Annotated in this window: 45 protein-coding genes and 1 tRNA gene (1 of these 46 running past the window's edge); 17 read left to right on the top strand and 29 right to left on the bottom strand. The window is 67.6% G+C overall.

The genetic code is table 11. The annotated features are described in order from the left end of the window. The 3 genes in view from D7X96_RS04940 to D7X96_RS04930 are tightly spaced (at most 32 nt apart) and all read right to left on the bottom strand, a layout consistent with a single transcriptional unit that may run on beyond the window. On the bottom strand, nucleotides 1-539 hold the 5' portion of the coding sequence (locus tag D7X96_RS04940; RefSeq protein ID WP_120546611.1) for a FecR family protein. Its footprint begins 436 nt before the window's first position; the window shows 539 of its 975 coding nt (coding positions 1-539); it begins with the start codon at nucleotides 537-539; its stop codon lies beyond the left edge, outside the window. Nucleotides 540-571: 32 nt separating this feature from the next. Beyond that, nucleotides 572-2,410: a sensor histidine kinase gene (locus D7X96_RS04935; protein WP_121722037.1), complete on the bottom strand. Its 1,839-nt coding sequence runs from the start codon at nucleotides 2,408-2,410 to the stop codon at nucleotides 572-574. Continuing rightward, nucleotides 2,407-5,745, bottom strand: a complete 3,339-nt coding sequence (locus tag D7X96_RS04930; RefSeq protein WP_120546613.1) for a response regulator — start codon at nucleotides 5,743-5,745, stop codon at nucleotides 2,407-2,409. Before D7X96_RS04930 ends, D7X96_RS04935 begins: the two co-directional genes overlap by 4 nt. A gap of 196 nt (nucleotides 5,746-5,941) precedes the next feature. On the opposite strand from D7X96_RS04930, the gene lexA reads away from it, so the two are divergent. Continuing rightward, nucleotides 5,942-6,610: a transcriptional repressor LexA gene (lexA, locus tag D7X96_RS04925; RefSeq protein ID WP_120546614.1), complete on the top strand. Its 669-nt coding sequence runs from the start codon at nucleotides 5,942-5,944 to the stop codon at nucleotides 6,608-6,610. A 38-nt stretch (nucleotides 6,611-6,648) separates the two neighbouring features. On the opposite strand, the gene D7X96_RS04920 is transcribed toward lexA, so the two are convergent. The 7 genes from D7X96_RS04920 to D7X96_RS04890 all read right to left on the bottom strand — a co-directional run bounded on the left by D7X96_RS04920 (nucleotide 6,649) and on the right by D7X96_RS04890 (nucleotide 12,951). Beyond that, nucleotides 6,649-7,323 carry a hypothetical protein gene (locus D7X96_RS04920; protein WP_147442633.1) on the bottom strand — a complete coding sequence of 225 codons (675 nt, stop codon included), beginning with the start codon at nucleotides 7,321-7,323 and terminating at the stop codon, nucleotides 6,649-6,651. Between the two features lie 139 nt (nucleotides 7,324-7,462). Continuing rightward, nucleotides 7,463-8,032: an imm11 family protein gene (locus D7X96_RS04915; RefSeq protein ID WP_120546616.1), complete on the bottom strand. Its 570-nt coding sequence runs from the start codon at nucleotides 8,030-8,032 to the stop codon at nucleotides 7,463-7,465. 3 nt (nucleotides 8,033-8,035) lie between these two features. Next, on the bottom strand, nucleotides 8,036-8,602 hold the full coding sequence (locus D7X96_RS04910) for an imm11 family protein (RefSeq protein WP_120546617.1): 567 nt from the start codon (nucleotides 8,600-8,602) through the stop codon (nucleotides 8,036-8,038). 14 nt (nucleotides 8,603-8,616) lie between these two features. Next, a complete protein-coding gene (locus D7X96_RS04905; protein WP_121769106.1) occupies nucleotides 8,617-9,945 on the bottom strand; it encodes an AHH domain-containing protein in 1,329 nt (442 codons plus the stop codon). Nucleotides 9,946-9,947: 2 nt separating this feature from the next. After that, nucleotides 9,948-11,090, bottom strand: a complete 1,143-nt coding sequence (locus D7X96_RS04900) for a tetratricopeptide repeat protein (protein WP_120546619.1) — start codon at nucleotides 11,088-11,090, stop codon at nucleotides 9,948-9,950. 17 nt (nucleotides 11,091-11,107) lie between these two features. Then, entirely contained in the window at nucleotides 11,108-12,139 is a 1,032-nt protein-coding gene (locus D7X96_RS04895) for a hypothetical protein (protein WP_244219447.1), read from the bottom strand. Nucleotides 12,140-12,168: 29 nt separating this feature from the next. Continuing rightward, nucleotides 12,169-12,951 carry an SDR family NAD(P)-dependent oxidoreductase gene (locus tag D7X96_RS04890; protein WP_121769105.1) on the bottom strand — a complete coding sequence of 261 codons (783 nt, stop codon included), beginning with the start codon at nucleotides 12,949-12,951 and terminating at the stop codon, nucleotides 12,169-12,171. Nucleotides 12,952-13,023: 72 nt separating this feature from the next. Between D7X96_RS04890 and D7X96_RS04885 the strand changes: the two genes are divergently transcribed. Beyond that, complete coding sequence (locus D7X96_RS04885; protein ID WP_121769104.1) at nucleotides 13,024-14,553, top strand: acyl--CoA ligase; 1,530 nt, start codon at nucleotides 13,024-13,026, stop codon at nucleotides 14,551-14,553. After that, complete coding sequence (locus tag D7X96_RS04880) at nucleotides 14,550-15,560, top strand: 2-dehydropantoate 2-reductase (RefSeq protein ID WP_121769103.1); 1,011 nt, start codon at nucleotides 14,550-14,552, stop codon at nucleotides 15,558-15,560. The genes D7X96_RS04885 and D7X96_RS04880 overlap by 4 nt, the downstream gene beginning before the upstream one ends. Here the strand turns inward: D7X96_RS04880 and D7X96_RS04875 are convergent. The 3 genes from D7X96_RS04875 to eno are packed head-to-tail and all read right to left on the bottom strand — an operon-like array spanning nucleotide 15,557 to nucleotide 18,578. Continuing rightward, nucleotides 15,557-16,441, bottom strand: coding sequence for a M23 family metallopeptidase (locus D7X96_RS04875; RefSeq protein WP_244219446.1), 885 nt, complete (start codon nucleotides 16,439-16,441; stop codon nucleotides 15,557-15,559). The genes D7X96_RS04880 and D7X96_RS04875 overlap by 4 nt on opposite strands. A 44-nt stretch (nucleotides 16,442-16,485) precedes the next feature. After that, on the bottom strand, nucleotides 16,486-17,277 hold the full coding sequence (gene surE / locus D7X96_RS04870; RefSeq protein ID WP_120546625.1) for a 5'/3'-nucleotidase SurE: 792 nt from the start codon (nucleotides 17,275-17,277) through the stop codon (nucleotides 16,486-16,488). A gap of 2 nt (nucleotides 17,278-17,279) precedes the next feature. After that, a complete protein-coding gene (gene eno / locus D7X96_RS04865; protein ID WP_121722029.1) occupies nucleotides 17,280-18,578 on the bottom strand; it encodes a phosphopyruvate hydratase in 1,299 nt (432 codons plus the stop codon). Between the two features lie 80 nt (nucleotides 18,579-18,658). On the opposite strand from eno, the gene D7X96_RS04860 reads away from it, so the two are divergent. Beyond that, nucleotides 18,659-19,747 carry an ADP-ribosylglycohydrolase family protein gene (locus D7X96_RS04860; protein WP_121769144.1) on the top strand — a complete coding sequence of 363 codons (1,089 nt, stop codon included), beginning with the start codon at nucleotides 18,659-18,661 and terminating at the stop codon, nucleotides 19,745-19,747. 109 nt (nucleotides 19,748-19,856) lie between these two features. On the opposite strand, the gene D7X96_RS04855 is transcribed toward D7X96_RS04860, so the two are convergent. From D7X96_RS04855 to D7X96_RS04840, 4 genes are all read right to left on the bottom strand, one after another. Then, the gene (locus D7X96_RS04855; RefSeq protein WP_043321424.1) at nucleotides 19,857-20,036 is read right to left on the bottom strand and encodes a hypothetical protein; all 180 of its coding nucleotides are present in this window, start codon (nucleotides 20,034-20,036) and stop codon (nucleotides 19,857-19,859) included. 419 nt (nucleotides 20,037-20,455) lie between these two features. Then, complete coding sequence (locus tag D7X96_RS04850; RefSeq protein ID WP_120546628.1) at nucleotides 20,456-20,881, bottom strand: type II toxin-antitoxin system RatA family toxin; 426 nt, start codon at nucleotides 20,879-20,881, stop codon at nucleotides 20,456-20,458. Nucleotides 20,882-20,924: 43 nt separating this feature from the next. Beyond that, nucleotides 20,925-21,890 carry a class II fructose-bisphosphatase gene (gene glpX, locus D7X96_RS04845; protein ID WP_120546629.1) on the bottom strand — a complete coding sequence of 322 codons (966 nt, stop codon included), beginning with the start codon at nucleotides 21,888-21,890 and terminating at the stop codon, nucleotides 20,925-20,927. A 43-nt stretch (nucleotides 21,891-21,933) separates the two neighbouring features. Next, nucleotides 21,934-22,344: an acyl-CoA thioesterase gene (locus D7X96_RS04840; RefSeq protein WP_121722026.1), complete on the bottom strand. Its 411-nt coding sequence runs from the start codon at nucleotides 22,342-22,344 to the stop codon at nucleotides 21,934-21,936. A 93-nt stretch (nucleotides 22,345-22,437) separates the two neighbouring features. Between D7X96_RS04840 and D7X96_RS04835 the strand changes: the two genes are divergently transcribed. Continuing rightward, nucleotides 22,438-24,057: an alkaline phosphatase family protein gene (locus D7X96_RS04835; protein WP_121769101.1), complete on the top strand. Its 1,620-nt coding sequence runs from the start codon at nucleotides 22,438-22,440 to the stop codon at nucleotides 24,055-24,057. 46 nt (nucleotides 24,058-24,103) lie between these two features. Here D7X96_RS04835 and D7X96_RS04830 read toward each other — a convergent pair whose 3' ends face one another. The 6 genes from D7X96_RS04830 to D7X96_RS04805 form a co-directional block, all read right to left on the bottom strand. Then, entirely contained in the window at nucleotides 24,104-24,436 is a 333-nt protein-coding gene (locus D7X96_RS04830) for a hypothetical protein (protein WP_121769100.1), read from the bottom strand. 10 nt (nucleotides 24,437-24,446) lie between these two features. Continuing rightward, on the bottom strand, nucleotides 24,447-30,953 hold the full coding sequence (locus tag D7X96_RS04825) for an RHS repeat domain-containing protein (protein ID WP_158626553.1): 6,507 nt from the start codon (nucleotides 30,951-30,953) through the stop codon (nucleotides 24,447-24,449). A 1,601-nt stretch (nucleotides 30,954-32,554) separates the two neighbouring features. After that, on the bottom strand, nucleotides 32,555-33,433 hold the full coding sequence (nadC, locus tag D7X96_RS04820) for a carboxylating nicotinate-nucleotide diphosphorylase (protein WP_208647271.1): 879 nt from the start codon (nucleotides 33,431-33,433) through the stop codon (nucleotides 32,555-32,557). 9 nt (nucleotides 33,434-33,442) lie between these two features. Next, nucleotides 33,443-36,922, bottom strand: coding sequence for a valine--tRNA ligase (locus D7X96_RS04815; protein WP_121769098.1), 3,480 nt, complete (start codon nucleotides 36,920-36,922; stop codon nucleotides 33,443-33,445). A 53-nt stretch (nucleotides 36,923-36,975) separates the two neighbouring features. After that, nucleotides 36,976-38,241, bottom strand: a complete 1,266-nt coding sequence (locus D7X96_RS04810; RefSeq protein ID WP_120546633.1) for a response regulator — start codon at nucleotides 38,239-38,241, stop codon at nucleotides 36,976-36,978. Between the two features lie 117 nt (nucleotides 38,242-38,358). After that, the gene (locus D7X96_RS04805) at nucleotides 38,359-39,171 is read right to left on the bottom strand and encodes a chemotaxis protein CheW (RefSeq protein WP_121722022.1); all 813 of its coding nucleotides are present in this window, start codon (nucleotides 39,169-39,171) and stop codon (nucleotides 38,359-38,361) included. A gap of 53 nt (nucleotides 39,172-39,224) precedes the next feature. Here D7X96_RS04805 and D7X96_RS04800 point away from each other — a divergent pair, with 53 nt between their 5' ends. Next, nucleotides 39,225-40,613, top strand: coding sequence for a GGDEF domain-containing protein (locus D7X96_RS04800; protein ID WP_121722021.1), 1,389 nt, complete (start codon nucleotides 39,225-39,227; stop codon nucleotides 40,611-40,613). Between the two features lie 6 nt (nucleotides 40,614-40,619). Here D7X96_RS04800 and D7X96_RS04795 read toward each other — a convergent pair whose 3' ends face one another. After that, complete coding sequence (locus tag D7X96_RS04795; protein ID WP_121722020.1) at nucleotides 40,620-41,009, bottom strand: demethoxyubiquinone hydroxylase family protein; 390 nt, start codon at nucleotides 41,007-41,009, stop codon at nucleotides 40,620-40,622. A 169-nt stretch (nucleotides 41,010-41,178) separates the two neighbouring features. On the opposite strand from D7X96_RS04795, the gene sinK reads away from it, so the two are divergent. Then, on the top strand, nucleotides 41,179-42,696 hold the full coding sequence (sinK, locus tag D7X96_RS04790) for a hybrid histidine protein kinase/response regulator SinK (RefSeq protein ID WP_158626552.1): 1,518 nt from the start codon (nucleotides 41,179-41,181) through the stop codon (nucleotides 42,694-42,696). Between the two features lie 87 nt (nucleotides 42,697-42,783). Here sinK and groL read toward each other — a convergent pair whose 3' ends face one another. Together groL and D7X96_RS04780 are read right to left on the bottom strand one after the other, a co-directional pair. Further along, the gene (gene groL / locus D7X96_RS04785; RefSeq protein WP_120546638.1) at nucleotides 42,784-44,427 is read right to left on the bottom strand and encodes a chaperonin GroEL; all 1,644 of its coding nucleotides are present in this window, start codon (nucleotides 44,425-44,427) and stop codon (nucleotides 42,784-42,786) included. A 180-nt stretch (nucleotides 44,428-44,607) separates the two neighbouring features. After that, nucleotides 44,608-44,964, bottom strand: a complete 357-nt coding sequence (locus D7X96_RS04780) for a response regulator (RefSeq protein WP_120546639.1) — start codon at nucleotides 44,962-44,964, stop codon at nucleotides 44,608-44,610. Nucleotides 44,965-45,064: 100 nt separating this feature from the next. Between D7X96_RS04780 and D7X96_RS04775 the strand changes: the two genes are divergently transcribed. Next, a complete protein-coding gene (locus D7X96_RS04775; RefSeq protein ID WP_233609474.1) occupies nucleotides 45,065-46,126 on the top strand; it encodes a metallopeptidase family protein in 1,062 nt (353 codons plus the stop codon). A gap of 56 nt (nucleotides 46,127-46,182) precedes the next feature. Continuing rightward, the gene (locus D7X96_RS04770; protein WP_244219445.1) at nucleotides 46,183-46,449 is read left to right on the top strand and encodes a hypothetical protein; all 267 of its coding nucleotides are present in this window, start codon (nucleotides 46,183-46,185) and stop codon (nucleotides 46,447-46,449) included. A 3-nt stretch (nucleotides 46,450-46,452) separates the two neighbouring features. On the opposite strand, the gene D7X96_RS04765 is transcribed toward D7X96_RS04770, so the two are convergent. After that, a complete protein-coding gene (locus tag D7X96_RS04765; protein WP_158626551.1) occupies nucleotides 46,453-48,663 on the bottom strand; it encodes a DUF3857 domain-containing protein in 2,211 nt (736 codons plus the stop codon). A gap of 357 nt (nucleotides 48,664-49,020) precedes the next feature. On the opposite strand from D7X96_RS04765, the gene D7X96_RS04760 reads away from it, so the two are divergent. The 8 genes from D7X96_RS04760 (at nucleotide 49,021) to D7X96_RS04725 (ending at nucleotide 54,545) form a co-directional block, all read left to right on the top strand. After that, nucleotides 49,021-49,986 carry a methyltransferase domain-containing protein gene (locus D7X96_RS04760; protein ID WP_121769095.1) on the top strand — a complete coding sequence of 322 codons (966 nt, stop codon included), beginning with the start codon at nucleotides 49,021-49,023 and terminating at the stop codon, nucleotides 49,984-49,986. Nucleotides 49,987-50,028: 42 nt separating this feature from the next. Then, nucleotides 50,029-50,127: transfer RNA gene (locus tag D7X96_RS04755), tRNA-Sec, on the top strand. 110 nt (nucleotides 50,128-50,237) lie between these two features. Next, on the top strand, nucleotides 50,238-51,383 hold the full coding sequence (locus D7X96_RS04750; protein ID WP_121769094.1) for a tyrosine-type recombinase/integrase: 1,146 nt from the start codon (nucleotides 50,238-50,240) through the stop codon (nucleotides 51,381-51,383). Between the two features lie 133 nt (nucleotides 51,384-51,516). Further along, complete coding sequence (locus tag D7X96_RS04745; RefSeq protein WP_158626550.1) at nucleotides 51,517-52,302, top strand: GTPase family protein; 786 nt, start codon at nucleotides 51,517-51,519, stop codon at nucleotides 52,300-52,302. Between the two features lie 12 nt (nucleotides 52,303-52,314). Further along, entirely contained in the window at nucleotides 52,315-52,530 is a 216-nt protein-coding gene (locus D7X96_RS04740; protein ID WP_121769092.1) for a hypothetical protein, read from the top strand. A 198-nt stretch (nucleotides 52,531-52,728) separates the two neighbouring features. Continuing rightward, nucleotides 52,729-53,667 (top strand): DUF4145 domain-containing protein, encoded by a 939-nt coding sequence (locus tag D7X96_RS04735; protein WP_158626549.1) that lies wholly within the window; start codon nucleotides 52,729-52,731, stop codon nucleotides 53,665-53,667. Between the two features lie 222 nt (nucleotides 53,668-53,889). Beyond that, nucleotides 53,890-54,120 carry a hypothetical protein gene (locus D7X96_RS04730; RefSeq protein WP_147468228.1) on the top strand — a complete coding sequence of 77 codons (231 nt, stop codon included), beginning with the start codon at nucleotides 53,890-53,892 and terminating at the stop codon, nucleotides 54,118-54,120. Between the two features lie 92 nt (nucleotides 54,121-54,212). Further along, nucleotides 54,213-54,545 (top strand): hypothetical protein, encoded by a 333-nt coding sequence (locus D7X96_RS04725; RefSeq protein WP_121769089.1) that lies wholly within the window; start codon nucleotides 54,213-54,215, stop codon nucleotides 54,543-54,545. Nucleotides 54,546-54,754: 209 nt separating this feature from the next. On the opposite strand, the gene D7X96_RS39480 is transcribed toward D7X96_RS04725, so the two are convergent. Beyond that, nucleotides 54,755-55,453, bottom strand: a complete 699-nt coding sequence (locus tag D7X96_RS39480) for a hypothetical protein (RefSeq protein ID WP_147468227.1) — start codon at nucleotides 55,451-55,453, stop codon at nucleotides 54,755-54,757. Between the two features lie 99 nt (nucleotides 55,454-55,552). Next, nucleotides 55,553-57,541 carry a DUF3854 domain-containing protein gene (locus tag D7X96_RS04720; protein WP_121769088.1) on the bottom strand — a complete coding sequence of 663 codons (1,989 nt, stop codon included), beginning with the start codon at nucleotides 57,539-57,541 and terminating at the stop codon, nucleotides 55,553-55,555. Between the last annotated feature and the right edge of the window lie 130 nt (nucleotides 57,542-57,671).

The raw sequence follows: 57,671 nt of genomic DNA, 5'->3' as shown, positions 1-57,671 counted from the left end.
ACGGTGCCCTTGCCGTTGTTGCTCATGGTGAAGGTGCCCTGGGCGGTGCTGGCCTCCGCTTCGGCGCCCTTCGCCTTCAGGATGAAGGTGTGCCGGACGTTGGGGCGGCCCCGCACGGTGGCGGTGGCCATGCCGTTGTTCAGGAGGAACTCCGACAGCTGATCCGACAGCTCCGCGACGGAGACCTCCGTCTCGGCTTCCATCCGCAGCTCCACGGCCTCGCCGTTGAGCACCACGGCCCAGGAGCCGCGCCCGGTGCGCACCACGTCCGTGGGACGCAGCGGCATGTCCTTGGTGGCGGGCATCCAGGCTCCGGCCTCGCCGTGCTTCACGTCCACGGAGCCCTCGAAGGAGCTCAGCACCAGCTCCACGGCCTTCTTCACCTCCACCGGCGTGGCGACACGGGGAGGCTCGGGCGGCGGCAGCGGCGCGGGAGGCTCGCGCAGGAACACGAACCAGCCCACCGGCAGCGCGGCCAGGATGAGCACGAGCCCGATGAGGAACGGCGCCTGTCGCCTGCGGGAAGGGGGAGCAGCCATGCGATGGCCCTAGCTACCACACGCGGCGGGCTTCATGCCCGGGGCAGCACCACGGTGAAGCGGGCCCCCTGCCCTTCTTCCGAGCGGACCTCCAGCGTCCCCCCGGCCTCCGTGACGATGCGCCACGCGACGCTCAGGCCCAGGCCCACATTGGACCAGATGTCCTTGGTGGTGAAGAACGGCTCGAAGATGCGCGGGCGGATGCTCTCCGCGATGCCCTTGCCCGTGTCCTCCACCTCCACGATGCACATCCCGTCGCGCTCACCCGTGCGCAGCGTGAGCTTCTTCACCGGCGTCTTCAGCATCGCGGTGCGCGCGTTGGACAGGAGCGCCAGCACCACCTGGGACAGATGCCCCGGATCCGCCTTCACCCGAGGCACCGCCGTGCTCAGCTCCGTCAAGAGCTCGATGCCCTCCCCGAGCGTCTGGTTCTCCGTGAGGCTCAGCGCGTCGCGCACCACCGCGTTCAGGTCCACGGGCCGCAGGTCCGGGCGCTCGCGCTGCTGGGAGAAGCGCAGCAGGTTCTGGGTGATGTCCTTGCAGCGCTTGGCGCTCTGCTCGATCTTCCGCAGCGTCTCGAAGTCCACGTCGTCCGCGCCCCGGTCCAGGAGCAAGAGCTGCACGTTGCCCAGGATGCCGGCCAGCGGGTTGTTGATTTCGTGCGCCACGCCCGCGCCCAGCTGGCCCACCGCCGCCAGCTTCTGCGCCTCCACCAACTGGAGCTGCGCCGCCCGCAGGTCCGCCGTCGCCTCTTCCACGCGCACGCGCAGGTCGTCGTTCCAGCTCATCAGCCGCGCGCGGGACGCCTCCAGCTCCTCGCCCATGCGGTTGAACGTGGACGCCAGCTCGCTCAACTCGTCCTGGCCCTCCACCGGCAGGCGGCGCTCCAGCTCGCCGCGGCCATAGGCCTCCGCGCCCTGCACCACCTGCGCGAGCCGCCGGTCCAACCGCCGCGTGAAGAGCGCGCCCAGGGCCAAGAGCACCAGCAGCGCGCCCGCCACGGACGCGAGCACCGTGGTGCGCAGCTCGCGCACCGGCGTCAGCGCCAGGGCCTCGTCCTCCGTCACGACGACGCCCATCTCCAGCGTGTTCACCCAGGCCACGCTCACCCGGCGCGCGGGGTCCTTCAGCTGGAAGCTGCGTCCGTCCTCCACGCCCTGGGCGGACGCCAGCGCCGTCTTCAGCTCCGGCTCCAGCGCCGCCATGCGCCGCGCGGGCTGGGAGCTGGCCACCACCCGTCCCTGGCTGTCCACCACGTCCAGCCGCTGGCCGTCACTCGCGCGCCGCGCGAGCAGCGCCTCCAGCTGCGTGAAGACAAGCTCCGCGATGGCGTAGGGCGCGTCCATCGAAGCGCCCAGCTTCACCGCCACCGCCACGGCGGCCACCCCGGAGCCCGCGTGCACGTACGCGCTGCCGAGCGCCGCCTGGCCCTTGCCTCCGTCCCGGAACTGCCCCACCGGCACCGCGTGCGCCAGCTGCGCGACGCCCGCGGCGTCGAAGGCGGGGTGCTGCTCCAGCGGCTCCGCGCTCCGGAACACGGCGGGCCCCAGCGGCTGGCCGTCCGCGTCCGCCTGGATGACCGCGCTCACCGTGGTGGACTGGCCATACAGGAGCATCAGCATGCCGCGCACCTCTTCGGGCGTGGCGCGCTCCCAGGGCAGGAGCTCCGCGGAGCGGGCCAGTCCGTTGACGACCTCCATCAGGCTCGCCTCCACGGCCTCGGCGGTGGAGGTGGCCAGCGAGCGCTGCTGCTCGTCGATGCGCTGGGCCAGCGCGAGCTCCGAGCGCGACAGCAGCAGGAAGCCGACGATGGCCAGGGGCAGCACCGTCGCGGCGAGCATGAAGAGGATGAGCTGCTGGTAGAGCCTCATCCGGTGACGGAGCGGACCACGCGCTCCAGGTCGCTGCGCAGGTAGACGGAGCCGGGAATGGCCTTCGCCCGCTTCTTCATGTCCGCGGCGCGGCGGGCCAGCTCCGCGTGGTCATGCGCCACGCCGTCCGCCATCACCGCCACCACGGACACGCTCATGATGGGGAACTGGCGCTTCTCCCCGAAGCGGTCCTCCGCCTCGATGTGGCCGCGCTCCCGGTCCTGCCGGTCGTAGTAGAGCGGGATGATCCGGTCGAACTGCTCGATGGCCCGCTGGCACACCCGGTCCACCGACTCCACGGAGGTGATGAAGACGAAGTCGTCCCCGGCCACGTGGCCCAGGAAGTCCCCCGGCGCGCCCTCCTGCTGGAAGACCTCCCGCATCAGGTCGCCCGTCTGGCGCACCACGCCGTCCGCCTTCGCGAAGCCGTAGTAGTCGTTGTAGGCCTTGAGGTTGTCCAGATCCAGGTAGCAGAACGCGAAGGGCTGGCGCGCGCCCAGCCGGCGCTGCACCTCTCGCTCGATGGCGGTGGAGCCCGGCAGCTGCGTGGTGGGCGACGAGGACAGCTCCTGCTCCTTGCGCCGCAGCATGCTCTCCACGCGCGCGCCCAGCTCCAGCGCGTCGAAGGGCTTGGTGATGTAGTCGTCCCCGCCCAGCTTCAGCGCGCGGACCTTGGAGGACGTCTCCGTGCGCGCGGAGATGAAGATGACGGAGATGTGGCCGCTGGCGCGCTCGGCCTTGATCTCCTCCAGGAACGCGAACCCGTCGCCGTCCGGCAGCGTGACGTCCAGGAGCACCGCGTCCGGCCTGCGCTCGCGCAGGGAGCGCCGGCCCTCCTCCACGCCGTGCGCGACGTCCACCTCGAAGCCCAGCCCCTCCAGCACCTCGCGGCAGATGGAGGCGATCTTCACGTCGTCGTCCACCACCAGCACGCGCCCGTGCTGTGCCCCGCCGCGGCCGCGCGCCAGCGAGTCCACGGTGGCCAGCAGCTTGTCGCCCGCCAGGGGGCGCACGAGGAACGCGTCCGCGCCGGCCCGGAAGGCGCGCTGGCGCTCGTCGAACGCGGAGGTGAGCAGCAGCGGCGAGCGGCGCGTCTCCGGATCATTGCGGAGGATCTCCGCCAGCCGCAGGCCGTCCACGTCCGGCAGCCGCACGGACACCAGCACCACGTCCGGGTGCAGGTTGCGCGCGGCGGACAGCCCCTCCTCCGCGGTGGACGCCAGGCGCACCCGGTAGCCCCGGGCGCCCAGCAGGGCCTTCATGATGTGGCCCACCTCCGGCTCGCCCTCGATGATGAGCACCTTGCCGCGCGAGTCCGCGCGGATGGGCTGCGGCGACGGCAACAGCGTGTCCACGGCCGCCTGGCTGAGCACGTCCTGGGGCGGCTCCGTGGGGAGCACGGCGATGAAGCGCACGCCGGTGTGGGAGGGCTCGGACCAGATGCGGCCGCCGTGGGCCTCCACGATGTTGCGGCAGATGGGCAGGCCCAGGCCGGTGCCGCGCACGGTGCGGTTCGCCTGGGTGCGGGCCTGCTCGAAGCGGTCGAAGATGCGCTCCAGGCTCTCTTCCGGAATGGGGTCGCCGCTGTTCCAGCAGGACAGCACCACGTAGCCGGGCAGGCTGGACGTGGCGCGCAGCTCCACGCGCACCTCGCCGCCCTCCGGCGTGAACTTCACCGCGTTGTTGAGCAGGTTGTTGAGCACCTGGTTCACGCGGTTGGGGTCCACCATGGCGCGCAGCGGGTGCTGCGGCAGCTGCGGCAGCACGCGGATGCGCTTCTCCGCGAAGGCGGGGCCGTACTTCTCCACCACGCGCTGGACCAGTTCCTCCAGGTAGATGCGCTCGAAGCTCATCTTCAGCCGGCCCTGCGCGTACTTCGACAGGTCCAGCAGGTCATCCACGATGCTGTTGAGCTTCTCCGCGGAGTCCTTGGCCAGCGACAGGTAGCGGTGCTGCCGCTCGTTGATGTCCCCCGCCATCCGGTTGAGCACCAGGTCCAGCGCGCCGGTGATGGAGGTGAGCGGCGTGCGCAGCTCGTGGCTCACCATGGAGACGAAGGTGTCCTTGCGCTCCTCCAGCCGCTTCTGGTCGGTGATGTCGCGCAGCACCACGCACACGCCACGCAGGGTGCCGCGCGCGTCGTTGACGGGCGTCACGGTGGTCTGCACGGTGCGGTCGAAGAGCTTCACGTCCTCGCGCATCACCTGGTGGCCGCTGTACTCCAGGTTGCGCACCAGCTGGAACGGCTGGAAGCCCAGGCGCTCCTCCAACAGCCGGTTGGAAGGGCCCTGCTCCTCCTCCCCCGCGCGCAGGATGCGGCGGGCCGCGGGGTTCATCACCACGATGTCGTTCTTCTCGTCGGTGAGCACCACGCCGTCCGCCATGGACGCGACCATGCGCTCCATGCGGTGGCGGGCCTCCTCCTCCGCGGAGCGCAACGACTGGATGGCGTCCGCCGTCTGGTTGGCGAGCACGTCCAACAGCAGCCCGTCGTCCTCCGTGAACGCGTCCGCGCGGTGGGAGAACAGCGACAGCATGCCCACGGGCTTTCCGGCCGCGGTGAGGTTCACCGTGAGCTGGTTGGGGTAGACGACCGGGGACGCGGAGTCCTTGGTGGTGGTGCCGGTGACGCGGGTGATGACCCGGTCCTCCGGGAGCGTCAGCCCGCTGCTCTTGCGGTACGCGCCGAGCATGGACTCCTTGACGCCCAGCAGCGCCTCTTCGCCGACGTTGCCCACGCAGCGCAGGCGCAGAGTGGCGCCGCGCTGGCCGTCCGGCGCGATGAGGGCCGCGCCGCAGTCGTACGGCAGCACGCGGGCCACTGCGGTGAGCACGCGGTCGATGATGGCGTCGTAGCTGGCCGGGTCGTTCGCGCTGGCGCGGCTGACCTCGTAGAGGACGAAGAGGGCCTCCACCCGCTGGTGCAGCTGGCGGATGAGCTTCTCCTTGTCCTTCCTGAGCTGGGCGAACTCCACCGCGTTCTTCACGGTGATGAGCAGGTCGTTCACGTCCCAGGGCTTGGTGACGTAGCGGTACACCTGGCCCTGGTTGATGGCGGCGATGATGTCCTGCGGGTCCGTGTAGGCCGTCAGCAGGAGCGTCGTGACGTCGATGCCCTCCGCCCTCGCCGCGTTGACCAGGTCGATGCCGGTCATCTCCGGCATGCGCTGGTCGGTGACGAGGACGTCCACGGACTCGGTCCGCAGGATTTCCAGGGCTGCCTTGCCGTGGGGGGCGGTGAGGACGCGATAGCGTCGCTGGAACATCCGGCTGAGGATGTCCAGGACGTCGGCCTCGTCATCGACGAAGAGCAGCGTGTGGCGGAGGTCGGACACGGCGGCGCCAAGTGTACGCCGAGATCAACGCGCCGCCTCAAGCTGCGAGAAGGACAGGCCGAGGACAGCACGCACGGTATGGGTGGGGGTACTGAACAGATTGACTCTACACGTATGTTCAGGGAGCATGGGCCACTGAAATTCTGTTGCCCATCACCGCCAGAGCAGGCGGGCGACCGAGCGAAGGAGTGCGGCCATGGAAGAGCTCACGGAGCGCCAGCGCGAGATCCTGACCTTCATCGTGAAGGAGACGGAGGTCCGAGGCTTCCCCCCGACCATCCGGGAGATTGGGGAGCACATGGACATCCGCTCGACCAACGGGGTGAACGACCACCTGAAGGCCCTGGAGCGCAAGGGCTACCTCACCCGGGGCGAGCAGCAGAGCCGCTCGCTGGTGCCCACCAAGCGGGCGAGGTTGCTCCTGGGCCTCGGGATGAAGAGCCGGGACTCGGGCATGATCGAGATCCCCCTCCTGGGCAAGGTGGCGGCGGGTGCGCCGGCGCTGGCGCAGGAGCACATGGAGGACTCGGTCAAGATCGACAGCTTCCTTCTGGGCGGGGTGAACGGCCGGGAGGTGTTCGCGCTGAGGGTCAAGGGCCAGTCGATGATCGACGACGGCATCCACGACGGGGACTACCTCTTCGTGAAGAAGACGCCGTCGGCGCAGCCGGGGGAGATCGTGGTGGCGCTCATCGAGGACGAGGCCACGGTGAAGCGCTACTACCCGGAGACGGACCGCATCCGCTTCCAGCCGGCGAACGCGACCATGCAGCCCATCTACGTGAACCGCGCGGACTTCCGCTCCACGATGATCCTGGGGCAGGTGGTGGGCGTGTACCGGAAGCTGCAGGGCGGCCGGACGTAAGGAAGTGGCATCCGCCCGGGCACGGTGGGCCCGGGCGGTCAGCGGACGGGGCAGGCACCGCAGTCGAGCGAGGCGCCGCAGCCGTCCGGCACCACGCTCCCGCAGGAGCGGCCCAGGGACGCGCAGGTCGCGGGCGTGCAGCAGGTGTTGTCCTGGGTGCAGGTCTGGCCTTGAGGGCACCCGCCACAGTCGATGCGGCCGTGGAGGGTCTCCGTGAAGCCACAGGCGACGTGGATGCTGGCACAGAGTTCGGGCGCGTGGACCCCGTTCATGGACCTGCGGCCCCCGACCTTCTCCTGGAGCACTTCCAGCGAGAGGTATGAGGAGACAGGTGCGTCCGCGGAGGGCGTCCGGATGTTCACCCCACGGCCCTTGGGACCCAGCTCGCGAGCCTGAGCCGTCTTGAAGTCAGCCCCGGGCTGCGGTGCGACTTCCCAGGGAAGGGTCATCCACAGGCCGACCTCGGTGTCTGGAGGGGGCGCTTCCGTGAGGATCACGGTGGCGGACCTGAAGGCGAAGGGATTCACGAGCATGTCCACGTAGCTGTCCCCGAGCACGAGGGACGGTGGCGCCATGGCGCGAGGCATGAACTCCGTCCAGTCCAGGCCCTGGAGCTTGATCAACAGCCCGTCGTGAACGGTGACCTCTTCTTGCGTATCGCCGCGAAGGACCGTGAAGCCCCGGGTGATGTGCACCCGTTCCACCGAGGTCACGGTCCCCAGGTCCGAGTTCTGGGAGCGAGGCCAGGTCCGGGGAGTGGCTGGAGGAGATGCCCCCGTGCAAGCCAGAGTCAGGCCCAGCATCAGCAGACTGCAGAGTCGCACCATGTGTCGTTCCCCCTCGGCGCGACAATCAAACTTCGGTGAACCGTATTCCCGTGGCGCGGACGCGCTCCAGGGCGAGCTTGATGTCCTCGGAGACGATGAGGGCGATGGACCAGCCCCATGTCCTGAATACCTGCGCATCGCCCACCTGGGCTGGGTCGATGCGCATGCCGTCAACGTCGCGATACTGCCCGACCCGCTCCGGCCGGCCATCTTGAGGGGTCCACCGGATCACCTCGTCGGAAGCGTCGTCATCGATGCAGCGGATGAGTCGAGTCGCCACGAGGATGGAGTACGGCCCCGCATGTCCCTGGACGTCCACGGGGACAAGCTGGATGTCCTGTGCTGCCAATTTCGAAAAAGCAGCTGCGACCCGCGCACTGACAACGGGCGTACTGAAGCCAGCCAGGGAGAAGTCGAGGGGCGTTCCCGGATGCTCCAGGGGAACGAGCAGCGCTTGTCGCGGAGGAACGGGTCGCCCCTCTCTAAACATCCACGGGTCCTCGACCTCGTTCCCACCCGCATCCAGAGGGATGCCCAGCTCCCATCGGCCTGGGAGGGTGACGTCATCAAGAAGCCGGAAGCAACGCCGTGGCAAAGGTCACACAGGGGTGAAGTGCACGCCCGTGGCGCGAATGCGCTCCAGCGCGAGCTTGATGTCTTCGGAGACGATGAGGGCAATTTTCCAGCCCTCGGTCCGAAACACCTTCGTGGTGCCGACCTTCTTCACATCGATGTGAAGATCATCCACGGCGTAGTACGTCCCAACCTTCTCTGGCAATCCGTCCTCAGCGGTCCAGAACTGGACGGCCGAAGCCTGCTCATCAATGCAGAGGATGCACTTCGTGGCCACGAGGATGACGTACTGGTCGGGCATGCCCTTGATGCTGACGGGAATGAACTGGACATCCTCGGAGGCGAGTTCAGCGAAGACGGATGCCACCTTCACATGGACAACGGGCGCCAGTCCGACTCCAGCGGTCGAGAAGTCCAGCGCACGCCCCTGCTGATCAATGGGCACGGTCAACCTGCCGGAGACTGACACCGGACGACCTGCCCGGAACTGCCAGGGATCCTCGACCTCCTGGCCCTGCTCATCAACAGGGTCGCCGAGGTACCAGGTTCCGGCCTGGACGTCTTCAGACAGCTCGAAGTAGCGAAGTGTCATGGGGCTCCAGGTTTTCAACCGCCTCGGGTGACGAGCAGGTTGAGCTCTGTTCCAGGCGTTTTGACTTCCTTGGCCAGGATTTCAAGCGCTCGGACCAATGCCGCACGGCAGTCTTTGACCGTCCGGCAATTCGCAGTGGCGCTGTTGAGTCGCGCCATCACTCGCTGATGGTACCTCTGAGGATGAGGCCCGCGATGTCCCGGGACCTCGACAATGTTCTCCGGGTCCTTCAGCTCCATCCCCGCCTTCTTGAAGATGCGCTGGAAGCGCGGCGTCCACGGTCCCCCGCGCTGCGTGGACACATTGTTCCGTAAGGTCGCCAGGTGGTGTTTCTGACTGCCACCTCGCGACGACATGGCGACGGCATTGGGCGCCAGGGCGATGGTGAATCCATCCGCGGCCATGGCCACGGACCGCACGCCACCGATGCCCGCGTAGGCGAAGCCCGCCTGGGACTCCACCGCGAGCGCCGCCTGCGCGGAGCCTGGAAGCCCTGGTGCCTTCGCCGCGAGCCCCACCGTGCTACCCACCGCCGCCGTGGCCAGCATCACGAAGACCCGCGCGGCGTTCTTCCCCAGCACCTTCCCGTAGCCCTCCCCTGCCTCGCGCAGTTCGTCGAACGTCAGCGCCCGGTCCGCCTGCTTCACCAGCGTCAGCCACCCGTCCAGCAGCCCCCACACCGTGTCCACGCCCAGGTACGCGATGGCCGTCGCTGTCATCAGCGCCGCGATGCCCTTGGACACAGGCTCCGGCAATGACCACAGCAGCAGGTACACGGTCACGGAGGCCGTCACGGTGGCCAACACGGCCTGCGGGTTCACGACGCCCCGCAGCGCGTCCGCCGTCTCGTCCCACCCCGAGTCCATCGCCAATGCCAGGGCCAGCGCATACCGGCCATCGCTTCCCAGCAGCGGTCCCTCTTCCAGGAGCGCCAGGCAATCCCGGCCCTGCTTCTTGCGCTCACACCAGCGCCCATAGGCGCGCGCCAGCTCGGCCGACGCATCGTCCACCAGGTGCAGCTCGCGTGCTTCCTCTTCTCCCAGAGGACGGATCCGATGCGTGCGAGCTTCGTACCCGAACACGCCACTGCGCTCCGGCACACCGAACAACAAGCGGGCATCCCGCAGTGGATGCGAGAACGGGCGCACATCTCTCGCGAGCACCGTGACGGCCTTCTTGAATTCGGCCCTCCCCAGCTCCGCGTCCTCCAGCGGAGCCTCCTCCTCCACCCGGGGCGTCACGACAACCAGGGCCTCACGCCCTGTATCCAGGCGCACGACCCGGCCGGACGCGCAGCCCGTCAGGAGGCACAGCAGCAGCAGGCGCAGCCACCCACGACACATACCTACGGGCACTTCACCACGCCACCATCCGCTGCCGCCGAGGCCACGCGGGCACAGGCGGCCTGCACGGTCGCCGTGTCCTTCAAGTCACGCGCGAGCCTCGCGGTGGACAGCTGCAGGTCCACGTTCTTCGCGTGCCCCGGCTCCGCGCCCAGGCTCGTCAGAATGCGCAGGGCGTCCTGCTTGCGCCCCATCGCGGAGAGCAGGTCCGCGAGCTCCTGCATCTCGCTCACGTCCGCCCCCGACACCGTGTCCAGGGCCTTCTGCAGCTCCGCCTCCGCCGCCGCCCGGTCGTCCACCGCCAGGTGTGCCTTCGCGATCGCCACGTGCACGACGGCGCGGTCCTTCACCTTCAGCGATTCGCCATAGGCCTTCAGCGCTTCCTCGCGCTTGCCCAGCTTGAGCTGGATCTCCGCCACCAGCTCCCACAGCGTCGGGTCCTTCGGCGACTTCTTCGCGGCCTCTTCATACGCCGCCGCTGCTTCCGGCAACCGGCCCGCGCGCACCTCAGCGTCTCCCAGCGCCGTCAGCACCTCCGGCGTCCGCACACCCTGCCCCGTCACCTTGCGCAACAGACCGGCCACCTCGTCCTGCCGTCCCTGCTTCGTCAGCACGTCCACCGCCCGCACCAGCAGGTCGGACTTCGACGCGTCCGGCGCGGCCTCCGCCGCCTGCGTGAAGTCGCGCACCGCCTCGTCGTGGTCGCCGCGCTCCTCGGCCAGTTCGCCCAGCTGCTCCAGCGCGTTGAAGTCCTTCGGATGCAGCGCCAGCGCCTTCTGCAGCGACTGCCGTGCCTCGTCCTTCTTGCCCAGCTGCGCCTGGATGAAGCCCAGCCGGCTCCAGTTCGTGGAGCGCTTCGGGTCCAAGCGCAGCGCGGCCGCGAACTCCTTCTCGGCCTCCTCCAGCCGGCTCATCGACAGCAGCACCTCGCCCCTCGCGGCGGGCAGGCGCGGGTCTGCCGGCGTCAGGGCCTTCATCTCGTCGAAGGACTTGAGCGCGGCGTCGAAGTTGCCCTTGAGGTACTCGGAGTTGGCCTGGAGGTAGAGCCCTTCCGCCTGGTCCTTCGGATCCAGCTTCGGCGTTTCAGTACAGGCCCCGGAGGCCAGCAGGGCAAGGAGCGGAAGGGCGCGCAGACGCGAGGACATGAGAGGCTCCGGAAGACTCAGAAGTGGTACGCGATGCCGGCGTTGACATCGAAGTTGAGGCCGTCGCCCGCGCCGTCTTCCGCGAGCCCCAGCACCGCCTGCGCGATGTTCGTTCCCAGCTCCAGCTGGAAGCCCACGTGGCCCGCCAGCAGGTACTCCAACCCCACGAAGCCCACCACGGACGGCAGCGGGCCTGTGTTCTGGAAGATGCCGTAGTCGCCAAAGGACAGCTGCACGCCCAGGCCGAAGCCCCAGTACGGCCGCAGGTCCTTCTCCAGGCGGTGATAGTGCCGCGCGCCCACGATGCTGGGCAGCACGTTGAGCTCGCCCTCGACGTCGCCGCCCGCGTGCACCCAGGTGAAGCCCACCTGGAGGAAGCCCTGCCATTCCGGGTGGAACCAGTAGCCCATCTCCAGGTCCAGGCCGGGGTTCAACGAGGACAGCTTGTCGATGAAGCTGTTGTTGAAGCGCAACCCCAGCGTCAGCCCACCGCCCGGCGACGACATGACCGCGCCGCCCAGCAGCGGCCGGGCCGTGACGGTTTCACCCGGGGACTCCAGCGCCACACTCAGCTCGTCGGACACGGCGACCACCGTGCGCACCAGCTCGCCGTCATCCGAGGCCTCCGCGCGCGGCCGGCCGATGCTGCGGCCCTCGCGCGTGTCCATCAGGCTCGCGGAGAGGAGGTACTGGCTCCCGAACCGGTCCAGACGGCCCATGAGGATGTAGCGCGCCCCCGTGAGGGAGGTCAGCGCCTGGAGGCAGTCCGCTTCCTCACACGACGTGCTGCCCACGAGCTCCCGCTGGCGCTCGGCGTCGACCTTCGATTGCACCTCGCGCTGGGACAGCACGCGCAGCCGGGGCGACTCCGCGAGCCGGCTCGCGATGAGCGCCGTGATGCCCGTCGCGGCGTCCTTCGCCGCCGCGTTGGACTGCAGGGGCAGCACCGCCACCGTGGACGGCGCGGGGACGTCCGTCCCCTCCTGCGCGAGGACAGGCGATGCCAGGAGGACGAGGCAGGAGATGAAGAGCCGGGGGAGGCGTGACACGGCCCACACTCTACCCTTTCCCCGCCCGCTCAGCCCTGCTGGTTGAGCTTCGCCGCGATGGAGCGCACCACGACCCGGGGGCTGAACCGCACCGAGAAGGCAGCCAGCCAGTTGAGCACGCCAGGGATGGCCACCACCCGCCCCTTCATCATGGCCGCGTAGGCATGGCCCGCGACCTCGGGCGCCTCCGCCACGCCTGGCCGATTGAAGAGGCGCGACTCCGCGTTGCCCGCGCGATTGGCGAACTCCGTCCTCGTGGCGCCGGGGCAGTGGCAGGTCACCGTCACGCCCGTGCCCTCCAGTTCGACCGCGAGCGCCTCCGTGAAGGACAGCACGAACGCCTTCGTCGCGTAGTACGTGGCCATGTACGGCCCCGGCTGGAAGCCCGCGGTGGACGCGATGTTGAGGATGCGCCCCGCTTTGCGCTCGCGCATGGGGCGCGCGAACAGGTGCGTGAGCTTCAGGAGCGCGGTGCAGTTGACCTCCACCATCTCCGCCTCTTTCGCGATGTCCTGCTCCAGGAACGGCCCGGCGGAACCAAACCCCGCGTTGTTGACGAGGAAGTCCACCGCGAGCCCCAGCTCCCGCACGCGCGCGAAGAGCTGCTCTGGCGCGGAGGGCTGCCCCAGGTCCGCGGGCAGCACATGAGCCTTCACGCCATGCGCCTGCTCCAGCTTCCGGGCCAGCTCCTCCAGCTTCGCCACGCCGCGCGCCACGAGGATGACGTCGTGCCCGTCCTTCGCGAACTGCTCCGCGAACTGAGCCCCGAGCCCCACGGATGCACCGGTGATGAGCGCCACTTTCCGCGACATGGTGTGCCTCCCGGCGGGCCGATATAGCAGCATTCGGAAACAAGCCCGGGGAGGTGGGACGTGGAGCCTGGCATGGAGCGCAAGGACACCCTCGAAGCGCTGCTCGCAGCCGGACGGACGGAGGACGCAGCGCTCGGTGCGCCCGGCAGGCAGGGCATGAGCTACGGCGCGCTGCGGGAGCTCACCGCGCAGGTCCGCGAGCAGCTGAACGCATGGGGCCTGGGCCAGGGAGACCGCGTCGCGCTGGTGCTGCCCAACGGGCCGGAGATGGCGGCGGCCTTCCTCGCCGTGGCCAGCGCCGCGACGACCGCGCCGCTCAATCCGTCCTATCGCGCGGACGAGCTGACGTTCTACCTGGACGACCTCCAGGCCCGTGCGCTCGTCGTGCTCGAAGGAACACAGGAGCCGGCCCGCGAGGTCGCGCGTGCACGCGGCATCCCGCTCATCGAATTGCGTCCGACGCTGGACGGACCCGCCGGACACTTCACGCTCCAGGCCGCGCAGCCGATGTCCGGAGCGGGGCGCCGTCCTGGCCTCGCGAACCCTGACGACGTCGCGCTGGTGCTGCACACGTCGGGCACGACGGCGCGGCCCAAGCAGGTGCCGCTGACGCACGCGAACCTCCGCGCCTCCGCACGGCACATCGGCGCGCAGCTGGGCCTGGGCCCCACGGATGCGTGCCTCAACATCATGCCGCTGTTCCACATCCACGGGCTCGTGGCGGCGGTGCTGTCCAGCCTGGGCGCTGGGGGCCGGGTGGTGTGCACGCCCGGCTTCAACGCCCTGCGCTTCTTCTCCTGGTTCGAGGAGGTCCGGCCCACCTGGTACACGGCCGTCCCCACCATGCATCAGGCGCTGCTGGAGCGCGCCCGGCGCAACGCGGACAGCCTGAAGGACCACCGCCTGCGCTTCATCCGGTCCTCGTCCGCGTCGCTGCCGCCGCAGGTGATGGAGGAGCTGGAGCGCGTCTTCGGCGTGCCCGTCATCGAGAGCTACGGCATGACGGAGGCCGCGCACCAGATGGCCTCCAACCCGCTGCCGCCGCGTCCCCGGTACGCGGGCTCGGTGGGGCTGGCCGCCGGGCCGGAGGTCGCCATCATGGACGACGCGGGCACGCTGCTGCCTCCGGGGGCGCTGGGTGAAGTGGTCATCCGGGGCCCCAACGTCATGTCCGGCTACGTGAACAACCCCGACGCCAACGCGCGCGCCTTCACGCACGGGTGGTTCCGCACGGGTGACCAGGGCACGCTCGACGCGCAGGGCTACCTGCGGCTCACCGGGCGGTTGAAGGAGCTGATCAATCGCGGCGGGGAGAAGGTGAGCCCGCTGGAGGTGGACACCGTGTTGCTGGAGCATCCCGCCGTGCAGCAGGCCGTGACGTTCGCCCTGCCCCACCCCAAGCTCGGCGAGGACGTGGCCGCCGCCGTCGTCCCGCGCGAAGGCCACACCCCCACCGAGCGCGAGCTGCGCGACTTCGTGGCGTCACGCGTGGCGGACTTCAAGGTGCCCCGCCGCATCGTCTTCCTCACGGAGCTGCCCAAGGGGCCCACTGGCAAGGTGCAGCGCATCGGGCTCGCGGAGCGGCTGGGGCTCACGTCATGAGGATCGCCATCTTCGGCGCGGGAGCCATCGGCGGGTTTCTGGGCGTCAAGCTGCTCCAGGCCGGCGCGGACGTGACCTTCATCGCGCGAGGCGCCCACCTGGACGCGATGCGCACTCACGGCGTCACGCTCACCAGCGGCGGCGAGACGGTGACGGTGCGCCCGCATTGCACGGACTCGCCCGACGACGCGGGCCCGCAGGACTACGTCTTCCTCACGCTCAAGGCCCACGCCCTGCCCGCCGCGGCGCCGCAGATTGCCCGCCTGCTGGGCCCGGAGACGGCGCTCGTCACCGGCATCAACGGCGTGCCCTACTGGTACTTCCACGGACTCGAAGGCCCGTACGCGGGCCGCCACATCGAGAGCGTGGACCCCGGCGGCGTGCTCCTGCGCACGCTGCCTCCCGAGCGCGTCATCGCCACCGTGGTGTATCCGGCCGCGGAGGTCGTGTCCCCCGGCGTCATCGTGCACACGTACAACGACCGCGTGACGCTGGGCGAACCCGACGGCAGCAAGAGCCCGCGCATCCAGGCGCTGTCACAGCTCATGATGAAGGCCGGGCTCAAGTCGCCCGTGCGCCCCCGCATCCGCGATGAAATCTGGGTGAAGCTCTGGGGCAACCTCGCCTTCAACCCGCTGTCGGCGCTCACCGGCGCGACGCTCGACGTGCTCAGCCGTCAGCCGGACCTGCGCGCGGTGGCGCGCACGATGATGCTGGAGGCGCAGGCGGTGGCGGAGACGCTGGGGACGCGCTTCCTCATCGACGTGGATCAGCGCATCCAGGGCGCGGCCCAGGTCGGCGCGCACAAGACATCCATGCTCCAGGACCTGGAGCGCGGTCGCCCGATGGAGATCGACGCGCTGCTGGGCGCGGTCGTGGAGCTGGGACACCTCACCGGCAAGCCCATGCCCACCTGCGAGAACATCCTCGCCCTGGTGCGCGAGCGTGCCCGTCACGCCGGATGCTATCCGCCCCGCGCAACACTTCCTGCTCCCGAAGCGACCTAGTCGTTCGCGGACGGCATCACGCCCAGGTACTCCAGCGGATCCGCGGGCTTGCCGTCCACGCGCACCTCGAAGTGCACGTGGGGGCCGGACGTGCGGCCGGACTCACCCACCGTGGCGATGACCTGCCCTCGCCGGACCTTCTGCCCCGTCTTCACGCGCAGGTCGCGGTTGTGCGCGTAGAGCGTAATCAGCGGCGACGCGTGCTCGACGATGACGATGAGGCCGTAGCCCTTCTGCTCGCCCGCGTAGAGGACCGTGCCCTCCTGCGCCGTCTTGATGGGCGTGCCCGCCGGCGCCGCCAGGTCGATGCCGTCGTGCGGCTCCTTGCCCTTCTTGCCGAAGCGGCCATACAGCACGCCCCTCAACGGCCAGTCGAGCATCCCCTGCGTCGCGAGCCTCGGACGCGACGGCGCGCCCGGACGCCCCGACACCACGCGCGCCCGGGGCGGATCCTCCCGGCGCGACACCGCGGGCACCGAGCGGCGCGGCGTGGACACCGGCGCCTGCCCCGGCTTGGAGAGCACCAGCTCCGGCTCCTCGTCGGACAGCGGCCCCGGGTCGCCGTACTTCGGCGGCTCACTGCCCGGAATCAGCAGGTCCTGGCCCACCGCCAGCTCGCGCGGATCCTTGATGCCGTTGGCCTGCGCCAGCTCCTCCACCGTGATGCCGTACGTCTTGGCGATGCGGTACATCGTCTCGCCCGCCGCCACGCGGTGGCGCACCGCCACCAGCTCCGGCTCCTCGTGCGTGGGCCTCAGCGCGAAGGACAGCGGCTTGCCGTTGCTCGTGGACTCGGGCCTGACACCGGCCGTGCCCAGCTGCGAGGAGGAAGCGGCCTGGGTGCTGGCGCAGCCGCCCAACAGCGCGGCCGCGAGCAACACCCAGAGCGCCCTGCCCGCTCGGCTGGAGCCGCCCGGCCCCAACCTCAGTCACCGCCGCCCGGACCGTGCCGCTTGAAGCCCTGCAGGTTCCACCCTGACAGCTCGGGGATGCGGCCGTGGTCCGTCATCTCGAAGTGCATCGGCGTCACCGACACGCGCTTCTCGTCGAAGACCGCGTTGCAGTCGCTGCCCGGGATGTCGTCGTGCGCGTACTCCGTGCCGCCAATCCAGTAGTACTTGCGGCCGCGCGGGTCCTCCTTCTCCACGACGTTCTGGCCGTACGAGTGCCGCCCCTGCTTCGTGATGACGTAGCCGTCCGGCTCCACGCCGCCAGGGATGTTCACGTTGAGGAGCATCCGCGGCGGCAGGGGCCGCGACAGCGCCTCCGTCACCAGCGCGCGCGCGAAGCGGCCCGCCGGCTTGAAGTCGAACGGCCCCCGCGTCACCAGGCTGAACGCGATGGCCGGGATGCCCAGGAACGCGGCCTCCATGGCCGCCGCGACCGTGCCGGAGTACATGACGTCGTCCGCCAGGTTCGCGCCGTGATTGATGCCGGAGACCATGAGCTGGGGACGATTGTCCTTCAGCAGGTGGTTCACCGCCAGATACGAGCAATCCGTGGGGGTGCCGTCCACGGAGAACCACCGCTCGCGCACCTCCTTGATGCGCAGCGGCCGGTGCAGGCTGATGGCATGGGAGGCGGCGCTCTGCTCGCGGTCAGGCGCCACCACCCACACCTCGCCCAGGGGGCTGACCGCCTCCACCAACGTCTGCAGCCCTTCGGAGAAGTAGCCGTCGTCGTTGGAGACGAGGATGCGGGGGCGAGAAGTGCTCACGGTCACTGCTTCTTCGCGAGCGAGCGGAAGGCGGTGCGGCCCGCGTAGCGCGCCCCGGCGCCCAGCTCCTCTTCAATCCGCAGGAGCTGGTTGTACTTGGCCACGCGGTCCGAGCGCGACGCCGAGCCCGTCTTGATCTGCCCGCAGTCCAGCGCCACCGCCAGGTCCGCGATGGTGGTGTCCTCGGACTCGCCGGAGCGGTGGCTCATGATGGACGTCATGCCCGCCTTGTGCGCCATGCGCACCGCGTCGAACGTCTCCGTGAGCGAACCAATCTGGTTCACCTTCACCAGGATGGAGTTCGCCGTGCCCGTCTCGATGCCCCTGGACAGGCGCTCCACGTTGGTGACGAAGAGGTCGTCGCCGACGAGCTGCACCTTGTCACCCAGCGCGTCGGTGAGCTTCTTCCACCCCTCCCAGTCATCCTCCGCCATGCCGTCCTCAATGGAGATGATGGGGTACTTCTGGGTGAGCCCCCGGTAGTACTCCAGCAGGCCCTGCGAGTCGTACTCCTTGCCCTCGCCCTTGAGCTTGTACTTCTTGGAGCCCTTGTCGAAGAACTCGCTCGCGGCCACGTCCAGCGCCAGGAACAGCTGCTCGCCGGCCTTGAAGCCCGCCGCGTCGATGGCCTCCATGATGAGCTTGAGCGCCTCTTCGTTGGCCGGCAGGTCCGGGGCGTAGCCGCCCTCGTCGCCCACGCCCGTGGCCAGCTTGCGGCCCTTCAGAATCTTCTTGAGCGCGTGGAACACCTCCGCGCCCCAGCGCAGGCCCTCCGCGAACGTCTTCGCGCCGGCGGGGACGACCATGAACTCCTGCACGTCCACGCGGGTGTCCGCGTGCGCGCCGCCGTTGAGGATGTTCATCAGCGGCACGGGCAGCGTGCGCGCCTGCAGGCCGCCCACGTAGCGGTACAGCGGCAGGCCGTGCGCGTCCGCCGCGGCGCGCGCGGTGGCCATGGAGACGGCGAGGATGGAGTTGGCGCCCAGCTTGGACTTGGTGGACGTGCCATCCAGCTCGATCATCCGCTTGTCCACGGCCACCTGGTCCACGGCGTCCATGCCGATGAGCGCCGGCCCGATGGTGTCGCGCACGTGGTCCACGGCCTTCTGCACGCCCTTGCCCAGGTAGCGGCCCTTGTCGCCGTCGCGCAGCTCGTGCGCCTCGTGCTCACCGGTGGAGGCGCCTGAGGGCACCGTCGCGCGGCCGCGCGAACCGCCCACGAGCAGCACTTCGGCCTCCACGGTCGGGTTGCCACGGGAATCGAGCACTTCACGCGCCAGGATTTGAGCGATCTCGGTCATAGGCGGCCGTTTCTACGAGGCACGGCCGGAACGGGCAAGCACGCTCGCACCGGCCGCCTGCTACAGTGTCCAGCCGCCGAATGCCTCCTCCTCCCAAGCGCCGCGCCACGGGGCCCGACCCGCTGCCCGGTCAGCGTGCCCGGGGTGCCCTCCTGGGCCTCGCCATTGGCAACGCCCTGGCCGTTCCCACCGCGGGGAGGCCCTTCTACGCGCCGGCCTTCCCCCAGCTCGCCGAGGGGCCCTACCAGGGCATGCACGGGGGCGGTCCGCACGACCTGCGCAAGGGACAGGTGACGGAGCCCACACAGCTGGCGGTGGCGCTGGCCCTGAGCCTGCGCGACCTGAAGCGCTACGACGCGGGCGACGCGCTCAAGCGCTACCGGGCCTGGCAGCCGCACGCCATCTCCGTCAGCGAACACATGAAGGAGCTGTTCCAGGAGTGTGACTCCAGCCTGCCGCCCCAGGTGAAGGACGCCGGCAAGCGCGTCTGGCAGAAGAACTTCCGGCGCCCGGCCCCCGCGGGCGCCCTGCCCCGCGTGGTGCCCCTGGGCATCCACCTGGCCAGGGACTCCTTCGCCCTGGCGAAGGCGGCGCTGGAGGACACCGCCCTCACGCACTTCGACCCGCGCAGCCAGCTGGCCGGCGCGGGGCTGTGCGCCGCCATCGCCAAGGCGATGACGGGCGGGCCGGACCTCAAGGCCGAGGACCTGCTGCCGGCCGCGGAGGTGGGCATCTCCCTGGCGGCCGCCGCCCTGGGCAAGCAGGAGAAGGACTACGTCCAGGAGGTCTCCCAGGCCGCGGCCCTGCTGCGCGAGGACCTGGCCCTGGCCGCGAAGGACGACCCGCAGCTCTACGGTCCGGAGCTGCACATGCACCGGCCCGGCAACAACGCGGTGCGTGCCGCGTTCCGGCTGGCCTTCTGGGAGCTGCTCCACGTCCCCACGGCGGAGGCCGCGTTGCTGGACGTCATCCACCGGGGCGGCGACACGGAGATCCACGCCTCCGTCACCGGCGCGCTGGTGGGCGCCTTCCACGGCGAGGGGGCGCTGCCGGAGGAGTGGCGCCAGAAGGTCCTCCTGGCCCTCCAGCCCTACAACCCCCTCCAGAAGGGGACGGTGCTGTGGGAGGTCTACCACCCCCGGCACCTGCTGCTGCTGGCGCCGGCCTAGTGGAAACCCCGCAAGCGCGAAGCCCGCGGGGGCTGTCCGGTGAGGGACAGCCCGTCCGCGGGCTCCGGGACACGCCGTGGCCAGAGGGCCACGGGTGGGATGGGGTCATCTACCCGAGCAGGTCGATGACGACGACGCCTCGTGACGGCTTCTCTTCCTCGGTGTCCGTCCTCCGGTGGGGACGGTCATCGGGTGCAGGCAGTGGGAGCTCCACCACCGGCCGCTCGTAATCCTCGCGGCGGAGCCGCTCGCGGCGCTTGATCTCTTCAATGATGAACGCGTCGAGCATGGGTTCGGTTTCTCCCTCAGCCTACGTACCCCGATGTACGCCCGCCGTCCCGCCGCCTTACCACTTCCACATCTCTTTGATGCAAATTAAGAACCCCGGTTTCTTTCTGGGGATGGCACCCTGATTCCGCATGGCTGCTCGTCCACCTCCCGACATCCGGGACAGAGCGACCGTGCCACGGATGTCAGGGAGACGTCCGTGGACGTTCAAAATTCGCCTGATCCTAATGCGTCCGCCGCGCGCCGCAACACGACTCATTTCAGGTGGCCTTTCGCCCCTCGCGCGGCACGGCTCCAGCCGAAAAGGGCCCGCCCGCCCTCCTGCTCCCTTGCACGGCACGGACCGTACGGGATGACAGGCAGGCGGGCGGAGACCTGACGCGAAATGTCAGTGGTGACGCGGGCCGTCGACGAAAACGGTCAGGGGGTTTCCGCGCGGCGCTTGAAGGCCTCCAGCATCTTGGGGAGCTGGGTCTCCGTGAGGGTGTTGATGATGGCCTTGGGGATGAGGGCGCCCAGGGCCATCTCCACGTTGTAGGTCGCGCGCGTCTTGCCCTCGCCCTCGGGCTCCAGCGTCCAGCTGCCCTTGTTGTCCTTCATCACCTCGCCCTCGACGAAGGTCCAGGACATGCGCTTGGGGCGCTCCTCGGTGACGCGGATGGTGTAGCGGATGCGCTTCACCACATCGACCTCGTAGTGCACCTGGACGGTGTTCCCCTGGCGCTGGGAGGTGGAGACCTTCTTCACCTCCGGGAGGAACTCCGCGTAGCGGTCGTAGTTCGTGATGATGTCGAAGACCTTCTCGACGGGAGCGTTGATGGTGATGGTGCGCGTGGCGCCGGCCATGGCGGTGTCTCCGGTGGAGTGAGGGACAGGGCTGACGGACAGCTTACGGCGCGTAGCCCGGCTTCTTGTCGAACTTGTGGATGGACTGGATGAAGCGGACGGTGCCCGTCTTGCTGCGCATGACGACGGAGTGCGTCTCACAGCCGCCGCCGAAGAAGCGCACGCCCTTGAGGAAGTCGCCGCTCGTCACACCCGTGGCCGCGAACATCACCTCACCCCGGGCCAGCTCCTCCGCGGTGTAGATCTTGTGGATGTCGGTGATGCCCATCTTCTTGGCGCGCTCGATCTCGCCCTGGTTGCGGGGCACCAGCCGGCCCTGCAGGTCACCGCCGGTGGCGCGGATGGCGGCCGCGGCGATGACGCCTTCCGGCGCGCCGCCAATGCCCATGAGCACGTCCACGCCGGAGCCCTCGAAGCAGGTGGCGATGGCACCCGCCACGTCACCGTCCTCGATGAGGCGCACGCGGGCGCCCGCGGCGCGGACCTCCTTGATGAGGTCGGCGTGGCGCTCGCGGTCCAGAATCATGACCGTGAGGTCCTCCACGTAGAGCTTCATGCGCTCCGCGATGGAGCGCAGGTTCTCCGTGGGAGACTTGCGCAGGTCGATGGCGCCCCGGGCGCGCGGGCCCACGGCGAGCTTCTCCATGTACGTGTCGGGCGCGTTGAGCAGGCCGCCGTGGCTGGACATGGCCACGACGGAGATGGAGCCCGGGCGGCCGTAGGCGCACAGGTTGGTGCCCTCCAGCGGGTCCAGGGCGATGTCCACCTCGGGGGCGCCGGCGTTGCGGGCGCCTACGCGCTCACCGATGTAGAGCATGGGCGCCTCGTCGCGCTCGCCCTCGCCGATGACGACCGTGCCGTCGATGTTCAGCGCGTCGAAGGCGCGGCGCATCGCGTCCACGGCGGCCTGGTCGGACTCATCCTTGTTGCCGCGGCCCATGAGGCGGGCGGAGGCGATGGCCGCCATCTCGGTGACGCGCACGACCTCCATTGCCAGGTTGCGATCCATTTTCGGGTGCTCCTCGTTCGGGAATTCGGGAAGGGAAAAGGGTTCAGGTCTCGGAGTCGTCCGCGGCCTTCAGGCGGGCGATGGCTTCGGGAAGCCGCTGCGGTTTTCCGTCACGCCCCACGCAGGCGTGCATCGTGCGGCCGGTGCACAGGAGCGTGGGGGCGTCACCGTCGCGCAGAAGCTCGTAGGTGAACACGAGTGACGCGCGGCGCAACTCACCCAGGGTGGTGCGGATGAGGAGCATGTCGTCGTAGCGCGCGGACGCCTTGTAGTGGGCGCTGGCCTCCACCACGGGCAGCAGGAGCCCGGTGCTCTCCAGTTCGCGGTAGCTGCCTCCGTGGGCACGGAAGAACTCACTGCGGGCGAACTCGAAGTAGCGGAAGTAGTTCGCGTAGTAGACGACCCCCATCTGATCCGTGTCGCCGTAGATGACGCGCAGCCGTGCCTCGACCATTGGGCCGCCCATATCAGGGCGGGGTGGCGTGTCCAAGCGGTGGGCGCGCATGTTGGTTGCTTCTGTTCATCCGGCAGAAGAGGCTGCCGCACCATGTCGCGCCTGATCGCCGCCCTCCTCGTCCTGTTCGCCCTGCCCGCCTCCGCCAAGGCCCCGAAGCTCACGCTGTTCATCAGCGTGGACGCCATGGGCAGCGACCTGCTCCTGAGAAACCGTCCGCGCCTGACGGGGGGCCTGGGCCGGCTGCTCTCCACGGGCGCGTACTACCCCTACGCCCGGTACGCCTACGCGGAGGCGCGCACGGCACCGGGCCACGCGACGCTGGCCACGGGCGCGAACCCCTGGCGCCACGGCATCGTGGACAACGACATCTACGACCGCGCGTCCGGGCAGGCGGTCCAGGTCTACACGGACCCGACGCATCCGGTGCTGAACGCGGAGACGCCCCCGGGGTCGGACACGAGCCCGGTGAACCTGATGGCGGAGACGCTGGCGGACCGGCTGCGCGTGTCCACGCAGGGCCGGGGCAAGGTGGTGGCGCTGTCCTACAAGTCGCGAGCCGCCATCCCGCTGGCCGGGCGCCAGGGCCAGGCCTGGTGGTTCGATGAGGCGGCGGGGCGGATGGTGACGAGCACCTGGTACGCGAAGCAGGAGCCCGCGTGGATGCAGGCGTTCAACGCGCGCAAGCTGCCGGACGCGGCGTTCAGCAAGACGTGGGAGCTGTTGCGTCCGCGCGCCGAGTACGTGGGCGAGGACGACCGCCAGATGGAGCCGGAGGCCTACGGCATGGGGCGCGTGTTCCCGCATGCGCTGAAGGGCGGGCTCCAGGCGCCCGGGCCCGCGTCGTACCGGGCGTTCGCGGTGTCGGGGTACTCGCATGACCTGCTGGTGCAGGCGGCGAAGGCGGCGCTGGAGGGCGAGGGCCTGGGCCAGGACGACGTGCCGGACCTCCTGGCGGTGAGCTTCAGCGGGACGGACGCGGTGTTCCACGCGTTCGGGCCGTACTCGTGGGAGATGCAGGACACGATGCTGCGGTTGGACCAGGCGATGGGAGAGCTCATCGCCGCCGCCGAGCGCGCGGCGGGTGGGAAGGCGAACCTGGTCATCATGCTGTCGGCGGACCACGGCGGCGCGGAGATCCCGGAGGCGTGGGCGCAGGCGGGCATGCCGGCCGCTCGGCTCAATCCGGTGGAGGCGGCGAAGGGGCTGGCGCAGGAGCTGAAGGCGAAGTTCGGCGTGGACGTGACGGTGAAGCTGCTGGAGCTGGACGTGCACCTGGGCGGCAAGGCGCTGGAGTCCGGCCAACTGGACGCGGTGGCGGTGCGGCGCGCAGCGGCGGCGTGGCTGGCGAAGCAGCCCTATACGGTGTGGGCGGTGGCCAAGGACGACCTGTCCACGGCACAGGACCCGGATGGACTCCTGGCGGCGATGCGGCGCGGCTACTACCCGGCGCGCAGCGGCGACGTGGTGTTCATGGCGAAGCCGTTCCAGGTCGTGAGCGACTATCCGCGCGGCACGAACCACGGCACGCCGTATTCGTACGACACGCAGGTGCCAGTGGTGTTCGCGGGCAGGGGCGTGAAGCCGGGGCTGTACCTGGAGGAGATCAACCCCGTGGACGTGGCCCCCACCCTGTCCGCGCTGCTGGAGATGGGCATGCCCGCGTCAGCGGAGGGCAAGCCCCGCGCGGAGGCGCTCACCGGCGCGCGGTGAAGGGCGACCCCAAACTCGATCTTCAAGAGTGGAGTCGCCCATCAGCTCAATCGAGGATCTTTATGCGCTCAGAAACAGAAACGACCTGCGCGCCCTGGATCATCAACTTCAAGCTCGCTCTCATCCGAAGAAGTGTGACCGGGTCGTCCCCTTCGAGAACTAGAGAAGCCGTGTTCCCAGCAATCTCTTGCTCCACAACCTTCAGTCCTGTCCACGGAACCTTCTCTTCGTGGAACCAGACGGCGTCCTCGTCGCTCATCCCGTCTGGCTCTTGCCGATAAGAGAATCCAGGCGCGAACCGCGTCGAAAACGCGGGAAAGTCCTTCGGACTGCTCCACCACTGGAGAAATGCCTCGACGGTCAGCCGGATGTCGTTCATTCGAGGGGCCTCACTCAAAGATGATGGGGTATGCCGTGAAGGGCCCAAATTCAGACAAGTTCAAGAAGCGCTGGGCGCTCTGTGGATCATAGATCATGGCTCGACCATTCCTCACGATCCCGACGGCCACATGATCAGAAATGGTGCGGCTGCTCCCCCTGAACACAATGAAAAACTGTTCTGAACGCGCGGTCTTCATTTCATTATATTGACCACCTCCCCATTTAATTCCAACACGGTTTCGAATTTGGCTCAGCACCCTGGTAATGACGCCACCGTTGGTCCTCACCGGCTCATGAGCCGCGTCGAGATTCAGCGTGCCGTCACGTACGCTCTCAAGGTAGGCGCACACCCCGTTGACGCAGTTGTCCTTGAGTCCTGCCGGATTGAAGGGCGCCTGACGCGTAGAGCGACCACTCGCTCCTATTTCCGTCGCGGCTCCCATGGCCGCTGCACGAGCCCGGTTGATGCTTGTCATCAAGTCCTTGACATTCACCCCCGTCTTGCGAAGCCCACTGGCCATCATGACAGTCTGGACCGCGGCGACTGTCGCATGGAATGAGTGCTCACCGACCGCGTAACTCTTTCCCTTGTCGTAGGCTTCGCTGGCGAGCCAACCATGTTCCAGGGCTTTGCCTGCGGGGTTGAGCGTATCAACCAGTCCGCCCAGGACTCCGTATTCCTTGACGCTAGACCCCAGCTGACTTCCCATGCCATACGTGTTGACGATGGCCCCGTAGGTCGGCATCAGCGACAACGAAGTTCCGAACGCCAGACCCGACAGCAGCTCCCCGGCGGCGTGCGCGGCACCATTGACCCAGGTCCCGGTCGGCGTGTTGACACGAGGCGTGGCGTCGCTCCCTCCCCCCCCGTAGATATTGGTGACGGGGGAAGACTGACTCTGCTGGCCGTACAGCCTGGAATTATTGGGAGTGGTGGACGGCTTCGTGCTCTCTCCCGTGTTGATGGTGCTGTTCCCCCCCGGGTCATGCGAACTCCCGTAGTTCCAGTCCACGGAGTCGTAGTGGCCTGGAATGGGGTTGGGGTTGAGTCCCCCTCCAGACATCCCGCCGCCGCCCCCAATCGTCCTTAAGATGTTCAACCCCGTGCCCAGGATGTCGAAACCCGTTGGATCAGTGTTGGCGAGGGGATTGTTCAGGCCGAAGCGATAGCGATTGAGTGAGGCCGATACCACAGGATCCGGCGTCAGGAAAACGCCGAGCCCCGGATCGTAGACCCGCCCGCCCAGGTCAACGAGCCCACTCTCGTCATCCATGGGATGCCCCTGAAAGCCCTTGCCCATCCAGGGAGCGGCGACCATGGACTGGGCCAGGTCACCCGGCGCCTGCCGGGTCCCGAACGGCGCGAACCTGATGCGCTCCAGGACGTTTCCCGCAGCGTCGGTTACGACAGAGGGCGTCCCCTGGTAGTCCGAGTGGATGTAGACCACCTGCTCGTCCGTCAGCGCCCCTGCACCGTCCTCCTGCCAACGCACTTGCGCGACGAGCATCCCGTTCGCGGTCACGTCGAACAGGTGCTCCACCACATCGGACATCCGCTTGCGCTCGTAGATCCCCGGGAGGCTCAGGACCTCGTCACCATTGGATATCGTCTTCAGGACGCGGCGGCGCGCGCCGTCGTACTGATAGGTGGTCGTCTCCTGGTTCAGGGAGATCTTCTTAGGCAGGTCGAACGCGGTGTACTCCACGGTGCGGCCGCGCCCGTTGTCGACCTGGTTCCCGACCGCGTCGTATTGCAGGAACTGGGTCTCCCCACGCTGGGTCCGGCGCGTGACGGCGTGAGCTCGCGGCGCGTCATGGGCGAACGCAGCCGTAAGCCCAGGGCCCGCGTTGATCCGATGGAACTTCAGGTTCCCAATGGCGTCATACTCAAAGGCCTGTCGAGAGATGGCCCCTCGCTCATTGATCTGCCAGTTCGTCAGCCGGTCGAGCTCGTCGTATTCGAAATCCTCGGACGTCTTCGAGATGAGGTCATGGCGCTCCAGCAGATTGCCAGTGGGCGCGAAGCCAAACGCCATCTGTTGGACCGGCAGGTAGGCGCCCTTGGCCTCCTGGAAGCGGAGCGTTCCCGACTTGTCGAAGACGCGCTTGGTGACGACGCCGTTGCCCGCCGTCTCACGCTGCACCTGCCCCAGGGCGTTGATCTCCAAGGCCTTCCAATAATCGACCCCCGTCAGGGCATTGCGGACGGATGCGGGATTGCCTGCGGCGTCATAGGTGGTCTGGACCACCAGCCGGCTGGGACCGCTCGCGGGGCCCACCTCGGGGTAGGCGAAGGTCGACGGCCTGCCGAAGTCGTCATAGGTGACCGTCGTCGCCAGGCGCCGCCCCGATACGGTCCAGGCCGTCTCCGAAGGCCTCCCCAACGTGTCATATGCAAACTCCGTCTTCACCCCGTCCGGGCTCATCACGCTCGCCAGACGGCCCACCCCTTGCGGCCCCGAGGCACTGTCCCAGGTGTAGGTGGTCGTCCCGTCCGAAGTCGTGACATTCAGGGGCCGGCCCAGGCCGTCCCGATCGAAGTTGGTCACGCCCAGCGCGTCCGTCCGCTGAACCACTTCATCGAAGGCGTTGAACACGACCGTGGTGCGGCCCAGATTGGGGTCTACCAGAGCGGTCTGTCGCCCCAAGGAGTCATATTCAAGGGTAGTCAGGTTGCCCAGCGGGTCCGTGATCCGAGCCAGGCTCCCCAACGCGTTGTACTCGAACGTCGTGAGGTTCTGGCCGCCCCCCGTCAGGACGTTCGCCGTGGAGACTACCTGTCCCAATCCGTTGACTTGGGTGATCGTCCGCCGATTGAGCTCGTCCACCGCCTCGGTCTGGAGCTGCGAATAGCTCCAGGTCCGGAAGCTTCCATCCAACCGGTTCAACTTGACCGGCCGCCCCAGCGCATCCGTATCAAGCGAGGTGTAGGCCGGAGGCTCATTCGCGGTGTGGGGCTGGGTGACGCGCTTCACCTTGCCGTCAGGCCGATACTCGGTCTGGACATAAACGGGCTCCGGTTGGGGGCCGGCGCGGACCCACTGCTGAAGGACGGGACGGCCCAGTGCATCCACTTCGAGCCGGGTCTCGGAGCCTCCTCCCACGGAGGAGATGGTGATCCAGCCGCCCTCGGCTCCAGAGCGCCGCTGGTAGGACAACGTGAGATCAGCCAATCCCGAGCCATCCACCTTCCGCTCACGACCAAACCCGTCGTAGCTGAAGGTCGTCTCCCCGCCCACCTCGTCCCGCTTGCTCATCAGGCTGCCGAAGCCCGGATGGTAGGAGAACTCCCTGCGAATGTTTCCGGTCTGAACCCAGGTAGGGAACATCGCGTCTAGGGGCGCATACCCGACGCTCTGGCGCCGGACGGCTCCGGTCAGGTCGGACACCTCCACCGCAGTGGGCGATCCCTGGTCGTCATAGAAGAACTGCGTGGTCAGCTTCTCCGAAACGCCTGCTGCTCCGGGAGACCGGATGATTCGCTCCACGAGCCCTGTCGTCGCGTGGGTCTGATACTCAATCGCTTGATTCGTCGTCCCCAGCGCGTTGGTCCACTGCGTGTCGGCCCTCCGAGGACGGGAGACCAGCCACCTATTCAAGTCTGGAGGTTCGTAGGCGTACTGGGCAAAGGACGATGCACTCTGACTGAACCCCGCCCCCCAAACGGTGCGAGAGCTCGTCGTGGTCGTATTGCCGTAGACGTCGAAGTTCGCCTCATTGAGGACTGCCTGGAAGCATGACTGACTTCCAGATTGTGGGTTGAGGTCACAGGTCTCCGAGGAGGAGGTTGTCTTCCGCACGCTCACCACGGTGCCCGGATGGAAGAGGTAGCTCCAGGTCTGCTTCTCCAGGTGGATCATCGCCCCCAGGGGCGTCTCGACGGTCGTTGAGTCAGGCAGGGCCACGTGGCCCGGAGTGCTCCGGGTCACGGTGGAGGTCGTCCGCGTCCCCGTGTTCTCGTCCGTGACCGTCCGCTCCTCGAAGCCAAGCCATCCACGTCCCTTGGCCGTGAGGCTGCCGGCGTACTGGTAGCGAAGGCCATAGGCCGGGAGCGTACCCACCCCGCCGAAGGCCCGCTTCACCACCCAGATGCCGCGGTGCATGGGCGTCGCGCCGGGCACCCCGAGAGCAGGCTCCGACGGCGTGTAGACGGTTCGGTCGCCGACGTGACTGTACTCAAACGAATCATAGGCGGCGCCATTGCGTACCGACACCAGGAGCGGCTGCTGCGAACCCTTGGAAACACCAACGGAGATGCTCGACGTGTCGCATGAGTACGGATCGGGAACGCCGTCCCCATTCACGTCCGCCAGGTTCTTGAAGTTCCCAGAACCACTGCCAATCCTGAACGGGTTGGTCGCTCCGGTCGGAGGTGCCGGATACTTCAGGGTCCAGTCAGACCAGTCAGTCCCGGTCTGTCCGAACAGATACAATCCCCACGACGTGCTGAACTCGGCACGTCCATCCGCGTTCATGTCAGTGACCATCAGGGTCGCGTCTGCGAAGAGGTTATTTGTTGTCGAAGCACAAACAGGCTCCTCGTAACCGTTACCGGTGTTGATCGCGTAGCAGGTGCGCTCCATTCGAGTAGATGGAAAAATAGGGTTCGGAAACGGGTGGGTGATGACATAGTCCTGAAGGCCATCACCGTTGAGGTCCGCAGGCGTGAGAATGTCCTCGGGCGCATGCCGACCATCGAACCCGCCCACAACGCCCACGTTTTCCAGTGAGTAGGTCGCGAAGCGGCCATCCCCGTAACCTGAACGGCCTTCACGGCCCAACTGGAAGGTCTTGAAGCCTTGCCGCGGTGACTTGAGCTGCCAGTTCACCAGCAACGTCAAGGGCCCCATGCCGTTTGGGTAATAGGTGCGATAGACAATCCCCGCATGCGAAGGACTGTAGGCGACGTATTCAGGGAGCCCGTCGCCTTCCAGGTCCGTGATGCTCCAGTCCTGAAGCGATCGCGGATAATCCTGTGACTCTTGGAACTCCATCGCGAACTCGATCTCACCCGTCTGCGAGTTCTTGTAGTTCCGATACAGCGCGTTCCCAGCGTACGCACGCCGCTCCTTGGGAACGCCCTGCCCCATCCATTCCCAAAACCAGTTGTACCGCGTCAGCATGAACTCCGAGCGCCGATCCCCGTTCAGATCGAAGAGCGCATGGCTCTCCCCCGCGATGGTGTCGACGTCCGGGAGTGTCCGGTCGTCGTTCGGCTGCCGCCCGATCACAGGCAGTCCCTTGGCAAGCACGGGCGGCCCGAACTCCGTCCCCAGGCTCAGCCGGTAGTAATACCTGTCATCTCCTGCCCCGTAGATGACGTCATCGCGCCCATCGCCATCGAGGTCTCCGAAGTAGCACTGCTTGCGTCCGACGCGTCCCGAGAAGGTGAACTTGACCTCCTGATTCCGCATCTCCAGGGGCGGGATGTCATAGTCGAAGGACAGATCCTCCTTGCACACGCCCTGGCCGTCGCATTCGGACAGCGCCGTCAGCAGGCTGGCGTACTCGCGGACGTGGTAGCCAGTCCTGTACTTGAACCGATACGTCTTGAGCTTGCCTTCGGCCACGGGGGCCGGCCCATACATCTCCAGGGCGGCCAGCCGCTTGCCCCGGCGCATCTTGTAGCCGGAGATCCACCGCTCCGTGGCGAAGGGATCATCCTCGTAAAGGAATTCGACCCTGCGGGTCGGCGCGAGGATCGCGGAGCCGGTATACCGGATCGTCTTGGGCAGGATTTCAGCGCCGGCTTGAGTACTCCCGAAGATCGAGTAATCGATGGTCATGAAGTTGCCCATCGTGTCCTCGACACGGCTCAGTCCCCATTCGAACCGGACGTACTTCTCCACGGTGCGCGTATAGGTGTCCGTCTGCGGCACGTACGCCACCTTCGTCTTGAACCCAGGGGAGATCGGGCCGTAGGTGCGGACGGTGCCGTCGGTCTGATACACCCTGAAGGTGGTAGGCCCCATCTCGGAGACGCCGAGCGCTACAATCTTCTCGTGCCCGTTGAACTCCGCGCGGTACTCGGAGCCCGCCAGCCCATAGGTCCCCGCGACGAGCAGCAGCCGCTGGCCATCCAGGCAGTACCGGTCTCCCGCGGGGCCGTCATCCAGCGTGGGATCCGATTCGATTCCGTCCAGCGCTCGGGACTTGCCACATCGGGTGATGCGGGAGATGCCGGACACGTCCCAGCCCATGCCCGCCATTCCGACGCCCACTTGGCTGCTGTAGCCCAGGGAGAGGTTCGGCCCGATTCCCGCTCGGGCTGGAGGCGTCCAGAGGGGGACGGAGTAGAGCGCGGCGCCGTTCATGGAAACGCCCGCGCCGCCCGCGACGGGGCCAGCCGTGAGGCCGTTCGCATCGACCTCTGTCGGAAGGATGGCCCCTGGCGCGGGGGGATTGAGTCCCTGGTCCAGCTTCGCGCTCCGCTGCGCCGAGGGCGGCGCATCTTCCTGCGCAAGGCCATTCAAACACCCGGACAAGAGAGTGTTGAAATAGAATAGCGCCAGCACGGCGGCGCCCCACCGCCTCGTGGTCTTGACTGGAGCCTTGTCTTCGTGATGCACAGCGCGCTTAATATGTCTCGACATCGCTCACCCCTGACCGACTTGAAGGTCGGTCCCCAGCCCTACTGCGCGTTGACACACCGGCCCGAGTAACACACCTGGCCCGCTTCACAGGTGCCACAAGACATGGTTCCGCCACAGCCATCGGAAATCGGCCCGCAGTTCACGCCCTGAGCCTCGCACGTGGTCCGCACGCACGTTCCGCTGCCTCCCGCCTGGGCGCGGCAGACCAATTCGTCGACGTTTCCGTCACAGTTGTCGTCGACGCCGTTGCACTGTTCCGCGACATTGGACGTGCAAGCTCCATAATAGCCTGACGCGCAGTAGGTGGTCCCCGGCACACTGCATTCGCCGTTGGTGACAGTGCATGACTGGGTCAAAGACCGGGGCTGCGTCGAATTGACAGCATTGTCGACGATCCCATCAGCATTGTCGTCACAACCGTTGCACGTCTCCGGCCCCACATTGCACGCTGCGCCATCCGCATTGCAGAAGTAATTGCATTGCGCGGTTCCCGCCTTGCCACCACAACCCGTGCAGGTGCCAACTCCGGAGCAGCCCCAGCAGGGGCCCCAGAAGCCGGCTGCGGCGTTGCAAATCTGGGAGCCGCCCACGCTACATGCGGCTGCTGTCTGACAGGGCCGCGACAGTGCCTGGGTGGTGCCAGGAATGTTATCAACGTTGCCATCGCCATCGTCATCGCAGGCGTTGCACTCCTCAGCCCCAACAACGCAGTTGCTCAGATTGCAAGTTACGTCGCAGGTCCGGGACCCATTCTTGCCACAATTGGTGCACGCAACGAGCCCACCGCATCCCGAGCAAGGGCTCCAAATCCCGGTCGTACAGGCCTGGGTGCCTGCAATGGGGCACGGTGTGTCTGTCCGGTTGCAACTCCGCGTCAGAGTCCTTGCGCCCTGGCCTGGCGCATTGTCGACAAGGCCGTCGGCATTGTCGTCACAGTTGTTGCACAACTCCGTTTCGGATGTCTTGCACGCAAGGACCTGGCCACTGCCGCTGCAAACGACTTTGCCAGTGGCACCGCCACAGCCCGTACAGGTCCCAGTTCCAATCCCTGCCATGGGCATGCACTTTCCCCAATAGCCCGTGCCAAAGCAGGTCATCGTGCCTGGACAGCCATTGCTCATGGAGCAACCCGCCTCATCGCCGGCACTGCAAACAGCGCCCCAGGCATGAGATTGGGGAAGCAGCAACACCAGAACTGCAAGGACAAGCCAGTACTTCGAGAAACCTTTGGGCATGATGGGCACACTTCGGCCTGAGCCCTTTGCGGGCTCGCTCGAACCATTAGGGGTGGATGGGGAGCGCCGGAACCTGCATTCGTACAGGGCCGCATACCAGACGGTCAATCCCCCGCGCCTTGAGTAGAATTTCGTTGCCGAAGGCAACGACCCACTTCCACGGCAGGTCAACTGGGCATGCGAGCGGGCATACGCAGATGAGGCGTAGGCTTCCCAACGCAAATGGGTAGGCGGGTCAGTCTTCTCTGACCCGCCTACCCATTCTCTCAACCTGGAATTTCGTTCGCTTCAGCCCTGCGAGGAGCGGGACTTGCGCGCGGGCTTCTTCGTCGTCGCGATCTCCAGCGACAGGTCCATGGCCCGCGCCGAGTGCGTCAGCGCGCCCATCGACACGAAGTCCACGCCCAGCTTCGCCAAGCGCGGCAGCCGGTCCAGCGTGACGCCGCCCGAGACTTCGATGGGCACGCGGCTGGCCGTCAGCTTCACCGCTTCGCGGATCTGCGCGTCGTCCATGTTGTCCAACATGATGACGTCCGCGCCCGCGGCGATGGCCTCCTCCAGCTGTTTGAAGTTGGTGACCTCCACCTCAACCTTCACCAGCCGGGGACCGTTCAGCTTCGCGCGCCGCACCGCCTCCGTGATGTCTCCACCCACGGCCGCGATGTGGTTGTCCTTGATGAGGATGCCGTCGAAGAGGCCGAAGCGGTGGTTGGACGCGCCGCCCATGCGCACCGCGTGCTTGGCCAGCCCGCGCATGCCCGGCGGCGTCTTGCGCGTGTCCAGCACCCGCAGCTTCGAGCCCCGCACGGAGGTCATCGCCTGCTGGGCCAGCGTCGCGATGCCGGCGGCGCGCTGCACCAGGTTGAGCGCCGTGCGCTCCGCGGCCAGCAGCGAGCGCAGCTTGCCGTGGACGCGCGCGGCGACCACCTTCGGTTTGATCTCCTCGCCGTCGCGCTTGAGGACCTCCACCTCCACCTCCGCGTCCACCATGTGGAAGACGCGGACGAAGGCGTCCAGGCCGGCGACGATCATCTGCTCCTTCGCGACCAGCTCACCGCTGCCCTCCGCTTCCGCGGGGACCACCGCCAGCGAGGTGACGTCCCCCGCGGCACCCAGGTCCTCGTCGAGGGACAGCGCGATGAGCCGATCGAGATAATCCTGCTGCACTTCCGCCTCCTACCGGCGCGCCTTGCGCGCCGGCTTGCCCCGAGTGGTCTTCTTCGCCGCGGCCTTCTTCGCGGCCGTCTTCTTGCCCGCCGCCTTCTTCGCGGAGGCCTTCTTCGCCGGGGCCTTCTTCACCGCCGCCTTCTTCGCGGCCGTCTTCTTGCCCGCTGCCTTCTTCGCGGAAGCCTTCTTCGCCGGCGCCTTCTTCGCGGCGCGCTTCTTCCCCGCCGCCTTCTTGGCCGGGGCCTTCTTCGCGGCCGCCTTCTTGGCCGGGGCCTTCTTGGCCGGGGCCTTCTTGGCCGGGGCCTTCTTGGCCGAAGCCTTCTTCGCCGGAGCCTTCTTCACCCGCTCCGCCGAGCCCTCGGGCGCCTCGCGGGTGTCGCCACCCTCCTTGGCCCGGTCGAACTCGCGCATCGCGTCGTCCACGAGGCCCATGCTCATGTACGCGACGCCCAGGTCATGGTGGTCCGCCGGGGACAGCCCTTCCTTGGTGCCCTCGCGCAGCTTGTTGAGCGCCTCCTCCACCACCGGATCCGCAGCCTGGGGCGCCTGCGAGGCCTCTTCCGCCTCGATCTCGCCCTTGAGCTCCTGGCCCAGGTTCACCCCTTCGTCCTTCGGTGCCCGCGGCTCGGTGGCCACCTTCACCTGTGCAGTTTCAGGCGCGGGGGACTCGGACGCTTCAGGGGCTTCGGACTCGGTGCTGCCCGGTAACGGTGACGGCGTCTCGGACATGGGGGGCTCCGGGGCGATGCGCTGGAGGTGATCCTGCAGCTTGACCGTGCGCTCCTGGAGCTCCGCCACCCGGGCCTTGTCCTTCTCCACCACGTCCGGCGGAGCACGGGCCACGAAGTTGGGGTTGTCCAGCTTGCGCTGCAGACTGGCGAGCTCCTGCTCGGAGCGGGCGATCTCCTTCTTGAGGCGGTCGCGCTCCGCGTCCAGGTCCACCAGGCCCGCCAGGGGCACGTAGATCTCCAGGTTGCCGCTCACGAACGCCGCCGCCTGCGGAGGCTTGGCGCCCGGGGGGCCCACCACCACCTCGGACAGGCCCGCGAGCGGCATCAGGTACGCACGCCAGCGCTCCAACAGATCGCGCGTCGTCGCGTCCGGGCTCTGCACCACCGCCTTCACCTTGGCGGCCGGCGACAGGTTGCTCTCGCCGCGCAGCGTGCGCACGCCCTCGATGGCCGCGATGACCGGCGCCATCTCGCCTTCCGCGGCCGCGTCCACCCGCGCCGCCTCCGGCTCCGGGTACGCCGCGATGCAGATGCTCTCCGTGGGCCGGGACATCGGCAGCTTCTGCCAGATCTCCTCGGTGATGAACGGCATGAACGGGTGCATCAGCCGCAGGATGCGGTCCAGGCACGTCACCAGCACCGCGCGCGTGGTGTCCTTGGCCTCCGCGTCGTCGCCGTACAGCGAGCCCTTCGCCAGCTCGATGTACCAGTCGCAGAACTCCGCCCACAGGAACTGGTACAGCGTGGACGCCGCCTCCGCGAAGCCGAACGCCTCCAGCGACGCGCGCGTGGCCTCCGTGGCCTTCTGCAGCCGGGAGAGGATCCACCGGTCCGCCAGCGTCAGCTTGCGGCCCTCCAGCGGCGTCTTGTCCAGGCTGAAGTCGCCCATGTTCATCAGGGCGAAGCGGCTGGCGTTCCACAGCTTGTTGCAGAACGCCTTGTAGCCACCCAGGCGATCCATGGACAGCTTGATGTCACGGCCCTGCTGCGTGAGCGACGCCAGCGTGAAGCGCAGCGCGTCCGCGCCATGCGCGGGCATGCCCTGCGGGAAGCGGTTGCGCAGGGACGGCTGCAGCGCGTCCGCCTTCGCGCCGAGGATGACGTCCAGGGGATCGATGACGTTCCCCTTCGTCTTGGACATCTTCTCGCCCTTCTCGTCGCGCACCATCGCGTGCAGGTACACGGTGCGGAAGGGCACATCCCCCATGAAGTGCAGGCCCATCATCATCATCCGGGCGACCCAGAAGAAGATGATGTCGTGGCCCGTCTCCATCACGGACGTCGGGTAGAAGGTCTTGAGGTCCGCCGTCTCGCGCGGCCAGCCCAGCGTGGAGAACGGCCACAGCGCGGACGAGAACCAGGTGTCCAGCACGTCCGGGTCCTGCGTCAGGTCCTTGCCGCCGCACTTGGGGCAGGACTCCGGCGGCGTGCGCGAAACGATGACGTCCGCCGTGTCCTTGGAGCGCTCCTCCGCGGGCGTGCACGCCGTGCAGTACCACGCGGGGATCTGGTGGCCCCACCACAGCTGGCGGCTCACGCACCAGTCGTGGATGTTGTTCATCCAGTGGAAGTACGTGTTCGTCCAGGACTCGGGGACGAACTTCGTGCGGCCCTCCTCCACGGCCTGGATGGCCGGCTTCGCCAGCGGTTCAATCTTGATGAACCACTGCGGAGACAGGCGCGGCTCCACCACGGTGGCGCAGCGCTGGCAGGTGCCCACGCTCAGCTTGTGCGGCTCCTCCTTCTCCAGCAGGCCCTGCTCCGTCAGGTCCGCCAGCACCTGCTTGCGCGCCTCCGCGCGATCCAGGCCCGCGTACTTGCCGGTGTCCTTCGTCATCCGGGCCGCTTCGTCCAGGATGGACAGCATCGGCAGCTTGTGACGCAGGCCCGTCTGGTAGTCGTTGAAGTCGTGCGCGGGCGTGACCTTCACCACGCCGGTGCCGAACTCCATGTTCACCAGCTCCGCGTCCGCGATGATGGGGATCTCGCGGTCGGTGAGCGGCAGGCGCACGCTGCGGCCCACGAGGCCCAGGTAGCGCGGATCCTCCGGGTGCACGGCGACGGCGGTGTCACCCAGCAGCGTCTCCGGGCGCGTCGTGGCCACGGTGAGCGTCCGGTCGCTGTCCTTCACCGGATAGCGGATGTGCCAGAGCGAGCCGTTCTTCTCCTCGTGCTCCACTTCCAGGTCGGAGAGGGCCGTGCGGCAGGACGGGCACCAGTTGATCAGCTTCTGGGCCCGGTACATCAGGCCCTCTTCGTACAGCCGGACGAACACCTCGCGCACCGCGGCCGAGGACTGCTCGTCCATGGTGAAGCGCTCGCGGCTCCAGTCCAGCGACGCGCCCAGGTAGCGGTGCTGCTCGCCGATGCGCGCGCCGAACTTGCCCTTCCACGTCCAGACGCGCTCCAGGAACGCCTCGCGGCCCAGGTCGTGGCGGCTCTTGCCTTCCGTCTTCTTGAGCTCCTTCTCCACGACCATCTGCGTGGCGATGCCCGCGTGGTCCGTGCCCGGCAGCCAGAGCGCGTTGAAGCCGCTCATCCGCTTCCAGCGCGTGAGGATGTCCTGGATGGTCGCGGTGAGCGCGTGGCCGATGTGCAGGCTGCCCGTCACGTTGGGCGGCGGCAGCACGATGCTGAACGGCGGCTTGGAGGAAGGGGCTTCGGCGCGGAAGTAGTCACGCTCCAGCCAGTGGTTGTACCACCGCGCCTCCACCTCGGAGGGCTCGTAGGCCTTGGACAGTTCAGTCGTGTCAGTCATTGCAAGCGGCCGGCCCCCGACGGGGCCGGCGGGGAATCAGGGGGGACTGCGAATCAATGCTGGGTCTCGCGGTCCTTGATGAGCCGCTCCAGCTCCTGCCGGATGATGGTCTCCGCCAGCTGCGGGACGACCTCCCAGGCAATCTTCTCGATGACCTCGCGGGAGGCCTTGGACAGCGCCTCGCGAAGCAGCGCCTCGCCGCCGTCCGCGGACGGACGGGCCTGCTGAGCGGGCGTGGCGGCCGGCGCCGGGGGCCCGCCAAGGTCCAGCGAAATCTCCTCCGCGCCGCTGGGCTCGGGCAGCGAGTCCTCGATGCGGATGCTCTCCGTGCGCGCCTGGGCGGCGGGCGGAGCGGACGGGGCACCCAGGCCGAACGGATCCCGGGCACGGGCCGCCGGAGGCACCGCGGCGGGCGGGGGCGCGGACGGCAGCGCCGCGGCGCCCGGAGGACGCGGGAAGCCGCCCGGGATGTTCGGAGCGCCAGGGCCCGGCGGACGCGCGGCCATGCCCGGAGGCGGCGCACCCGGAGGACGCGCGCCCGGCGGCACGGCACCCGGAGGAGGACGCGCACCCGGCGGCATGGCGCCCGGAGGCGGCGCACCCGGAGGACGCGCGCCCGGCGGCATGGCGCCCGGAGGAGGACGCGCACCCGGCGGCATGGCGCCCGGAGGCGGCGCACCCGCGGGACGTGCACCCGGCGGAACGGCGCCCGGCAGCGGACGCGCGGCGCCCGGAGGCGGAGGAACACCGGCGCCCGGAGGACGCGCGCCCGGAGGCGGCACGCCCGGCCCCGGAGGACGCGCACCCGGCGGAACCGCGCCCGGAGGCGGCGCACCCGCGGGACGCGCACCCGGAGGCGCGGCGGCGGCGGGCGGCGCAGCGGCCGGGGCCACTGGAGCGGCGGTCTGGGGCAGCACGCGCGTCGCGGCGGACGCGGGCATGGTGTTGGACTTCTGGCCCACCAGGGCCTTCACCTTGTCCAGGAGGATCTGGCTCTCGAAGGGCTTGGTGATGTGGTCATCCGCCCGGGCGGCCTTCGCGCGGTTCTCGTCGAACGCCTCGAAGGTGCCGGCGAGCAGCAGCACCGGGATGGCCTGCGTGGCGGGGTCGCTCTTGAGGGCCTCGCAGACCTCGTAGCCGCTCTTGCCCGGCATCATCACGTCCGCGAGCACCACGTCCGGACGCAGCTCGCGCGTGCGGGAGATGGCGTCCAGCCCGTTGTCCACCGCGGTCACCTGGAAGTCTTCCGTCGCGAAGATCATCCCGATCACCTTGCGGATGGTGAGCGAGTCGTCGGCGATCAGTAGATTCTTGGGCATCGGCTCCGGCCTCGGGGGGCGCATACCCCCCTGAATTCGTTTGAGATTTCGGGCGAGCAAGCCTGCCTGCACGCCCTGTGTCAATCGGAGAAGCTTAGGATTCGCGCTTTGGGCCGATCAAGAAAACATGCGCTGCAGGTCCAGTAACATCACCGGATCCGGCAGCCCCGGTGCCCGGAACGTTCCGGGCAGCTCGGCCGGCTTGAATTTCTGCAGCACGCCAAGCACCCGGGTGGCCGCCAGCCCCACGTTCCGGCCGGCGAGCTCCGTGAGGACGAACAGCTCCTCCACCCGGGCCGGCGCCCCCAGAAGCGCCGGGACCGAACAGATGGGCCACAGCGCCTGCGCGTGCGGATAGACGCCCGCCACCGGCCCGCTCTGCACCGGGAGCACGCTGAAGGCCTCGCCCCGGGGCACCACCTGGGAGACCGAACCCAGGGGGACGCCAAAGAGCACTCCCTGTGACTCCAGCACCAGCGCCCGCTCCGGGGGCGCGTCCGCCCAGTGCACGGGCCGGAGCTCCGGCGGGGCCGCGCGGGGGCCCGCCCGGTGCGGCAGCGCCTCCACGATGAGCTCCAGGTACAGCCGGTCCTTGTGCAGCACCGCGCCCCGGCTCAGGGGCGCCAGCGAGTCCGCCAGCCCCGGAGGCAGGAGGAAGAACGGATCCCTCGCGACGTCCGCGACCTCCACCACCGAGCGCACCCGCACCGCGAGCGTGGGGCTGACGTCCAGCACCACCACCATGCCCGGCACGTCCTCGGGCGGGCCGCCGAGCAGCGAGGAGAGATCCTTCACCTCGAGTACGCCACGCAGGCTCGCGCCGCGTGCGCCCGGCATCGCGACCTCGATGACGGACGTGGCCTCCACCGCGTAGCGCGTCTCACCGGCCTCCACCAGCAGGCAGAGCCGCCGTCCGCTTTCAAAGGGCACGGGTTGGGACCCTAGCAGCCTTCCAGCGTTGGGTGCTAAGCCCTGAACAAGTCATGGCGCGCCTGCTCCTCGTCGACGACGAAAAGATCGCTCGCAACCTGTACGGCGACTACCTCACGGCCGCGGGCCACTTCGTCACGGCGGTGGCCACCGTGGCGGACGCGAAGGCCGCCCTCTCCGCGCAGCGCTTCGACGCGGTGGTGACCGACCTCATCCTCCCCGGCGGCGACGGCATGGAAGTCCTCCGTCACGTGCGCGAGCGCTACCCTGGCGTGGAGGTGCTGGTCATCACCGGCCTGGACAAGGTCGCCCCCGCGGTGCGCGCCATCAAGAGCGGCGCGGCGGAGTATCTGGTCAAGCCCGTGGCGCCGGAGGCCCTGGAGCACGCGCTGCGCCGCGCGCTCACCACGCGCGACCTGATGCGTGAGAACGCGTCCCTGCGACAGCACGTCGCGCTGCTGGAGGCGGGCCAGCGCATCGCCACCACGCTCGACCGCGAACGGCTGGCCGTGGCCACCTCCGACGCGCTGGAGTCCATGGCCAACGCCTCCGCGGTGATGCTCCTGGAGCGCGACCCCACCGGCACCGGCTTCCGCTCGCACGGCATGCGCGGGCTGCCGGTGGACCTGCACGAGGCGCTGGTTCCGCAGCTCATCGAACGGCTCGCGGGCTCGCGCACGGCCCAGGCGCTGGACGGCCTGCAGGTGCCCTGGCCGCGCACCCTCTCCTTCCCCGCCGTGGACGGCGACCTGGTGCTGGGCCACGCGGTGCTCTTCCACGACGGCGCGCCCCCGGAGCACCACCCGGAGACGGTGGGCTTCCTCGTGCGCAACTGGGCGCTGGCCCTGCGCAACCTGGGCCGCTTCGCCGCCGTGGAGGACCTGGCCTACGTCGACGACCTCACCCGCCTGTTCAACACGCGCTACCTGCACCTGGTGCTGGACCGCGAGGTGAACGAGGCCCTGCAGACGGAGCGGCCCTTCTCCCTGCTGTTCCTGGACCTGGACCGCTTCAAGGCCATCAACGACACGCACGGGCACCTCGTCGGCTCGCGCGTGCTGGTGGAGGCCGCGCGCGTGCTCAAGGGCTGCGTGCGCGATCCGGACGTGGTGGCGCGCTTCGGCGGCGACGAGTACGTGGTGCTCCTGCGCGGCACGGACTCCGGCGGAGCCCTGAAGGTCGCCGAGCGCATCCGCCGCACCATGGAGACCCATCAGTTCCTGGGCCGCGAGGGGCTGGCGCTCAAGCTCACCACCTGCATCGGCGTGGCCAGCTTCCCGGAGCACGCCCAGGACAAGGACCACCTCCTGGACCTGTCCGACCGCGCCATGTACCGGGGCAAGCGGGGCACCCGGAACGTCGTCTACATGGCGGCGCAGGACCTGGAGGCCACCCCCGCCGAGCGCCGGCAGAACCCACCGCCGGCGCAGGGCCAGGGCTGAAGCGCGCTACTTGCGCAGGCTGCCCACGGTGAGGCGCTTGGGCAGCTCCACCTCCGCGGGCTCGCCGCCACCGCCCTCGCTGACCGCCTCCACCTCTTCGTGGGACGCGCCGGTGGTGATGAGGCGGTACTTCTGGGACGCCTCGCGGTCGTGCTGGGCCTGCTCCGGATCCAACCGGGCGATGAGCTGCCAGAACAGGGCGGCGTGCTCGCGCTCCTCGTCCATGACGTGGCGCAGGATGGCCTTCGCCTCCTCGTTGTCCGTCGCGTCCAGGTGCGCGGCGTAGAGGTTGATGGCGTCCAGCTCCGCCTCGATGTTGAGCCGGATGGAGCGGGCCAGTTCGGAGTCCGTCAGCTTCCGGGGCACCAGCGAGTGGAACGGGTTCGTCTGCGGCATGGGGGCCTCTGCGACAGGGAGAGTCCCCAGCAGGCGAGCGGGCAACATGCGTCCCGTCAGGCCCGGCTGGAGGGCGGTCGCGAGCATCCGTTCGCTCGCGGGCGGGGTCAACCGAATCCCGCCGGGGGTGCGTTGCGTGTGAACACCCGCCTCCGCCATGCTCCCGCGCATGGAGACCCCCTCGCCGCTCGCGCAGCTGCTCCAGGCCCTGGACGCGGGGGACCTGGACAAGGCCCGGCTCGCGGCCGTGGCCCTGCAGCGTGCCAACGCCCACACCCACCAGGTCGCCGCGGAGGTCCTCCACGAGCTGCGCCAGCCGCTCCTGGGCGCCAAGGCCTACGCCCAATTGCTCGCGGAGGAAGGCGGCTCCAGCGGTCCGTTGAAGCTGCTGCTCGCGCAGGTGGAGCGGATGGAGCAGATCGTCTCCGACTTCATCCGCCTGGCCAGCGAGCGGCCGGCCCCGCAGCAGCGGCTGTCCCTGGCCGCGCCCATCTGGGCGGCGGCGAAGGTGTTCAGCGTCAACCCGGACTCGGCGCGCATCTCGCTGGAGGTGGAGGCCCCCGAGGACCTCACCATCCAGGGCAACGCGCGGCTGATTGAGCAGCTCACGCTCAACCTGCTCAACAACGCGCGCGACGCCATGTCTGGCCGGGGCCGAGTGAAGGTGACGCTCGCGCGCGAGGGCGCGTCCGCGGCCCTCTACGTGTCCGACTGGGGCCCGGGCATCCCGGACGAGCTCAAGACACGCATCTTCGAGCCCTACGTCTCCGCCAGCAAACGAGGCACGGGGCTGGGGCTCGCCGTCTGTCGCCGCATCGCGCAGGAGCACCACGCGCAGATTGCCCTGGTGCCGCCCACGACGCTGCGCGAGGTGCCGCCGCCCGCCACGGTGTTCCGCGTGCTCTTCCCGCCCACGGACGCGCCCCGACCGCCGCGCAAGCGCCTCTTGGTGGTGGACGACGAGGGCATCATCCGGATGGTCTTCAAGGACCTGATGGACAAGGAGTGTGAAGTCATCGAAGCGGCCACGGGCGAGGCCGCGCTCGAGATCCTGCGTGCGTCGCCCGTGGACCTCATCGTCACGGACAAGAACCTGCCCGGGCTGTCCGGCCTGGAGCTGGCCCAGCACGCGCGCAAGCTGGACCCCGCGTCGCGCGTCATCCTGATGACGGGCTACCCCTCGCTGGTGACGACGCAGCAGGCGCTGCAGCTGGGCGTGGTGGACTACCTGCTCAAGCCCTTCGACGACATCCGCCAGGTGCGCGCGTTGTTGCGGCAGGCGCTGTACACGCCGGCCGCGCCGCCCGCTCCGGCCCCCAGCGCCGCCATGCGCCGGGTGGACGTGCTGGAGGACAACCCGGCCACCGCGCGGCTGATCTCGGAGGCGCTGACCCTGCTGGGCCTGGAGGCGCGCATCGTCGCGAGCGCGGAGGCCGCCGCGATGGAGCCGCCCGTGGGCGTGGTGGTGTCGTGGGACTTCGCGCCGGCCTACGGCAAGAAGGCGCTGGAGCTGGCCCGGGGCCTGAGCCAGGGCGCGCCCTTCGTCGTCCTGGCGGAGCACCTCACCATGGAGACGGCGCTGGCGTCGCTGCGCGCCGGGGCCGCCGCGTGCCTGCCCAAGCTGCTCTCCGACACCACGGCCCTCAGCCGTGAGCTGGGCCTGGCCTTCAAGAAGGCCGCTTCCTGAAAAAGACTCCGGCCCCGGGTGCCCCGCTCTCGCGAGGCCCACGGGGCCGGAAGAAACCCTACGGTGCTACCGAGCCGTCACGCCGGCTCAGTAGTCCATGTCGTCGCCGCCGTACTCCGGCATGGCGCCGCCGCCCGCGCCGCCCTTGGCCTTCTTCTTCGGGCGCTCGGCGATCATCGCCTCGGTGGTGAGCAGCAGGGACGCCACGGAGGCGGCGTTCTGCAGCGCGGTGCGCTCGACCTTCGTCGGGTCGATGACGCCGGCCTTCTCCAGGTCCTCGTAGGTCTCCGTGCGGGCGTTGAAGCCGAACGCGCCGGTGCCGTCCTTGACCTTGTTGATGACGACGGCGCCCTCGACGCCGGCGTTGCTGGAGATCTTGCGCAGGGGCTCCTGCAGCGCCTTGCGGATGATGTCCACGCCGAAGTCCTGCTCGCCGCCCAGCTTCAGGCCGTCCAGCGCCTTGAGGCTGCGGATGTAGGCCACGCCGCCGCCGGGGACGATGCCCTCTTCGACGGCCGCGCGGGTCGCGTGCAGCGCGTCCTCCACGCGGGCCTTCTTCTCCTTCATCTCCACTTCGGTCGCCGCGCCGACGTTGATGACCGCCACGCCGCCCACGAGCTTCGCCATGCGCTCCTGGAGCTTCTCGCGGTCGTAGTCGCTGGTGACCGTCTCGATCTGGGTGCGGATGAGCTTGATGCGGCCCTCGATGTCCGCCTTCTGGCCGGCACCGTCCACGATGGTGGTGTTGTCCTTGTCCACCGTGATGCGCTTGGCGCGGCCCAGGTCGTTGAGCGTCAGGTTCTCGTACTTGTGACCCAGCTCCTCGCTCACCACCATGCCGCCCGTCAGCGTGGCGATGTCCTTGAGCATCTCCTTGCGGCGGTCACCGAAGCCCGGCGCCTTCACCGCGGCCACGTTCAGCACGCCGCGGATCTTGTTCACCACCAGGGTGGCCAGGGCCTCGCCCTCGATGTCGTCCGCGATGATGAGCAGCGGCTTGCCCGCGCGCGCCACCTGCTCCAGCAAGGGGATCATGTCCTGCATCGACGAGACCTTCTTCTCGCTGATGAGGATGTAGGGGTCCTCGTGGACGACCTCCATGCGGTCGCGGTTCGTGACGAAGTACGGCGACACGTAGCCGCGGTCGAACTGCATGCCCTCCACCACGTCGAGCGTCGTCTCCAGGCCCTTGGCCTCCTCGACGGTGATGACGCCCTCCTTGCCCACCTTCTCCATCGCGTCCGCGATGATGGTGCCGATGGTCTCGTCACCGTTCGCGGAGATGGTGCCCACCTGCGCGATGGCCTGCTTGTCGGACGTGGGCTTGGAGAGCTTCTTCAGCTCCGCCACCACCACCTCCACCGCCTTGTCGATGCCGCGCTTGAGGTCCATGGGGCTGTGGCCGGCGGCCACCAGCTTCAGGCCCTCCTCATAGATGGCGCGCGCGAGCACGGTCGCCGTCGTGGTGCCGTCGCCGGCCTTGTCGGAGGTCTTGGACGCGACCTCCTTCACCATCTGCGCGCCCATGTTCTCGAAGCGGTTCTCGAGATCGATCTCCTTGGCGACGGTGACGCCGTCCTTGGTGATGGTGGGCGAGCCGAAGCTCTTCTCGATGACCACGTTGCGGCCCTTGGGACCGAGCGTCACCGCGACCGCGTCCGCGAGAATCCGGACACCGCGCAGGATGGAATCGCGCGCGGACTGGTGGAAGAAGATTTCCTTCGCTGCCATCGTAACCTCCTGAAATACCTGGGGAATCTACTGCGAATGGGGGTGGCCGTTAGCACTCGGCCATGTCGAGCGCCAACATAAGGGCCGCATCGACGATGTCAACGGAAAGGGGCAGGCGTGTGGGCCTGAGGACGCCTTCCAGCCCGCCCGGACGGGGGGCCCGGGGCCTCCAGGAAGGCCCTACTCCGCGAAGCGCACGAGGTTGAGCAATTGCCCCATGTCCAGGGGCTTCTGCAGGGTGATGGCGACACCCTTGCGCAGGCCGCGGTCGGAGATGTTGGCGTCCGTGCTGGCGGTCATCATCAGGACGGAGATGTTCTGGAAGCGGGGGTCCGCCTTCAGCATCTCCGTGAAGTGGATGCCGTCCAGGTGGGGCATCAGGTAGTCGGTGATGACCAGCCCCACGGGATGACGCTCCATGATGTCCAGCGCCTGGAGCGCATCCGACGCCGAGAACACGGTGTAGCCATGCATCTCCAGGTAGCGAGAGAGCATGGTGCACAGCTCGTAATCGTCGTCGACGACCAGGATGTTCACGGGGTTCGGGCCAAAACGGGGCGCTGGAAGGTAACAGCGACGCCGGTCGTTGACAACGCGAAGGGCGGCTTCTTAGCTGCCGGCCCGTATGGCGAAGCGCATGGCGAACCAAGGGGAGGCGCGGGACGTGGACGCGCGGCTGGACGGGGTGGCGGACGCCTTCGAGGCGAGGGATTTCGAGGCCGCGCTCGCCAGCGCCGACGCCCTGCTCCGGGACGTCCCGGACTCACCAGAGGCCCTGCACTACCGGGCCGCCGCGCTGGTGGAGGTGGGCCGCCTGGAGGACGCCGGCAAGGCCTACGGCGCCGCCCTGAAGCGAGCCCCGGAAGACCTGGAGATTCTTTTTGGCGCAGCGGAGTTCCTCGTCTGCCGCACCGGTGAGGACCGCGAGGCCGTGGAGGAGGGGCTGGAGTGGTGCGGCCGCGGGCGCAAATTGGCGCAGAAGGCCGACGACGTGGAGCTCGTCTACGAGTTCCTCCTCCTGGAGGGCATGGGGCTCAACCAGCTGGGTGAGTGCGAGTCCGCGCTCAAGAGCCTGGACCAGGCGCTGACGCACATGCCGCGCTCGCCGGACGCGCAGCTGGAGCGGGGCATCGCGCTGTTCGAGCTCTGCCGCTTCCAGCCCGCGCAGGAGGCCTTCGAGCGGGTGCTGAAGGACGCGCCGGACGAGGCCTGGGCGCACCACTACCTGGGGCTCATCGCGGAGCGGCGCAAGGACGCGAAGGAGGCGAAGAAGCGCTTCGCGCGGGCGCAGGCGCTGGCCCCGGAGGAGCTGCCGCCCCCGGTGGCGCTGGAGGAGGCCGCGTTCGACCGCGCGGTGGAGGACGCGATGCGCGCCCTGCCCTCGCAGGTGAAGCAGTACATGGACAACGTGACGCTGGCGGTGGAGGACCTGCCCTCGGACGAGGACCTGCTGGGTCAGCAGCCGCCACTGTCGCCGTGCATCCTGGGAGTGTTCCGGGGCACGCCCGTGGGCGAGCGCAGCGTGATGGACGCGGCGGATCACTTCCCGCCCGCCATCGTGCTGTACCAGAAGAACCTGGAGCGCTTCGCGCGCACCCGCGAGGAGCTGATCGAACAGATCGGCATCACGGTGATGCACGAGGTGGGTCACCTGATGGGTCTGGATGAAGACGACCTGTGGGAGCGGGGACTGGACTAGCGCGCGTCTCCCCTGCCCTGATGCGCGCCATGCGTGCATGGATGAGGCTGGGGCTGATGTCGGTGCTGGGTCTGACGGGCTGCCTGGGTGACGGCGAAGAAGGGCCGCGCACGTGTCCGCAGGTGGTGGTGTTCGCGCGGTCCGACACAGAGACGTGCAAGTCCTTCCCGACGCCGTGTGACGTGCCGGAGGGCTGGGTCGAGTGCTGCGGCGGGCTCTTCGGAGGCTGCGCGGGCAACGTGTCGGGGAACACCTGCGTGGATGATCCGACCGACACGTGCCAGCCCGGAGGCAGCGCGGACTGCCCGGGCATCTGCGAGTAAGTTTCAGGCGGCGCGCGTCGTGCCCTTGTCCTCGAAGTAGGCGCGGCGGGCTCGGGCGCAGGCGGGGCACTGCCACTGCACCAGGGTGAGGTGGCGCTCGCCCAGGATGACGGCCTCGTGGCGGAGCGCCTCCCATTCGCACTCGCTGCTGGTCCCACAGGCGCAGCGCAGGCGGCTGATCGTGGCCAGCAGCTCATGCGCGCTGGCGACGGGGATGGCGGCTCCAGCGCTGTCGCCCTGGGAGTCGCCGTCGAACTTGCGCGCGAAGGCGCGGCGGCGGCCCCAGGCGCGGCCCTTGCGCCAGAGCTCCGCGGGGGTGCCCTGCGAGATGATGAACCAGAGGAAGGCGCAGCCGGCGATGACACCCAGGAGGGCCAGGCCCCCTTTCGTGGAGGGCGGCGCGGACCGCTGGAGCCGGGCGCTGCCTCCGCGGAGCCGGAGGCCATAGCCGCCCTGCTCCTCCGCGTCGTGCACCGCCTTCAGGTGCTCCGCGATGCGCTCCGGCGGCACGGAATCCGCGACGCTGCGGTAGCGGTAGTCCAGCACCAGGGTCTTCCCGTCGGCGCGGGTGTCGGACTCGAAGTGGAAGGCGGGACCTTCGACGAGCTCATGGTCGGAGGTGATGTTCAGGGGCTCGTCCGACTGGAACGTGATGCGGTGGCGGGCGAAGACGGGGTGCTCCACCTCCAGCGGGAAGGCGCGGCGGGAGAAGCCGGGCTCGGAGAGGTACTGGTGGAGGGAGTGGGCGCTGAAGTCGCGCTCGCCCTTGGAGGACCAGAAGCCCTCGATGCGGTAGTGCTCGCGCAGGACGAGCACGTTCTTCACCGGATCGTCGTCCACCGTCATGGGCTTCACGACGGCCAGCTTCGCGTCCGTCTTGGCGTAGTAGTTGACGTAGTAGCGGGACAGCTCCGCCACGGACACGCCCGCGAGCATGCGGCGCATGGAGTTGGCGGACTCGCCCGTGCGGGTGGTGACGACCTCGAGCGTCGCCGGCGCGTCACGGTCCTGCGCGACGTAGGTCTCGTCCACGAAGACGGAGGGCTCCGCCAGGGCCGGCGAGGGAATGACGGTGAGCGCCTTCGTGTCCGGGGCGACGATGAGGGCCCGGGCGTAGGGAGGCGGCTCGTAGCTGTCGAGCCCGCCTCGCTCCAGCGTCGCGGTGGGATCCACCCACAGCTCGCGACCAGCCACGGTGGCGTGGACGATGGCATGGTCGAACGCGATGGCGGTGGGGAGCCATTCATCCAGGGCCTGGCGGGTCTCCGTGTCCACGAGCACCGGCTGCGCTTCGATGCCCAGCCCCTTGAGCAGCGTCACCAGCAGCAGGGACTTGTCCTTGCAGTCGCCGAAGCGGCGCTCCAGCACCTCGTCGGGCGGATGCGGCTGGTGGGAGTTGGGGCCCATCTCGATGCCCAGGTAGCGGACCTCGTCCTGGACGAAGCGCAGCGCGGCGAAGAAGCGCGCCTCGGGCGTGGGCTCCTTCGCGAGCCGGGCCATCTCCTGCTCCAGCGCCTTCGAGTTCGCGGGGACCTGGAAGAGCGTCGAGGCCCAGCGCGCGACCTCGTTCCAGTCCTTGTATTCGCTGAGCTGGACCCAGGGGTAGACGTGCTGCCAGCTGGGGACCTTGTCCTCGGAGCGGACGGCGGGCACGTCGCGGCGCTCCAGGACGACTTCGCGCTCGCCGTTCGTCACCGACTCCGAGTGCTTCACGCCCGGCTCGGCGAACTCCCGGATGAAGAGCGGGCGGCCTTCCGGCCACAGCAGCCGGTAGGCGAAGTGGACCACGGGGTACGGCTGGCCCACGGCGACGACGTCGGAGAAGCGCCCGCCGAAGACGGGGTTGGCGCCTTCGAGCGAGTACGCGACCTCCACGGTGTCGCCGACGCGCACGTCGCGCAGGAAGGGCACCACGGAGAGGGTGCCGTTGTAGAGGCGGTTCTGGAGTTCGCTCTCCTGCTGGATGACGCGGGCGCCGGCGGGCTGGAAGACGTCCTCGCGGCGACCGTCGCGGATGCGCCAGATGCCGTGGACGGTGAGCGTCTCGTAGGACGGATCGAAGTGGATCTGGATGTCCGTGACGCGGTCGATGCCCTGCGGAGACAGGACCTTCCGGGCCGAGTGCCGGTACTGCACGCGCGAATGGCCAGACACGCGCACCTGTTCCTCGTTCAGCAGGCGCAGGACGCTGGTCTCCTCTTCCCCCGCGGGCATGGGGCCGGGGTCCGCGGGAATGGGGAGCGGCTTCACCCATGCGGCGGGAGGCCCGACGTGGAAGGGCAAGGCGGACGGCGCTGCGCGCGCGGACCCGGCGCCCAACGACACACACAGCAGGATGAACGCCGGAAGGAGACCCGGTGTCAGGAGGGCGGGACGGAAGGTTCGGCGCATGGTGGAAAAGAGCGCTCATCATGGAGCCCGGATGACGCGCCGGGCAAGACGCCCCCCGGGACAGCAGCCGGGCATCCCCTCTCCTTTCACCAGTGAAAACCGACAGGCGGGCCAGGCCCGGAATCGCCGTGACAAAGGCTAGGGTCGAGGTCCCCGGTAGGAAGGCCAAGGAGGCAAGGGATGCTGAACGTGAGGCAGGTGGCGACGCGGCTGAAGAGTGCGTTCCTGGCGGACCCGGAGCGCTTCTACACGAAGGAGACGGGAGCCTGGGTGGCGGGGATGCCCACGCCGCAGGACATCCAGGTGACGACGGGCCGGGAGCCCTTCTGGATCAACCTGGGCTACTGGAAGCACGTGGAGCGCGTGGACGACACCAACGTCGAGCGCGTGGGAGAGCTCTTCCGGTCCGCGCAGGCGGAAATGGCGCGCCTGCTCGCGAGGACGGCGAATCTGGGACCCGGGGACGCGGTGTTGGACTGCGGCTTCGGGTACGCGGATCAGGACCTGCTGTGGGCGGAGGAGTTCAAGCCCGCGAGCATCCTCGGGGTGAACATCACGCCGAACCAGGTCCGGGTGGGCCGGGAGCGGGTGAAGCTGACGGGGCTGGAGCAAGTGGTGCGGCTGGAGGTGGGGAGCGCGACGGCGCTGCCGGGGGCGGGAGCGTTCGACGTGGTGTTCGCGCTGGAGTCCGCGATGCACTTCCGGACGCGGCAGGACTTCCTGCGCGAGGCGTTCCGGGTGTTGAAGCCGGGAGGCCGGCTGGTGATGGCGGACATGGCGCAGAAGACGGACCGCGAATCGGGCGCGGGGCTGCGGGCCAAGCTGCGCTACCGGTACTGGAGGGGGCTGATTGCGTTTCCGGAGGAGAACGTCTGGTCCACGGAGCGCTACCGGGAGGAGCTGCGGCGGGCGGGGTTCCAGGACGTGAAGGTGGAGTCGATTGCCGACGACGTGTACCCGGCGGTGAACACGGCACTGGTGGCGCTGCGGGGAATGACTCAGCTGGAGCGAAGTCCGGGGAGCACGTCCCTGCACCAGGTGCGAGCGGACGTGCACAAGGCGATGCGGATGACACCGGAGCAGTTGCAGTGGCCCGCGCTGTTCAACTGCGACGAGTACGCCGTGGTCTTCGCGCGCAAGCCGTGACGGTGGTTGACGGAGCGGCGCGGAGCAGCGGTAATCAGAAGCGGTAGGGCCTCCGGACCTGGTGGCCGGCCCGGTCTTCAAAACCGGTGAGGGGCTGCGAGAGCAGTCCCTGGCGAGTTCGATTCCCGTGCCCTACCGCCATGTTTTCCTTGGGGTTTTCTGACGCGGCCCTGATCGGGTTGCGAGGCGCCCTGCCCTCCCTTACTTCTCGTACCCAAGTTCTACCCAAATGAGGGGGTACGGGGCCGCGTATGCCGAAGTGGAGTGGGAAGTGGATCGGGGGCCGCACGTACACGGCCACCGACGGAAGCACGCGCTGGATCATCCGCAAGACCGTCGCCGGGGTCGCGCACAACGTCACGCTGGACGTGCGGAGCGAGGCCGAGGCACTGGCCGAGCTGGCGGCCTTCCGCCGCAACCCGGCCGCGTACCGGACCGCGAGCCAGGAGCGCCAGGACGAGGCCCAGCAGGCCCAGGAGGACGCCGCGCAGGCGGTGTTCCTGGACGAGGATCGTGCCCGGCGGTTCCTCCAGCACCTGAAGGCCAGCGGCAGGTCCGACGAGTACCTGAAGAGCACACGCAGCTACTTGGCCGCGTGGGCAACGGCGCTCGCGGACAAGGACCTGCGCGCGGTGACCGGACCGGCGTTGAAGAAGACCCTGGCCACCTGGGACACCGGCAAGAAGTGGCGAATCATCGTCTTCAAGTCCTTCACCTCGTTCCTCCAGGACGCGGGCGAGCTGGACCCGATGGTGAATCCCGGGCGCTTCCTGAAGGTCCCCCCTGCCCGCCGGAACCACGAACTCAAGGGCTACAGCATCGAGCACGTCCAGAAGCTCTACGCAGCCCTCGGCTCGCAGGCGCTCCGCGACGTGCTGTGCCTCCAGGCCAAGACCGGGATGCACGGCACCGAGGTGGACCGGCTCGCGAGCGGTGACGGCAAGATCACGGTGCTGAAGGACCAGGGCGAGATCGCCGCCACTGTCACGTTCAAGCACAAGACCGGGAAGCGGTTCACCTTGTCGCTCGATGCGCAGGGGCTCGCCGCCGCCCAGCGTCTCCAAGCCCGGGGCTCAGCGCCGGATCGGCAGACCATCCGCGAGGCCGTGGAGCGCGTGTGCGCGCGCACGGGCCTGGAGTTCGTCCACTTCGGCGCGATCCGGCACAGCTTCGCAACGTGGCTGGTCGAGCGAGGCAGCCTCTACAACCCGCAGGGCGGCGGCCTCTCCCTGGAAGCCGTCGCCCAGGCGCTCAACCATAGCAGTACGCGGACCACGGCCCTCCACTACGTCAGCGCCACGGTGCCGCCAATGTACGTCGTCCCCATCTGCCTGGAGCATCCAGCGGATCCAGTGACGCTGCGCATCGTACAGGCCCAGGCGCTTCAGTCCGAATGAGACACCACATGGTCCTTTGGTTGCCTTGACAGTGTTCTGACCACTCTTACGTTGGCGTGCCAGCGAGCATGCCGCCCGGTGGCTTTGACTTTGGACCTACTGGCTCCTCGGGAGCCCCGGAGGAGCTATGCGTTTGATTCAGAGATTCCTCGATTTGCTGTCCGGCGAGGAAGTGCCTCTGCCGCTGCGAGCGCTGGGCATCACACGCGACCAGATGCGGTTCTTGAGGGTCGAGGCCGAGAAGGCGGCGGCAATGCCGCCACGCGTAGCGCTAATCGGCGAGACGGGGGTGGGCAAGTCCACGACCATCAATGCCCTCTTCAATGCAGGGCGCCCGGTGAGCCACACCGAAGCCTGCACCCAGGAGGCGCACGAGTATCGCTACACCGGCTCCAAAGGAGAAATCGTTGTCGTGGACATGCCCGGCATCGGTGAGGACACGGAGGCGGACAAGGTGCACCTCGACACGTACCGGCGCGTCCTCCCCACCGTGGACGTTGTGCTGTGGGTGTTCAAGGCCGACAACCGCGCCATCGCCAACATTCAGCGCGTGTTGAAGGTGCTGGTGGATGAGAGCGTCTTGAACCCGAAGCACTTGGTCATCGGACTCAATCAGGTGGACCTGCTTCAGCCTGGAGAGTGGAACTCGCTCATCAACTTGCCCTCGGCGCAGCAGGAAGAGTCCATTCATGCGCGCACCCGAGATATCGAGGCGAAGCTGGGACGCGCGTGCCCCCTACCGGCCGGACGGGTGGTGCCCTACTCGGCGACGAAGGCATACGAAACGGACCGCCTCTTCCATGCGATGCTTGATGCCTGTGACCGTAAGCGTCAGTGGGCATTGTTTGAGCGCGCAGACTGCGCCGACTTCACCACCCTCGTGGACCCTAATCTGCTGAAGCTGGCGGCCGGGAACTAGGAGCGCACGATCATGTCCTTTTCCGATGACGAGAACATCAAGCGCTTGCGCCAAGGGCTCGATCAACGCAGCCAGTGGCAGATCAAGAACGAAGAGATAGCGGCGAACTCCATCACCGACTTCCTGATGGATCTCATTCGACCATTCGTGAAGGAAGTCGCCCAAGCTGCGGTCTCAGCCTTTAGCGGCTTCATCGATTGGCTCCGAGGGCTCTTCGCCAAGAAGTAGCGCGGCACCCACCAGAAATCCACAGGCCTTGGGTGGCGGAGTGCTGGGGGAGCTGAAGCAATTCTCTCCCCGAGTTGCTTTCACCCAAAACGACCGCTCACGATTCTCGATCGGCAGGTGGCGTCCGGGGCCGAAAACTCGGCCCCAGCGACAGACCAGATGCCCAGGAATCACGACCTCCCATACCTGGAAACAGACATGAATAATGCATTTAGCTTTAAAGTGTGGCACCCATTGCCCATCTACTGGTCGACCTGCCCAACATGTACGGCAGGCATCGAAAAATCTGCAATCAAAACCATCGACCTTCGGACGCCGGAGCGAAATACAGCATTTCGCCGAGGAGATTTCAATCCCACCGATGACGGTGGAGACTACACCGCAACCTACACGTGCCCCAAATGCAGTAATTATCTGGCAGCGGCAGGAGAGTGGAGTGGCGACATTGACTGGATTGAAACCGACGATGGCGAAATGCGCCAAGTCTGGATAACCATCTATCGCCCTCGATGGCTGTCAATTTGTCCTGGAATAATCGAAACACCAAACACAACGCCTAAAGCAATCACCGAGGCAGCCCAAAGCGCAGCAAGACTGTTCTGGACAGACCACAACGCATGTGGCGCCGCATTGCGACAGATCGTGGAACTCTTTCTCGACGAACAAGGCATCCCAAGAACAGAAACAACAACCAAGAAGAAAGAGGAGAGACATTTATCCTTTGAGGCGCGTATCGAGAAGTTCGTGACCGCCATCGAGGTGGAGTCTCGCGATGCCGCCGACGAATACGAGAAACTTTTGCGCGCCACCAAGTTCAAAGGCAACGATGCAGTGCACGGGGTGGAGCGTCTCAAGCCAGAGGATCTCAGAACCATCTCCCAGCTACTGTCGCGCGTCCTTCAAATGCGATACACAAACAGCACTCAACTTCTCAAGGAAGCCGCAAGAATCATCGCAGGGCGTCACTCTCGTCGGATGCAGAAGAGACTCGCATCGGCGGCTTCGGCACCTACTCCTTTATCGAAAAATTTGGTCAGCACAGATGCGCCGAGCCTCCATACTGCCGAAATGGAGGCACCAGCGGGAGCCAAGCAAAGCATTAACCCTAGCGCTATTGATTCCAGTTCAAATAGCTAGCCATCATTACCAAGCCAGAGGTCGCAACTCCCAGGCATCTGGTCTGCCGCTGGGGCCGAGTTTTCGGCCCCGGACGCCACCTACCGATCAAGAATCGTGAGCAGTCGTTTAGAGGCCCATGGTTATTTTTGTCTACTCTCAGCACGTGGAAGACTGAAAGGTTCTACAATGGAAGTATTCAAAAGGCGGCCGTTTAAGGTTGGCGAGCGTGAGTTCGTCACCATGGCGGCATTCGACAAGAATGTCAGAGCCGCGCATGTCTGGGTAGAGACCACGGCCGGGGATCCTGTCGTCGCCACGTTCTCGGACGGCTCCAAAGCGACCTACGACTACAGGGTCACGCTGGAAATGCAGCAAGACATTACTGCACTCACTGGCATCAATGCCATTGAACAGCTCATGAAAACAGCGGAAGCAACCGTTCGAGAAAACGTCGAACAGGGTTGGTCCTGATCTTTGCCCAAGCCTTTACGTCTCGGTGAGGCAGCCATCCTTCGGATATCACACTGCTCCAATTCCTCCAGATCAAGCTGGGAGGCACAGTCATGTCGCAAGATCAGACCATTGGGGCGAGTTTCACCTTCGTCGTCTATAGCAAACGCTGGGGCCACAACGACACTTATCATATCAGGCGCACTACCGATGGCTGGGAGATCCTTCATATATCCATCGGCGGCCCCTGCAATAAGAGAGGGGAACCGTACCTGTTCGACAACTTCAGACAGGACTCCATTCGCTATCCCATCGAAGTAGGGCAGCGCATGGAAGCGCTCTGGGAGAGGGCTCGCAACCAGGACCTCAGCCATGACGAAGTGCAGGCAGGACTGAATGAGATCGCACAATCAGTTGTCGCGACGGAGAAGAAAAGGAAGTCGTAGGCTCCCGCGATTGGCGGAGCCGTCGCGCGTCTGAAGCATCCCCTCATTTGCGATTTTCTCTTAGAGCTTGCTTGCTCGGCTGCCCATACGTTCGCCGAGGGGAATCTTCAGATGAGGGGACAACTCAGATCGCGCGTGCCTCAGAGCATGACCAAGAATTAATCACCTGCCCGGGGCGACTTAGTGCCCGTGTCCCTATCTGAAGTTCGCTAAAAGCGGAGCTGACGAATGGCGAGGCCCGGATCGTGTCCCACTCCTTCCGCGTTCTTCTCGCAAGTTCGCGACCGTGCCTGAGCGTGGACCAAGTTGGGCTGCTGGTCGGGCCTGCGCGCCCGTGTGTTGCCCTTCCGTAGAAAGCCCTCCGAGAGCAGAGCCTCAATGCTCGCCACGGTGATCATCGCAGACCGCCCGACCTTTGGTGCTCGATCCAAACGGCCATGCGCCAGTAGATTGAAGACCTGTGACCGCTTGCAGCCGAGCATCTCCGCTGCTCGATCCAGCGGCATGGCCAGGGCGTTCAGCGTGGCCGATTGCGCACGAAGCGCACGAACCTCGCGCTTGATCTCGGCTAGGTCCTGGAGGATGGCGCATTCCAGGGGCGCGGACTCATGGTCTTTAACAGGCACGGCAGGTCGAAAGACTGGAATGGGGATAGGAATGATATCTGAGGGTGGTTCCGGTTGAGCAAGCAAGGAGCCTGTACGGATGTAGCTGAAGTTCTCAGTCATGGACTCGATCTCGAATGGTTCCCACCAGAGCCAGAGGATGGTGTCGAAGGTGTTGATTGGGCCGAGGGCCCAGTAACTACAGTGGCGGAGCACGGCGCTCGTGACGGCCGGTGACGCCCCGGTTCGGTCGGGCCAGAAGAAGGGGGCAGTTCCTTTTCTCTTCTGCTTCTTCTGACTCAACCAAAGGGTCGTCACGGGTGTCACCGACGCGCTACCCGAGCGAGATCGGAGTGACAGCCTCAATGGCTGCGGTTGTCACTCCGGCCGTCACGGTCGTCATCAGCGAACCGGTCCCCGCAGCACCTGTGGAAACGCCTCCGGAGGGAGTGGTAGCTCATTCCTCCCCTCGGCCAGGTTCTCGTAATACCGCTCGGAGTTGGTACGCCGGTAGTTGATGCCATGGGTGCGCTCCATCCATTGCTTGAAGTCGCTGAGCTCGTTGTCGCTCAGGTGCTCGGCGCGCGCTCGCTTCGAGACGATGCTGGCCGTGAGCTTCGCGCCCTGGGCGACGACGAAGTTCTCGTCGAAGAAGTCCTGGAACTTCTGCTCGAATGAGGCTGCACGCTCCTCCTGGAGCGTGCGCGTGGTGTCCGTCAGCGGCAGGTCACCATGATGCGAGCACAGGCTTTGGTAGACGTTCCTGCACATCCACAGGAAGCCCGGCAGTTCGCCCATGAGCCGGGATCGCCACGTCGGGTCGTCCTTGCGCCTGCTCTCGGCGATCTCGATATAGAGCATCCGGGAGCGGTCCGAGTTCTGGCTGCTGATCTCCGGCTTCGGGTTGCTGGCCACGAACAGCTTGGTCTTGAGCGGGTACGAGAAAGGCGTCCGGCCCTTGTACTCGACCAGGACGTGATCGCCGCTCGTGAGGTTCCGGACGATCTCCATCATGCCGAATCGGGGGTTCTTGCAGTCGGCGTAGACCGCGAGGCGCTTGCCGTAGAAGGCGCTGTAGACGAACTGGTTGCCCTTCAAGTGGCTGTTCGTGATGCCCGTGGCAGCCGGACCGAACACCGCCATTAACACGCCGAGCACCACCGACTTCCCATCCTGCCCCTCACCCCGGAGCCAGAGATACTGGCGCCCCATGTTCTTCGGCTCGAAGCAGGACCAAACATAGGCCATGAACGTCTCGCGGTCGCTCAGCCGGTCCAGGAACTCACTCCATGCCGGGTAGGCGGCCTGAGTGGGCTGCCAGTCGAAGCGTTTGAAGCAAAGCCGGTCGTCCCCCTCGAAGCAGAACGGCTCCGGCTCGACCGCGAGGCGCGTGCATTCCTTCTTCCAGAGCAGGATCGTGTCGCCGAGAAGCTTGTCCGGAGGGATCTGACCGAAGAGAGCCTTCAAGTGGTCATGAAGAACCTGTCGCAGAGGCGCGTCGCCGTGGAGCAGGTTCACCTCCCGGCGGGCGTTCACCGAAAAGATGCGTTCGGTGCCATCTGCAGCCCGCAGGAGAGCGAACCGCTTGTTCAGCACCGGGACGCAGTGCTCCACGAGCTTCGCGGTCCCGAAGTTCGTGTACGCAGCCTCGGCGGTGAGCACTTCGGCAGGCGGGGCGAGCTTCGCGATCTCGTCCTCGTCGATACCTCCAAGCCTCTTCTTTGCCTCCCTCTGCCACCGTTTGAAGTCATGCCTCTTGAGCAAGAGCCGCGCGAGCTTCGCAACCCGACCGAGTTCGAGCTTCTGCTGCTTCCGGTCCATGTCGTCCCAACGCTCCTCCAGCCAGTCCAGGGCCTCGGCCACGTTGAACGGTCGAACCGAGTCCTGAAGAAGCTCCAAACGGCACTCCCGGTCCGGAGAAGACACGGCGAGGTAATCGTCGATCCCCAGCTTCTCTTCATTCTTCTCGTACGGCAGGTACGCGACTTCGACGGTGGCACTCTCTCCGACAAGGAGCACACCGAGTTGGTGGAGGCCCGCGAGGACGTTCCCGTTGGTGTCCACGTCGGAGTCGAAGCAGATGATGAAGGTCTTGTCCGCGACTGCGAGCCGCTTCAGTCCCTGCGCAAGCACGCGCTCGTCCCTGCCCTCACACTTCGCGTTCCAGCGCACGTTGCCATCACCACCGCTCTGAGCCCCTTGGATGGCAACTGCCGCGAGCCCCGCCTGACACAGCGCCAGTGCCTTGAACTCGCTCTCGCAGATCCAAATGCTCGTGGCCGAGCGCAGAAGAGGGTCGTCCAACCCGAACGGGTAGTACACGAGCGAGCCCTTGCCGCATGGGCATAGATACTTCGGGCCTTCGATGAACTGCGGCGGCGGGTCGCGCATGTACGGAACCTGTCAACGTGAGTGAGACAGCGAGTTCGTGAGATTACTGCGCAACCTCCAGTGAGTTGGCCAACCGGGCGGGGTTGTTGATCCAGACGGCACTCGGCAGCGTCTGCGGCTTGGGTGGGCC

Origin of the sequence: Corallococcus interemptor (assembly GCF_003668875.1) — a bacterium.
Taxonomy (GTDB): domain Bacteria; phylum Myxococcota; class Myxococcia; order Myxococcales; family Myxococcaceae; genus Corallococcus; species Corallococcus interemptor.
The sequence above is the reverse complement of the archived record's forward strand: the minus strand, read 5'-3'. Positions and strand labels throughout refer to the sequence as shown.

Bases quoted from the DNA above. Each gene is read 5' to 3' on its own strand.
- D7X96_RS04935 (WP_121722037.1), bottom strand. From the start codon at position 2,410: ATGAGGCTCTACCAGCAGCTCATCCTCTTCATGCTCGCCGCGACGGTG.
- lexA (WP_120546614.1), top strand. From the start codon at position 5,942: ATGGAAGAGCTCACGGAGCGCCAGCGCGAGATCCTGACCTTCATCGTG.
- D7X96_RS04910 (WP_120546617.1), bottom strand. From the start codon at position 8,602: ATGACACTTCGCTACTTCGAGCTGTCTGAAGACGTCCAGGCCGGAACC.
- D7X96_RS04905 (WP_121769106.1), bottom strand. From the start codon at position 9,945: ATGTGTCGTGGGTGGCTGCGCCTGCTGCTGCTGTGCCTCCTGACGGGC.
- D7X96_RS04900 (WP_120546619.1), bottom strand. From the start codon at position 11,090: ATGTCCTCGCGTCTGCGCGCCCTTCCGCTCCTTGCCCTGCTGGCCTCC.
- D7X96_RS04890 (WP_121769105.1), bottom strand. From the start codon at position 12,951: ATGTCGCGGAAAGTGGCGCTCATCACCGGTGCATCCGTGGGGCTCGGG.
- D7X96_RS04885 (WP_121769104.1), top strand. From the start codon at position 13,024: ATGGAGCGCAAGGACACCCTCGAAGCGCTGCTCGCAGCCGGACGGACG.
- D7X96_RS04880 (WP_121769103.1), top strand. From the start codon at position 14,550: ATGAGGATCGCCATCTTCGGCGCGGGAGCCATCGGCGGGTTTCTGGGC.
- eno (WP_121722029.1), bottom strand. From the start codon at position 18,578: ATGACCGAGATCGCTCAAATCCTGGCGCGTGAAGTGCTCGATTCCCGT.
- D7X96_RS04860 (WP_121769144.1), top strand. From the start codon at position 18,659: ATGCCTCCTCCTCCCAAGCGCCGCGCCACGGGGCCCGACCCGCTGCCC.
- D7X96_RS04855 (WP_043321424.1), bottom strand. From the start codon at position 20,036: ATGCTCGACGCGTTCATCATTGAAGAGATCAAGCGCCGCGAGCGGCTC.
- D7X96_RS04850 (WP_120546628.1), bottom strand. From the start codon at position 20,881: ATGGCCGGCGCCACGCGCACCATCACCATCAACGCTCCCGTCGAGAAG.
- glpX (WP_120546629.1), bottom strand. From the start codon at position 21,890: ATGGATCGCAACCTGGCAATGGAGGTCGTGCGCGTCACCGAGATGGCG.
- D7X96_RS04840 (WP_121722026.1), bottom strand. From the start codon at position 22,344: ATGGTCGAGGCACGGCTGCGCGTCATCTACGGCGACACGGATCAGATG.
- D7X96_RS04835 (WP_121769101.1), top strand. From the start codon at position 22,438: ATGTCGCGCCTGATCGCCGCCCTCCTCGTCCTGTTCGCCCTGCCCGCC.
- D7X96_RS04830 (WP_121769100.1), bottom strand. From the start codon at position 24,436: ATGAACGACATCCGGCTGACCGTCGAGGCATTTCTCCAGTGGTGGAGC.
- D7X96_RS04815 (WP_121769098.1), bottom strand. From the start codon at position 36,922: ATGACTGACACGACTGAACTGTCCAAGGCCTACGAGCCCTCCGAGGTG.
- D7X96_RS04810 (WP_120546633.1), bottom strand. From the start codon at position 38,241: ATGCCCAAGAATCTACTGATCGCCGACGACTCGCTCACCATCCGCAAG.
- D7X96_RS04800 (WP_121722021.1), top strand. From the start codon at position 39,225: ATGGCGCGCCTGCTCCTCGTCGACGACGAAAAGATCGCTCGCAACCTG.
- D7X96_RS04795 (WP_121722020.1), bottom strand. From the start codon at position 41,009: ATGCCGCAGACGAACCCGTTCCACTCGCTGGTGCCCCGGAAGCTGACG.
- sinK (WP_158626552.1), top strand. From the start codon at position 41,179: ATGGAGACCCCCTCGCCGCTCGCGCAGCTGCTCCAGGCCCTGGACGCG.
- groL (WP_120546638.1), bottom strand. From the start codon at position 44,427: ATGGCAGCGAAGGAAATCTTCTTCCACCAGTCCGCGCGCGATTCCATC.
- D7X96_RS04775 (WP_233609474.1), top strand. From the start codon at position 45,065: ATGGCGAACCAAGGGGAGGCGCGGGACGTGGACGCGCGGCTGGACGGG.
- D7X96_RS04770 (WP_244219445.1), top strand. From the start codon at position 46,183: ATGTCGGTGCTGGGTCTGACGGGCTGCCTGGGTGACGGCGAAGAAGGG.
- D7X96_RS04765 (WP_158626551.1), bottom strand. From the start codon at position 48,663: ATGCCCGCGGGGGAAGAGGAGACCAGCGTCCTGCGCCTGCTGAACGAG.
- D7X96_RS04760 (WP_121769095.1), top strand. From the start codon at position 49,021: ATGCTGAACGTGAGGCAGGTGGCGACGCGGCTGAAGAGTGCGTTCCTG.
- D7X96_RS04750 (WP_121769094.1), top strand. From the start codon at position 50,238: ATGCCGAAGTGGAGTGGGAAGTGGATCGGGGGCCGCACGTACACGGCC.
- D7X96_RS04740 (WP_121769092.1), top strand. From the start codon at position 52,315: ATGTCCTTTTCCGATGACGAGAACATCAAGCGCTTGCGCCAAGGGCTC.
- D7X96_RS04735 (WP_158626549.1), top strand. From the start codon at position 52,729: ATGAATAATGCATTTAGCTTTAAAGTGTGGCACCCATTGCCCATCTAC.
- D7X96_RS04730 (WP_147468228.1), top strand. From the start codon at position 53,890: ATGGCGGCATTCGACAAGAATGTCAGAGCCGCGCATGTCTGGGTAGAG.
- D7X96_RS04725 (WP_121769089.1), top strand. From the start codon at position 54,213: ATGTCGCAAGATCAGACCATTGGGGCGAGTTTCACCTTCGTCGTCTAT.
- D7X96_RS04720 (WP_121769088.1), bottom strand. From the start codon at position 57,541: ATGCGCGACCCGCCGCCGCAGTTCATCGAAGGCCCGAAGTATCTATGC.